We start from the raw sequence: 56,680 nt of genomic DNA, 5'->3' as shown, positions 1-56,680 counted from the left end.
CGTGTGGCGGAACTCCACCGTGCTCGGCGGCTACGACGCCGACCGGATCCGGGCGCTGAAGGCGGAGCAGGACCTCTACGTGAGCGGCAGCGCCACCCTCGTCCGGGCGCTGGTCGCCGACGGCCTGGTCGACGAGCTGCACCTCTTCGTCTACCCGGTGGCGGTGGGCAGCGGGATCCGGCTGTTCCCCGAGGGGACGGCGAAGACGCCGCTCTCCCTGCTGGGTGCCGACACCCTCTCCAACGGCGTGGTGCACCTGACCTACGGTCCCGCGGCCGCCTGAGGCCGGCGGAGACGGACGAGGGCCCCGGGTCTGCTGACCCGGGGCCCTCGTGCCGGTGGGCGATACTGGGTTCGAACCAGTGACCTCTTCGGTGTGAACGAAGCGCTCTACCACTGAGCCAATCGCCCGTTGCGCGTCCGATTGTGCCAGACCCCTAGTGCCAGAGCGGTACCCACCCCGGCACCCAGCTGGGGACCCCGGTGAGGTGCAGCGTGAGCACGAGGACGCCGTACACGAACGCCGCCGTGGCCAGCGCGACGAGCGCGCGCACCCAGATCGGCTGCCGCCCGAGCCACTCCGTCCACGCCGTGACGTGCGCCCGGGCGAACTCCAGCAGCCGCTCGGCCCAGAAGAACTCGCTGCCCAGCACGAACAGCCCGGCGAAGACGATGAACCAGCCGGGACCGGGCAGCGGGATGGCGGCCAGACCCAGGGCGACGATCAGCCCGCCGACGATCCCGACGCCCAGGCGGTAGGCGCGGTCGATGCTGCGGCGGGCGGCGATCCGACGACGCCACCCCGACTCCGCGACGCGCTCGCGCAGGGAGTGCATGCCGTCCTCGGCGTACTGGGCCCGGCGCTCCTCGATCGACGGGCGTGCGGGACGCTCCCCACCCGGCTCGCCGCTGCGCGGCGTCGGCAGGGGGGCCCCGGAGGTCGCCACCGTCTTCTGGTCGCTCAGCTGGTCACCTACCCGTTCGCCACGATGTCCGACGGCTCCGCCGGAGCCTCCCGACCCGGCTCGATGCTGATGGCGTAACCGCTGTAGTCGTCGAGGCCGGTCGAGGTGGAGCCTACGGTCCGGACGTCGGTTTGTGACCGGACCACGTCGAAGGTCCCCAGCGCGACCGGGTCGGCGTCCTCGGCCGTCCCCCACACGACGTACGTCTGCGTGTCGCGGTCGTTGAGCGCCAGGCCCTGCGTCACCACCTGCACCTGCGCGTCGCGGGCGACGACGGTGGCCACCCGGTCCCCGTCGGCGGTCAACGGGGTCACGTTCGCCGTCCCGGGCTCGAGCAGCGAGTCGACGATCCGGGCCTGCTCCGCAGCGGTCGCCACGGCCTCGTCCCGGGCGTCGTCGAGGACGACGTTCCAGGCGCCCAGACCGAGGACCGCCGCCGCGGCGGCGGCGACCAGCGCGTTGGGCAGGATCCGGCGCCACGTCGGGCGCGGGTCCGCGGTGGGCCCCACGGGGAGCGGGGCCGGCGGCCGGATGCCGGCCGCGGAGTTGCGCGGCGGCGGAGCGGCGGAGCGCGGCGCCTGCGGCGGGACCGGCGACGCCGTGGGCACCTGCTCGGTCTGCTCGACGGCGGCCCGCAGCCGGTCGCGCAGCCCGTCCGAGGGCTCGGCGGCCGGCAGGTCGGTGGCCATGGCCCCCATGACGTCGGTGGTCTCCGCGACCGTCCGGGCGCACCGGGAACACCTCGGGAGGTGCGCGGCGAAGACCGCCTCGTCCTCGGGCTCGAGGGCGTGCAGCGCCCAGCCCACCGCGAGCTCGTCGAAGGGCTCGTGGGGATCGGAGCCTCGTCCTCCGTCGATCATCGGTTCGTCCCGTCCACCGCGGCCTGACCCAGCGCCCCACCCAGAGCGGCACCCGCCACCCCACCCAGGTCCTTCTTCAGCCGTCGCATGCCGGCGAGCATGCGGGTCTTGACGGTGCCCAGCGGGGCGCGCGTCAGGGCGGCGACCTCGCGCTGGGTGTAGCCGCCGTAGTAGGCCAGCGTCAGCGCCTCGCGCTGGACGTCGGGGAGGCTGCCCAGGGCCGTGCGGACCTGCTCGGCGACCACCCGTTCCCAGGCGTCGTCCTCCACGTCCGCGGTCGCGGTCGGCGCGGCGAGGACGACCTCCTGCTCGGCACGGGCCTGGCGGCGGCGCTGGGACTCCTCGCGGCGGACGGCGTCGACCGCCTTGTGGTGGACCATCGCGAGGAACCACGACGCGAAGCTGCCGCGCGAGCTGTCGTAGGCGTTCGGGTCGCGCCACACGGAGAGGAACGCGTCCTGCAGGACGTCCTCGGCCAGCACGTCGTCGGCGAGTACGCGACGGGCGAGCGCGAAGGCGGGGCGGCGGAACCGGTCGTACAGGTCCTCGACCGCCGACCGGTCGCCGAGACAGAGCCGCGCGACGATGTCGGCGTCCCCGGGATCGTCGCCGACTCGGCGCGCGGGGCGGGTCACGGTTCCCATGGTCACACGCGGCGTTCGTCACGGGGCGCGAAGTCGGTTCGTCTGCCCCGACGTGGGGACCGCCGGACGGTGCGACACGCCCGGGCGTCCTGGCGCCGCAACCACACGGCATCTCGTTCGTTTCCCCGTCATGGCGAGCCGCTCCACCCCCGGACACACCACCTCCACGACGCTGCACCTCGTCGGTCCGCACTCCTGGACCGAGGTGCCGGCGACGCTCGGCTACGAGGTGACCGACCCGTATGCGGTCCGCATCGGCTTCGGCTCCCCGGACGGCGACGACGGCATCTCCTGGCTGCTGGCCCGTGACCTCCTCCGGGCGGGACTCGACCGGCCGGCCGGGGACGGCGACGTGCGGCTGTGGCCGGCCCGGACCACCGGCGACGTCCTGTTCCTGCACCTGCGGGCGCCCTCCGGCGAGGCGCTGTTCGAGCTCTCCCGCACCGCGGTCGCGGCGTTCCTGCGGCAGACCGAGCACCTGGTGCCGGTGGGCCAGGAGGCGGCGGTCCTGCAGGTGGACGACGAGCTGGCGGCCCTGCTGTCGGGCGGTGGCGCGGACCCCGGAGCGCGCTGACCGGCGAGGGGGGACCCCCCCTCGAAGCGGTCCGGGAGCCGTGTAATGTTCTCCCTGCAACGCGGACGTGGCTCAGTTGGTAGAGCATCACCTTGCCAAGGTGAGGGTCGCGGGTTCGAATCCCGTCGTCCGCTCGGAACCTCGGGCGCTGGTCGCGAGACCAGCGCCCGTGTGTGCGGTGGAGTGGCCGAGAGGCGAGGCAACGGCCTGCAAAGCCGTCTACACGGGTTCAAATCCCGTCTCCACCTCGTCTCGCTCGCGAGAGCGGTGGAGCGGGCCGGTCGAGAGACCGGACCCCGGGCGATTGGCGCAGTGGTAGCGCGCTTCCCTGACACGGAAGAGGTCACTGGTTCGAACCCAGTATCGCCCACCAGCAGGAGAGGCCCCGACCATCCGGTCGGGGCCTCTCTCGTTCCGGTCAGCCCAGCCTCGGCGCCACGTGCTCGGCCCAGAACCGGTCGACCTGTGCGGCCAGCTCCTCCGGCGTCCCGCTGTTGTCCAGGACGACGTCGGCCACCGCGCGGCGCTCCTCGTCGGTGGCCTGGACCGCGATCCGGGCGCGGGCGTCGTCCTCGGTCATGCCGCGTCGCACCAGCCGCTCCAGCCGGGTGTCCAGGGCGGTCTCGACGACCAGCACCAGGTCGTGCGCGTGGCCTCCCCGGTCCGCCGCCTGACCGGACTCCACGAGCAGCGGGACGTCGTGCACCACCACGCCGTCGTCCGGCACCTCGGCGGCCAGCTCGGCGGCCCGGTCGCGCACCAGCGGGTGCACGATGGCGTTCAGCCGGCCGCGAGCGTCGGGATCGGCGAAGACGATCGCGCCCAGGGCGGGCCGGTCCAGGGACCCGTCCGCGGCGAGGATCCCGTCCCCGAAGGCCGCGACGACCGCGGCCAGCCCGACCGTCCCCGGCTCCACGACCTCCCGGGCAATGGCGTCGGCGTCGACCACGACGGCACCCCGCTCGGCCAGCAGCCGCGACACGGTGCTCTTCCCCGACCCGATCCCGCCCGTCAATCCGATGCGCAGCACGCACGGACAGTAGCCAGCACCCCGGTGGCGATCACGGACAGGTAACACCCGCCCGTCCTGCCCGGCGCGTCGCACCAGTCACACCCGTCACGGCTCATAACGTCCGCCTCGGCGATCTTCCCCCGCCGAGAGAGGCAGAACCGCGATGTCACGTCCCATGCAGGCTCCCGTCCCGACGTCCCCCGCGAGCTCGCGCGGCCGGCACCGGCTCGACCGTGCCTCCGGCGTGCGCGCCTGCGACCTGCCCGGGGTGCGCGAGCGCCTCGCCCAGCGCGAGGGGGACGTGCGGCCGCGCAACGCGTTCCTGCGCTGGCTGACCACCAGCCCGGCCGCCGGCCGGCACACCTGGTCGTTCCTCGCCGGCTCGGGCGGGCGGCCGCGCACCGCGTTCGCGATCATCCTCAGCCTGTAACGCCGCCACTCCCCCGGCGCTGTGCGCCTGCTGACCGTTCCCGACCCCGATCGGTCAGCAGGCGCACAGCGTTCGACCCGTCGGCACCGCCGGCCGGCCCCCGGACAGCACGGAGGCCCAGGACCTCGCGGTCCTGGGCCTCCGTGGTCTGACTGTTCAGCTCACCTCAGCGGTGCTGGGCTCACTCGCCGCCGGCGAGCTTGGCCCGCAGCGCGGCGAGTGCCTCGTCGCTGGCCAGCGTGCCGCCGGAGGTGGTGTCCTCCGGAGCGGCGTCGCCGCCGGAGGAATAGTTCCCACCCGCGGCCGCCTCGGCGTCCGCCTCCTTGGCGGCCGCGATCTGCTTGCGGTGCGCCTCGAAGCGGGCCTGGGCCTCGGCGTACTGCTTCTCCCAGGTCTCGCGGGCCTCGTCGAAGCCCTCGAGCCACTCGCCCGTCTCCGGGTCGAAGCCCTCGGGGTAGATGTAGTTGCCCTCGGCGTCGTAGGACGCGGCCATGCCGTACGCGGCCGGGTCGAACGAGTCCTCCTCGCCGACGACGCCCTCGTTGGCCTGCTTGAGCGACAGCGAGATCCGGCGGCGGTCCAGGTCGATGTCGATGACCTTGACCAGGATCTCGTCGCCGACCTGCACGACCTGCTCCGGGATCTCCACGTGGCGCTCGGCCAGCTCGGAGATGTGGACCAGACCCTCGATGCCCTCGTCCACCCGGACGAACGCACCGAACGGCACCAGCTTGGTGACCTTGCCGGGCACGACCTGGCCGATCTGGTGCGTCCGGGCGAACTGACGCCACGGGTCCTCCTGCGTCGCCTTCAGCGACAGGGAGACGCGCTCGCGGTCCAGGTCGACGTCGAGGACCTCGACGGTGACCTCCTGGCCCACCTCGACGACCTCGGACGGGTGGTCGATGTGCTTCCAGGACAGCTCGGAGACGTGCACCAGGCCGTCGACGCCACCGAGGTCCACGAAGGCACCGAAGTTGACGATCGAGGAGACGACGCCGGTCCGGACCTGACCCTTGGCGAGCTTGTTGAGGAACTCGCTGCGGACCTCGGACTGCGTCTGCTCCAGCCACTGGCGACGGGAGAGGACGACGTTGTTGCGGTTCTTGTCGAGCTCGATGATCTTCGCCTCGAGCTCGCGGCCCACGTAGGGCTGGAGGTCGCGGACGCGGCGCATCTCGACCAGCGAGGCGGGGAGGAACCCGCGCAGGCCGATGTCGAGGATGAGGCCACCCTTGACGACCTCGATGACGGTGCCGGTGACGACCTCGTCGGCTTCCTTCTTCGCCTCGATCGTGCCCCACGCGCGCTCGTACTGTGCGCGCTTCTTGGACAGGATCAGGCGGCCTTCCTTGTCCTCCTTCTGGAGGACGAGGGCTTCCACCTCGTCGCCGACCTTGACGACCTCGTTCGGGTCGACGTCGTGCTTGATGGAGAGCTCGCGCGAGGGGATGACGCCCTCGGTCTTGTAGCCGATGTCCAGCAGCACCTCGTCCCGGTCGACCTTGACGATGACGCCCTCGACGATGTCGCCATCGTTGAAGTACTTGATCGTCAGGTCGATGGCGGCGAGGAAGTCCTCGGCGCTACCGATGTCGTTGATGGCGACCTGGGGGGTGCTGGAAGGACGGACCTGGGTGGAGGTCATGTGGTTGGTTGCTCCGGACGGGGGATGCGTAGGGACAGGACGTCCCGCGGCCGAGTGACCGCGGGGAACGGGGAGAGCCGGCGCGCGAATCCCCGTGGAGGGACAGCGTTGACAGACCTCTGGCGCATTCCCATGGTACGGAGCCGGGTGGCCCCGGGTCCACCGGGGTCCGGCACGGATCAGCGGTCCCGGCGTGTCACTCTCGCCCGTGATGAGCCTCCCCCTGGGTCCCGACGGCTACCCCGCCGCCGGCGGCGTCGCCCGCCGCCGCGCCGACGACGCCGAGTCCGTGCACGCCAACCGGATCTGGTGGGACGCCGCAGCGCCCGCCTACCTCGCCGAGCACGGCGACGACCTCGGGGACGTCGACTTCCTCTGGTGCCCCGAGGGCCTGCGCGAGGACGACGCGCACCTGCTGGGGGAGGTCGCCGGCCGCCGGGTGCTGGAGGTCGGCTGTGGCTCGGCGCCGTGCGCCCGGTGGCTGCGACGGGCCGGGGCCGACGTCGTGGCGCTCGACCTCTCCGCGGGGATGCTCGCCCGCGCAGCGGAGCTGAACGCCGTCACCGGGCTGCCCGTGCCGCTGCTGCAGGCCGACGTCGGTGCGCTGCCGCTGGCCGGGGCGTCCGTCGACGTCGTCTGCTCGGCGTTCGGCGGGCTGCCGTTCGTGGCCGACGTCGAGGGCGCGCTGCGGGAGGTCGCCCGGGTACTCCGCCCCGGCGGCCGCTTCGTCGCCTCGGTGAACCACCCGATGCGCTGGCCGCTGCCGGACTCCCCCGACCCGGCCGACCTGACCGTGACGTCGTCCTACTTCGACCGGACGCCGTACGTGGAGACCGACGACGACGGGCGGGCCACCTACGTCGAGCACCACCGCACGGTCGGGGACTGGGTGCGCGCGGTGGTCGGCGCGGGGCTGGTGCTCGACGACCTGGTCGAGCCGGAGTGGACCCCGGGGCGCACGCAGGAGTGGGGCCAGTGGTCGCCGGCCCGCGGCGCCCTGGTGCCCGGCACCCTGATCCTCGTCACCCACCGCGCCTGACTGCTGGTCGTCGCTCGTGCGGTGTCTCCCGCGCTCTTGCGGCGCTGCAGCACCGCAAGAGCACGAGGAAGACCGCGAGACCGGATGGCGGACGGCGACCCGACCGTCGACCTCAAGTGGAGGGTGACCTCGGAGCGAGCAGGGCGCGGGCGTACCGGGCGCGGTACACCCGCTGGGCGACCAGCACGGCCGGGAAGGCGAGCCGCCACAGGCCCCCACCCGGTCGGGTCACCGAGCGCAGGGTGAGGTGGACCGCGCCGTCGGGGTAGCGGTGCAGCACGAAGGCCTCCTCGCCCGACACGGGATGGCCGTCGAGGGTGCCGTAGGCGTAACCGCAGCGGTCCGGCCGGTCCACCACGGCGACCACCCGCGCCGGCTCCCGGATCCGGAGCGGGCCGATCCGGGCGACCAGCCAGGTGTCGGCGCCCGCCTGGACGCGCCCCCCGGGCTCGACGGTGAACCCGCTTCTCCGTGACCACGCGGGCGAGCGGCGGGGAAGTCGCGCGGTCGTGCCCGGGTCGGGACGTCACTCCGCTGGAGTGGATCCGTCGCGGGGGCCCGGAGGGCTCCCCGACGGAGACATGGGCAACGGCTCCACGGCGGCCGGGACGGCACCTGGCCGCGGTGCGGTCCGGAGGACCGCGATGTGCTCAGTGCGCCGCGTCGTTCCAGGTGCGGCCGAAGCCGACCGAGACCTCGAGCGGCACCGACAGCTCCGCGGCCCCGGCCATCTCGCGGCGGACCAGCACCTCCAGCGCCTCCCGCTCCCCCGGCGCGACCTCGAGCACGAGCTCGTCGTGCACCTGCAGGAGCATCCGCGACGTCAGGCCCTCGGCGGCGATCGCCTTCTCGACGTTCAGCATCGCGACCTTGATGACGTCGGCGGCCGATCCCTGGATGGGCGCGTTGAGGGCCATGCGCTCGGCCATCTGCCGGCGCTGCCCGTTGTCGCTGGTCAGGTCGGGCAGGTACCGGCGCCGGCCCAGCGTGGTCTCGGTGTAGCCGGTCTTGCGGGCGTCGTCGACGACGGTGTCCAAGTAGTCGCGGATGCCGCCGAAGCGCTCGAAGTAGGCGTGCATCTGCTCGCGCGCCTCCTCCACGGAGATGCGCAGCTGACCGGACAGCCCGTACGCGCTCAGCCCGTAGGCCAGCCCGTAGCTCATCGCCTTGATCCGGCGGCGCATCTCCGGGTCGACCTGGTCGATGGGGATGTCGAAGGCCCGGGAGGCGACGAAGGAGTGCAGGTCCTCCCCCGACGTGAAGGCCTCGATCAGGCCCTCGTCGCCGGAGAGGTGGGCCATGATCCGCATCTCGATCTGGCTGTAGTCGGCCGTCATCAGCGACTCGAACCCGGCCCCGACGACGAAGGCCTGCCGGATGCGGCGCCCCTCGGCGGTGCGGATCGGGATGTTCTGCAGGTTCGGGTCGATCGAGGACAGCCGGCCGGTGGCGGCGATCGTCTGCTGGAAGGTGGTGTGGATGCGGCCGCCGTCGTCGACCATCGGGATGAGGCCGTCGATGACGGTCCGCAGCCGGGTGACGTCGCGGTGGCGCAGCAGGTGCTCGAGGAACGGGTGCCCGGTCGTCGCCAGCAGCGAGGTGAGCGCGTCGGCGTCGGTCGTGTAGCCGGACTTGATCTTCTTGGTCTTCGGTAGCCCGAGCTCGTCGAAGAGCACCGCCTGCAGCTGCTTGGGCGAGCCGAGGTTCACCTCGTGCCCGATCACGGCGTAGCACTCGGCGGCCGCGGCGGCGACGCCGTCGGCGAACTCCTTCTGCAGGTCGTGCAGGAAGTCCAGGTCCGCGGCGATGCCCCGGTACTCCATCGCCGCGAGCACCCGGGTCAGGGGCAGCTCGATCCCGCCGAGCAGCCCGTCACCGCCGCGCTGACCGAGCAGCTGCTCGAGCGCGTCGGACAGGTCGTTGACCGCCACGGCCTTGAGCACGTCGGCGTGCGCGGCCTCGGCGGCGAGGTCGGCCTCGGTCGGGCCCAGGCCGTCGAGGGTGAGCTGACCCTCGGGCGCCGCGGCGTCCTTGAGCTCGCGGCGCAGGTAGCGGACCGCGAGGTCACCCAGGTCGAACGAGCGCTGACCCGGGTTCGTCAGGTAGGCGGCCAGCGCGGTGTCGCTGACCAGGCCCGCCAGCTCCCAGCCCCGCGACCAGACCGCCAGCAGCGGGCCCTTGACGTCGTGCGCGACCTTGGGGCGGTCGGGATCGGCCAGCCAGGCGGCCAGCGCCTGCTCGTCGGCCGGGTCCAGGTCCGGCCCGAGGTCGACGAACGTCGCGTGGTCGTCGCCGGCGGCCAGCGCCAGGCCGGTGAGCTCGCCGGTGCCCCGGCCCCACGTGCCGCGGAAGACCAGCCCGGTGCGGCCGGTGGCATGCGCGTCCAGCCAGGCGGCCAGCCCACCGGGCTCCACGTCGTCCTCGGTGACGTCGAAGCCGCCCTCGACCTCCGGCTCGGCGCTGGTCAGCGTCGCGAAGAGGCGGTCGCGCAGCACCCGGAACTGCAGGTTGTCGAACAGCGTGTGGACCTCGTTGCGGTCCCACGCCTGGACGGCGAGGTCGACCGGCCCGACCTCGAGCGGGACGGCACGGTCCAGCTCGGTCAGCCGGCGGTTCTGCAGGACCGAGGACAGGTGCTCGCGCAGCTTCTCCCCGACCTTGCCCTTGACCGTGTCGACCTGGTCCACGAGCGCGTCGAGGGAGCCGTACTCGCGGACCCACTTGGCCGCGGTCTTCTCCCCCACGCTCGGGATGCTGGGGAGGTTGTCGCTCGGGTCCCCGCGCAGAGCGGCGAAGTCGGGATACTGCGTCGGCGTGAGGCCGTACTTGGTCTCGACCTCCTCCGGGGTGAACCGGGTGAGGTCGGAGACGCCCTTGCGCGGGTACAAGACGGTCACGTGCTCGTTGACCAGCTGCAGCGCGTCGCGGTCACCGGTGCAGATCAGCACGTCCATGCCCGCGTCGACGGCCTGCACGGTGAGCGTGGCGATGACGTCGTCGGCCTCGTAGTTCTCCGCGGTGATCACCGGCACGTGCAGCGCGGCGAGCACCTCCTGGATGAGGCTGACCTGGCCGCGGAAGTCGGTGGGGCTCTCCGAGCGGTTGGCCTTGTACTCCGCGTAGATCTCGCTGCGGAACGTCTTGCGCCCGACGTCGAAGGCGACGGCGAGGTGGCTGGGCGCCTCGTCGCGCAGGACGTTGATCAGCATCGAGGTGAAGCCGTACACGGCGTTGGTCGGCTGCCCGGTCGTCGTGGAGAAGTTCTCCACCGGCAGCGCGAAGAACGCGCGATAGGCCAGCGAGTGCCCGTCGAGCAGCAGCAGGCGGGGACGCGCCCCGCTCGAGCTGGCGGGGGCGGCGGGCGCGGAGGTGGTGACCGGTGCGGACATCGCCCGCGATCCTAGGTGCGCCCACCGACAACGACCGCTCCCCCGGGTGGCCGTCGGGCGGGCACTCGCTACCGTCGCCCTCCGTGACCGTCGCCGCGCCGCCCGAGTGGATCCCCGCCGACCAGAGCAGCCCGCTGGACGACAAGCTCGGCATCCGCATCACCGACTTCGACCCCGATCGGACGGTGGCCACGATGCCGGTCGAGGGCAACCAGCAGCCCTACGGCCTCCTGCACGGCGGGGCCACCTGCGCCCTCGTCGAGTCCGTCGGCTCTTGGGCCGCGGCGCTCAACGCCGGTCCCGAGCGACAGGTCGTGGGGGTCGAGCTCAACGCCAGCTACCTGCGGGCCGCCACCTCGGGCACCGTCACCGCCGTCGCCACGCCGGTGCGCCGCGGCCGGACGCTGTCGACCTTCCTCGTCGAGGTCACCGACGACACCGGCCGGGTCACCGCCACCGCGCGGTTGACCTGCATGACGCTCGCCGGCTGAGTCCCGGGGGGCCGCTCAGGCCTCGAGGACCCGGCCGAGCGCCGGCAGTGCCCGGGCCGGCAACGGCCGCCGGCGCCGCGGCAGCGGGACGGCCGCGCCGCCGCGCTGCCGGCCGGCCAGGGCCCGCAGGAGGTTGTCCCGGGGCACGATCCGCCGGCCGTGCAGGGGCGCGAAGCCCATGCGGGCGAAGAACCGCTGCCGTTCCGCCTCGTGCCCCACCGCCGCGACGACGTGCCCGGCGCCGCAGCGCTGCGCGTGCTCCGCCGCCGCGGCCAGCAGCGCGGCACCGACCCCGCGCCGCCGGTGGTCGCGGTGGACGACGAGGTTGTCGATCGTCACCTGCGGGACGCCGAGCACCACCGACAGCGGGTCCAGCCCCAGGACGGCCAGACCGACCACCTCGTCACCCGGGGTGTCCCCCGAGCGGGTGGTCGCGCCCGGCAGCACCGCGAGGACCACGCGGTACCCGGCGTCGGCGAGCAGCCGCCGGAACCCGGCCGCGGCCGCCGACCCGGGCGCCTGACCGGTGAGCACGCCCTCCGCGTGGGAGTCCGACCGGTGCTGGCGGACCAGCGACAGGACGACGGGCAGGTCACCGAGCTGTGCGACGCGGGTCCGGACGTGGGACCGAGAACCGGATGCGGACACCGGATGCCTCCCCTTGACGGTGGGCGCAGGATGGCAGCGCCGTCGGCTCCCACCACTCCGGCGCGCCGTCTCCGTGACGGTCGTGGCAGGAGTGGCGGGTCGCGGAACGGTCACAGCTGTCCGGCTGCGGAACAGTTGTGCAACATCCCTGGGTTACCGTCCGTGCTCCACTGACACGCAGGGAGCACGCGTGACGCACGCGCCAGATCGCGTCCGCCGGGAAGACCCCCGTCGGACGCCGTCCCCCTCCGCGGGGAAGACCGGTACCCCCGGTCACCGATCCACCGGCAAGCGGACCCTCATCCGGCTGCTGCTGGTCACCTTCGTCGGCCTCGGCATCGCCGTCCTCACGCCGGGCGTCGCCTCGGCGGACGGCGAGCAGGTCCGCGGCACGCTGACGACCAACACGACCGGCCCCATCGAGGGCGTGACGGTCACGGTCGAGACCGCGGACGGCCAGGAGGTCGGCGAGGCCGAGAGCGACGAACGCGGCCGCTTCTCGGTGCCGGTGCCCGCCGCCGGCGAGTACGTCGTCACCCTCGACGCCGACTCCCTGCCCGAGGGCGTGACGGTCGGTGGCGGCGGCGACACCCGCACGGTCACCGTCGAGGTCAACGGCCGGGAGCCGGTGAACTTCGCCCTCTCCTCCGGTGAGCGGGGCGGGGGCAGCGAACGCATCCTCGCCGTCCAGCTGTTCGTCGACGGGCTGCGCTTCGGGTTGCTCATCGCGATCTGCGCCGTCGGCCTCTCGCTGATCTTCGGCACGACCGGCCTGACCAACTTCGCGCACGGCGAGATGGTCACCATCGGCGCGATCGTCGCCTTCTACCTCAACGTGGACGCCGACATCCCCCTGCTGGCCTCGGCCGTGCTGGCCGTGATCATCGGCGGGTTGATCGGCGCGCTCAACGAGCTGGCGCTGTGGCGGCCGCTGCGCCGGCGGGGCACCGGCCTCGTCGCGGCGCTGGTGGTCTCGATCGGTCTGTCGCTGGCGGTGCGCTACATCATCCAGACGGTCTACGGCGGCCGCTCCAACCCCTACACCGACTACCAGTCGCAGCGCGCTCGGGACTACGGCACCTTCGCCCTCACCGACCGGGACCTGTACTCGATCATCATCTCGCTCGTCGTCCTGCTCGCCGTGGCCCTGATGCTGCAGCGCACCCGGATCGGCAAGGCGATGCGCGCGGTCGCCGACAACCGCGACCTCGCCGCCTCCTCGGGCATCAACGTCGACCGCGTGATCCTGGTCGTCTGGGTCATGGGCGGCGCGCTCGCCGCGCTCGGCGGGGTGCTGCTCGGGCTGTCGGACCAGATCCAGTGGGACATGGGCTTCCGCCTGCTGCTGCTCATGTTCGCCGGCGTCACCCTCGGTGGCCTCGGAACCGCCTACGGCGCTCTCATCGGCAGCGTCATCGTCGGCGTCTTCGTGCAGATGTCCACGCTCGTCATCCGTGATGACATGAAGTACGTCGGAGGGCTGCTGCTCTTGATCCTCATCCTGATCGTCCGGCCCCAGGGCATCCTGGGCAGCAAAGCCCGGATCGGCTGACGGCCATGGCAGACCTCCTCGACGCCTTCCAGCTCGGCGTCCGCGCGATGTTCGCCTACCAGGCGGTGTTCTTCGCCCTCCTGGCCATCGGCCTGAACCTCCACTTCGGCTACACCGGCCTGCTCAACTTCGGGCAGATCGCCTTCGCGATGCTCGGCGGCTTCGGCGTCGCCATCTCGGTGTCGAAGTGGGACCTGCCGTTCTGGGTCGGCGTCCTCGTCGGCATCGCCGCGGCGGTGTTCCTTGCCCTGCTCCTCGGCCTGCCCACCCTGCGGCTGCGCGCCGACTACCTCGCGATCGTCACGATCGCCGCGGCCGAGGCGTTGCGCCTGGTCTTCCGGTCCGGCGGGTCGACGGAGCTGACGAACAGCACGCAGGGCATCTCCGACTTCAACGCGGACTTCCTGTCGCTGGCCCCGTGGTCGGTGGCCAAGCGCTACGACATCCTCGGCACCCGCTGGAGCGGCGGTGAGCTCTGGGTGATCACCGTCGGGTGGACCCTGGTCGCGTTGAGCTGCCTCCTCGTGTGGGCGCTCATGCGCAGCCCCTGGGGCCGCGTGCTGCGGGCCGTCCGCGAGGACGAGGACGCCGCCCGCGCCCTCGGCAAGAACGTCTACGCGTTCAAGATGCAGTCGCTCGTCCTGGGCGGTGTGTTCGGGGCGCTCGGCGGGATGGTCTACGCGGTCGGCACGGGCTCCCAGAACCCGGACCAGTACCAGAACGCCAACACGTTCCTCGCCTACGGCGCGCTCATCCTCGGCGGTGCCGCCCGGGTCATGGGACCGGTCATCGGAGCGATGCTGCTGTGGTTCATCATCGCGTTCTCCGACAGCGCGCTCGCCGCCCTGGTCAGCGGGGACAACTCCTTCTTCGGTCTCTTCGAGTGGGGCGACCTGCTCTCGACGACCGACATCGCCTACATCCGGTTCATCATCATCGGTGTGGGGCTGATGCTCCTCATGATCTTCCGGCCCCAGGGCATCCTGGGTGACCGACGAGAGGTGATGCTCGATGCCCGCTGACCAGCCACACGGGGCCACCGCCGCCTCCCAGCAGCCGGCCGCCCAGCAGTCGGCTCCGACCGCCGCCCCGGCGGCGCCCGCCCGGCTCGCGCAGGCCGCCCTGCGGGACGTGCCGTGGGAGATCGGTGTCGCCAAGCCCGACCCGGCCATCGTGGTCGACGGGGTGACCCGCACGTTCGGTGGCCTGACCGCGGTGTCGGTCGACCACCTCGAGATCCAGCGCAGCGGGATCACCGGCCTCATCGGACCCAACGGTGCCGGGAAGACGACGCTGTTCAACCTGCTCACCGGGTTCGACCAGCCGAACTCCGGGACGTGGTCCTTCGACGGCCGCTCCCTCGGCAAGCTGTCCCCGCACCAGGTGGCGCGGCTCGGCGTCGTGCGCACCTTCCAGCTCACCAAGGCGCTCTCCCGGCTCAGCGTGATGCAGAACATGCTGCTCGGCGCCAAGGACCAGCGCGGGGAGGGCTTCTTCCGCTCGCTGGTCCCCGGGGTCTGGCGCGCCCAGGAGAAGGCGAACACCGAGAAGGCGCTCGACCTGCTCGCCCGGTTCAAGCTGGACGCGAAGAAGGACGACTTCGCCGGCACGCTCTCCGGCGGTCAGCGCAAGCTGCTGGAGATGGCCCGCGCGCTGATGAGCGACCCGAAGGTCGTCATGCTCGACGAGCCGATGGCCGGCGTGAACCCCGCGCTGACCCAGAGCCTGCTCGGGCACGTCAAGGACCTGCGCGAGCAGGGCATGACGGTGATCTTCGTCGAGCACGACATGGACGTCGTCCGCGACATCAGCGACTGGGTGGTCGTCATGGCCGCCGGCAAGGTGATCGCCGAGGGTCCGCCGGAGTCGATCAGCCAGAACCGGGCCGTCGTCGACGCCTACCTGGGCGCCCACCACGACGCGCCGCTGACCGTCGACGAGGAGGAGCGTGTGCTCGCCGAGGCCGCGGCGGCGATCGCCCGCGAGGAGGGCGTCTCGGGTGAGGTCCTGAGCTCCGAGAGCACCGACCGCGAGGGGACCCAGCGATGAGCGATCCACTGTTCGAGGTCGACGAGTCGGGCGAGGGCGTCACCCGGGCGCAGGAGGCCGCGGCGGGCACCGCCGAGCTGTCCCCTGCGGAGAAGGCCGCCACACGCGAGGAGCACGTCCGCCTCGCCGAGGGCGCCCTGGTCCGTGGGGACGACCTCGTCGCCGGCTACGTGCCGGGCGTCAACATCCTGCGCGGCGCGGACTTCTACCTGCAGGAGGGCGAGCTCGTCGGCATCATCGGCCCGAACGGAGCCGGCAAGTCGACGCTGCTCAAGACCCTCTTCGGGCTCATCCCGGTCCGCTCGGGCACGGTGACGCTGCGCGGCGAGGAGATCACCTCCGCGCCGGCCCACCGCCTGGTGCAGCTCGGCGTCGGCTACGTGCCGCAGAACAACAACGTGTTCCCCTCGCTCACCATCGAGGAGAACATGCAGATGGGCGTGTACCTGCGGCCGAAGACGTTCCACGAGCGCTTCGACTACGTGATCGACCTCTTCCCGCTGCTCGGCGAGCGGCGCAAGGGCAAGGCCGGGTCGCTCTCGGGCGGCGAGCGGCAGATGGTCGCCATGGGCCGGGCCCTGATGATGTCGCCGTCGGTGCTGCTGCTCGACGAGCCCTCGGCGGGCCTCTCCCCCGCTTACCAGGACGAGGTCTTCATCCGCTGCCGCCAGATCAACGCCACCGGCGTCTCGATCATCATGGTCGAGCAGAACGCCCGCCGGTGCCTGCAGATCTGCGACCGCGGCTACGTACTCGACCAGGGCCGCAACGCCTACACCGACACCGGGCAGTCGCTGATGAACGACCCCAAGGTGATCGAGCTCTACCTGGGGACGCTCGCCAAGGCCCAGTAGCCCCTGCCGACGGCCCCACCACGACGACGCCGGCCCCCTCCCCTCTCCCGGGGAGGGGGCCGGCGTCGTCCGGCGTCGTCCGGCGTCCCCTCAGGACGTCGGGACGGCGTTGCGGGTCGTCCTCGTGCCCTAAGGCGCCTGCCGGACCCGCAGGGCACGCGGAGCACCCGCGAGGTGGGGCGACCACGTCCCTGGTGCCTGATGCCGGCCCCGGACGCACAGCGGCCCGGCACCGAGATCGGTGCCGGGCCGCTGCCGGTGGTGCGGGTGGACGGGCTACCGGTCAGGGCAGCCCGTCCGGGAGGTCATCGACCCGCCGGGCCGATGCCCTGGGCGTTGAGCTCCTGGATGATGCGGGCGGACTCGTCGAACCCGATCACGATGATCGCGTCCGGGTCGAACTCCACCATCTGCTGGACCTCGGAGTCGTACGACGAGGCGTTCGGGTCGTAGGTGATGGCGAGGATGTCGTCCTCGGCCAGGCCACCGTCGACCAGGTTCGCCGACACATTCTCGGCCAGACCCGTGCCGTAGGCGTCGTTGAGGTTCAGGATCCCGACGCGGCTGTTGCCGTCGGCCAGCACGAGGTCGGCCAGCGGGACCGCCTGCAGCTGGTCCGGGGGCGCGGTGCGGAAGTACAGCCCCTGGTCGTTGTAGTTCGTGAACTGGTCGGACGTGTTGGCCGGCGAGATCTCCAGGACGCCGGCGTTCACGATCTTGTCGATGACCGTGAGGCTGACCGACGAGGACGCCGCACCGATGATCGCGTCCGCGTTCTCCGCCAGGAGGCGGTCGACGCTGGTGTTCGCGGTGTCGGTCGAGGTGTCACCGGAGTCGGTCTCGATCAGCTGGACGGGGGCACCGAGCACGCCACCGGCCTCGTTGACCTCCTGCAGGGCGAGCTGGGCACCGGCGACCTCGGGCGGGCCGAGGAACGCGAGCGAGCCGGTCAGCGGCAGCAGCGTGCCGATGATCAGCGGGTCGCCGGTGGCACCCGGGGCGACCGGGGCGGGGCTGCCCTCGTCGCCGGCGGCCAGGGTCTCGTCGCCGGTGACCTGGAACTCGGTCAGCGAGTCGTCGATGGCGTTGTCGTCACCGAAGGTCAGGAGACCGAACGACGCCACGGCCGGCTCGCCCGCCTCGGTGAAGTCCAGCGGACCGGAGGCGCCGTCGTAGTCGACGTTCCCGCCCGCGTTGAGGATCTCCAGGCAGGCGGCGAAGTCCGTGCACTTGTCGCCACCGGAGGTGAGCCCGTTGATGTACGGCGCGAAGGCGGTGGCCTCGCTGCTGCCGGCCGCCTGGGCAGCCAGGGAGATCAGGACGAACGCGTCGTAGGTCTCCCCGGCGTAGTTGTAGGTGCCGCCGAGGTCGGGGTCGATCTCGTCCAGCCGGGCCTTGAAGTCGCCGCTGAGGTCGGTCAGGGGCGTGGTGCCCTGCATGCCGGCGAGGTCGCCCGCGGTGCTGAACTGGTCGCCCAGGGCGCTGCCCATGTTGCCGTCGGAGCCGTAGATGTTGACGCCGGCGCTGCCGCCGGAGCCGCTGTCACCACTGTCCGAGCTGCTGTCGTCGTCGTCGTCCCCGCCGCCGCAGGCGGCCAGCGCGATGAGCGCGACGCTCGTCACGGCGATGCCGCGAGCGTTCCTGCCAGTGCGCATCAATGAACTCCCAAGATCTGTCACGTCGTTCGAAGCCCTGACGGACGGCAGGCGCCGACCCCCAGGGCCGCTGAGTGGAGCGAAGGTAACCGCTGGGAGCGGACATCCGGAAAGCGCTCAGGGGACCGTGATGAGGTCGTGATCTATCGTGTTGCGCCCGAGTTACGCGATCGGATCTGCGTCACAGGGCTTCCTCGACCGGAGGATCTCAGGCAGACGGGCTGTCCACGGCCACGCCGTCGTCCAGGATCCGCTGGGCGAGCGCCTTCATCGACGTCCGCTCGTTCATCGCCGTCCGCTGGATGAAACGGAAGGCATCGGCCTCGCTCAGCCCCTCCCGGGTCATCAGCACGCCCTTGGCCTTCTCGACCACCTTGCGGGCCTCCAGCCGGTCCTCCAGCGAGCGCACCTCACCGTCCAGGGCGGTCATCTCGGCGAACCGGGCGCGCGCCACCTCGATGGCCGGCACGAGGTCGTTCTTCGAGAACGGCTTGACCAGGTAGGCCATGGCGCCGGCGTCGCGGGCCCGCTCGACGAGCTCCCGCTGGCTGAACGCCGTCAGCACGATGACCGGGGCCACTCGGTCGCCGGCGATCTGCTCGGCCGCCGACAGCCCGTCCAGGACCGGCATCTGGATGTCGAGGATCACGAGGTCGGGGACCAGCTCCCGGGCCCGGTCGACGGCCTGCTGGCCGTCACCCACCTCGGCCACGACGACGTAGCCCTCCTCCTCCAGCATCTCCTTGAGGTCGAGGCGGATCAGGGCCTCGTCCTCGGCGATGAGGACACGCGTCGGCTCGGTGCTCACGGGCACGGAGCCTAGCCATGCCGGGGCTCCGGGGCAGGCCCGTTAGGCTGCCGATACGCCGTCGGACCTGTGGTGTCCGGCACGCCCCCGTACCCCAATCGGCAGAGGGAGCGGATTCAAAACCCGCGCAGTGTGCGTTCGAGTCGCACCGGGGGCACTGTGTGATCCGCGGTCCTCCGGACCGCACCGCGGCCAGGTGCCGTCCCCGGCCGCCGCCCAGCCGCTGCCCGTGCCGTTCCCCTGTCGCACGTCTCCCTCACCGGCGTCTGGTCACTTCTCCCGCCGCCTGCCGCGCGGCGTCGCGGACCGTGGCCCGAATACGGTGGGGGCGTGACCGAGCCCGCACTGCACATGACCCCTGAGGAGTTCCGGCGGCACGGCCACGAGGTGGTCGACTGGATCGCCGACTACTGGACCCGGCTGCCCGGTCTGCCCGTCCGCTCCCCCGTGGCGCCCGGCGACGTCCGCGCCGCGCTGCCCGAGGCCCCGCCCGAGCACGGTGAGCCGCTGTCGGCCGTCCTCGCCGACCTCGACCGCGTCGTGGTCCCCGGGCTGACGCACTGGCAGCACCCCGGCTTCCTCGGCTACTTCCCGGCCAACACGTCCGGGCCCTCGGTGCTCGGTGACCTGGTCTCGGCCGGACTCGGCATCCAGGGCATGAGCTGGGTGACCAGCCCTGCCGCGACCGAGCTCGAGCAGCACGTGCTCGACTGGTTCGCCGGGCTGCTGGACCTGCCGGCGTCGTTCCTCTCGACCGGGACCGGCGGCGGCGTCGTCCAGGACTCCAGCTCCGGGGCCAACCTCGTGGCGCTCCTGGCCGCGCTGCACCGCGCCAGTGGCGGCGCGACGGTCCGGCACGGGGTGGTCCCCGAGGAGTACACGGTCTACGTCTCGGCCGAGACCCACTCCTCCATGGAGAAGGCGGTGCGCATCGCCGGGCTCGGCACCGACGCCGTCCGGGTCGTGGAGGTCGGCGACGACCTCGCGATGCGCCCGGCCGCGCTCGCCGCGCGCCTGGAGCGCGACGTGGCCCGCGGGCTGAAGCCGGTGCTGGTCTGCGCGACCGTGGGGACGACGTCGACGACCGCCGTCGACCCGCTCGCCGAGCTCGGCCCGGTCTGCCAGCGCTTCGGCGTCTGGCTGCACGTGGACGCCGCCTACGCCGGTGTCAGCGGCCTGGTGCCCGAGCTCCGGCCGCTGCAGAACGGCGTCGAGTGGGCCGACAGCTACACCACCGACGCGCACAAGTGGCTGCTGACCGGCTTCGACGCCACCCTCTTCTGGACCGCCGACCGCGCCGCCCTCACCGGCGCCCTGGCGATCCTCCCGGAGTACCTGCGCAACGCCGCCACGGACACCGGCGCCGTCGTCGACTACCGCGACTGGCAGGTGCCGCTCGGCCGGCGGTTCCGGGCGCTGAAGCTGTGGTTCGTGCTCCGCCACTACGGCGCCGAGGGGCTGCGCGCCCACATCCGGTCCGGGGTGGCGCTGGCCCAGGAGCTGGCCGGCTGGGCCGACGCCGACGACCGGTTCGACGTGGCCGCCGCCCATCCGCTCTCGCTGGTGTGCCTGCAGCCCCGCTGGGCCGACGAGGTGGACGCCGACGTCGCCACCATGACGCTGCTGGAGCGGCTCAACGACGGCGGCGAGGTGTTCCTCACCCACACCACGGTCCGCGGCCGCGTCGTCCTCCGGGTCGCCGTCGGGGCGCCCACGACGACCCGGGAGACCGTCGAGCGGGTGTGGCAGCTCCTGCGGGAGAACCACGACTGGCTGTCGCGCGACTTCGCCGAGGCCGCCGCCGAGCGGGCGCGGCTCGCCGCCGAGCGCAAGGCCGAGGCGGAGCGGCTGGCCGCCGAGCGAGCCGAGAACGAGCGAGCCGAGGCCGAGCGGAACGAGGCCGAGCGGATCGAGGCCGAGCGGATCGAGAACGAGCGGATCGAAGCCGAGCGCGCCGAGGCCGAGCAGGCGGCCGCGGCGGAGGAGCCGGCGGCACCAACCGTCGAGCTCCCGGCCGCGCAGGACGAGACGGCGACCCAGGCCGCCGCCCAGGCGCCCGCCGAGTAGCCGGAGGAGATCCGCCGGGGTCACCCCGGCGGATCTCCTCCGCTACTCCCCCGTGTCGCGGATGAGCCCCTCCTGCGCGACGGAGGCGACGTGGGTGCCGTCGACCGACCAGATGTGACCGAAGTTCAGGGCGCGGGCCCCGGCTGCGGCCGGGCTGTCGGTCTCGTAGAGGAACCACTCGTCGGCCCGTGCGGGCGCGTGGAACCACACGGCGTGGTCCAGGCTGGCGCCCTGGTACCGCTCGTCCCAGCCGCCCTTGCGAGCCAGGCCGGCGCTCAGCAGCGTCAGGTCGGTGACGAAGGTCAGCGCCGCCGCGTGGATCGTCGGGTCGTCCGGCAGCCGGCCGGCCACCCGGAACCAGGCGTGCGAGCGGGTGTCCGGCGGGCTCTTGGGCACCGAGCCGAACGGGTCGTCTAGCGGCCGCTGCTCGACGGCCTGACCGAGCAGTTCGAGGTGGTCGCCCTGCACCCGGCCGTGCCGCTCGGCGTACTCCGCGGCCGACGGGACGGAGTCCGGGGGCGGCACGTCCGGCATCGGCAGCGAGTGGGTCACCGCGGCCGGCTCCGGCTGGTGGAAGTCCGCGGTGAGGGCGAAGATCGCGACGTCCTCGCCGCGGCGTCGCTGGTGGGCCAGCACCCGGCGGGTGGAGAACGACCGGCCGTCGCGGATGCGCTCCACGACGTAGCGGATCTCCTCGTTCGGGTCGCCGGGACGCAGGAAGTACGAGTGCAGGGAGTGGACCGGCCGCTCGCCCGACGTCGTCAGTTCCGCGGCCATGAGGGCCTGGCCGGCCACCTGGCCGCCGAACACCCGCTGGCGGGTCGTCTTCGGCGTCTGCCCGACGTACACGCCCGGCTCCCGCTCCTCCAGGTCGAGGACCTGCAGCAACGCGGCGACGTCGTCGCTGCCCGCTCCCCCGGTCACGAGTCGGTGCCCACCTCGTGCACGCGGATCAGGTTGGTCGACCCCACCGTGTTGGGCGGGCTGCCCGCGACGACGACCACCCGGTCGCCCTCCCGGAGCCGCCCGATGGACAGCAGGGAGAAGTCGACCTGGCGGACCATGTCGTCGGTGTGCTGCACGGTCGGCACCAGGAAGGTCTCCACGCCCCAGGAGAGGGCCAGCTGGCTGCGCACCCGGGCATCGACCGTGAACGCCAGCAGCGGCTGACGCGGGTGCAGCGCGGCCAGCCGGCGGGCTGTGTCGCCGGTCTGGGTGAAGGTGGCCAGCGCCTCGACGCCGAGGGTCTCGCTGATGTCGCGGGCCGCCCGGACGATCGCGCCGGACCGGGACCGGGAGACCCGCACCAGCTCGGGCGCGCGGATCGTGTCGCTCTCGACGGCGTCGATGATCCGCTCCATCGTGCGGACCGCGGCGATCGGGTGCTTCCCGACCGAGGTCTCGCCGGAGAGCATCACCGCGTCGGCACCGTCGAGGACGGCGTTGGCGACGTCGGAGGCCTCGGCGCGGGTGGGTCGCGAGTTCTCGATCATCGACTCGAGCATCTGGGTGGCGACGATGACCGGCTTGTTGCGCTCCCGCGCGGCCTGGACGGCGCGCTTCTGCACCAGCGGGACCTGCTCCAGCGGGAGCTCCACACCCAGGTCGCCGCGGGCGACCATGATCCCGTCGAAGGCCTCGACGATCGCCTCGAGGTTCGCGACCGCCTCCGGCTTCTCCAGCTTGGCGATGACCGGGACGTATATGTCCTCCTGCCGCATGATGTCGCGGACGAGGTCGACGTCGGCCGGCGACCGCACGAAGGACAGGGCGATGAAGTCGGTCCCGAGGTGCAACGCGAAGCGCAGGTCCTCGGCGTCCTTCTCCGACAGCGCGGGGACGCTCACCGCGACGCCGGGCAGCGACAGGCCCTTGTTGTTGGAGACCGGGCCGCCCTCGACGACCAGGCACCAGACGTCGGGGCCGTCGACCTCGACGACCGACAGCGCGAGCTTGCCGTCGTCGACGAGGAGGCGGTCGCCGACCCGCGCGTCGGCGGCGAGGCCCTTGTAGGTGGTCGAGACGCGCTCTGCGGTGCCCTCGACGTCGTCCACGGTGATGCAGACGCGGGCGCCGGTCGGCCACACGGCCCTGCCCTCGACGAACGTGCCCAGGCGGATCTTCGGGCCCTGCAGGTCGGCGAGGATGGCGACGGCGTGCCCGGTCCGGTCCGAGGCCTCGCGCACCACGTGGTAGGCGGCCTCGTGGTGGGCGTGCTCGCCGTGACTGAAGTTCAGCCGGGCGACGTCCATACCGGCCTCGACGAGGGCGGTGACCTGCTCGATGGTGCTGGTGGCGGGACCCAGTGTGCAGACGATCTTGGCGCGGCGGGGCATACCCAGAACGCTATTGCATGGCGATCCGCCGGACCGCACCGCGGCCACGTGCCGTCCCCCACCCCCGCTGAGCCCATACCCGTGAACCGGTCGGGGACCCTCCGGGCCCCGCGACCGGTCCACACGACGCCCGCGCGAGGGTGGTCGTCACCTCACCGGAGGGCGACCGCCGTGGGCGTGACCGGGCGCGGCAGCTCGGAGGCGGCTCCGGTCAGCCACGCGTCGACCGCGCCGGCGGCCGACCGGCCCTCGGCGATGGCCCACACGATCAGCGACTGGCCGCGGCCGATGTCGCCGGCCACGAAGACGCCGGGGACGGTGGACATGAAGTCCCCGTCGCGGGCGATGTTGCCGCGGTCGGTGACCTCGACGCCCAGCCCCTCGACCAGGCCCTCGCGCTGGGCGCCGGTGAAGCCCATGGCCAGGAACACCAGGTCGGCCGGGAGCTCGCGCTCGCTGCCCTCGATCTTGGTGAACCGGCCGTCGACGCGCTCCACCTCGTGCAGCAGCAGCGCGCGGACGTTCCCCTGGCCGTCGTCCAGGAAGCGCTCGGTGTTCACGCTGTACAGCCGCTCGCCGCCCTCTTCGTGCGCGCTCGAGACACGCATGACCATCGGGTAGGTCGGCCACGGGTTGTCCTGCGCCCGGCTGCCGGGGGGCGCCGGCATGATCTCCAGCTGCGCCACCGAGGCCGCGCCCTGACGGTGGGCGGTGCCCAGGCAGTCGGCGCCGGTGTCGCCGCCACCGATGATCACGACGTGCTTGCCGTGGGCGTCGATCGGCGGGCTGTCGAGCTCGCCGAGCGCCTGGAGGTTGCCGTAGGGCAGGTAGTCCATGGCGAGGTGGATGCCGGCCAGCTCCCGGCCGGGAGCGGGCAGGTCGCGGCCGACGGTCGCGCCGCCGGCCAGGACGACGGCGTCGAAGTCGCCGCGCAGCTGGTCGACGCTCAGGTCGTCGGCCCCGCTGCCGCCGACCTCGACGCCGGTCACGAACCGGGTGCCCTCGGCGCGCATCTGGTCCAGCCGCCGGTCGAGCACGGCCTTCTCCATCTTGAACTCGGGGATGCCGTAGCGGAGCAGCCCGCCGATCCGGTCGGCGCGCTCGAAGACGGTGACCTCGTGCCCGGCCCGCGTGAGCTGCTGGGCGGCGGCCAGCCCGGCCGGCCCGGACCCGACGACGGCGACCTTCTTGCCGGTCCGCTCCTGCGCCGGCTGCGGGGTCACCAGGTCGCGCTGGAAGGCCTGGTCGATGATCTCCCACTCGATCTGCTTGATCGTGACGGGCGACTCCTGCAGGTTCAGCACGCAGGAGCCCTCGCACGGCGCGGGACACAGCTTCCCGGTGAACTCCGGGAAGTTGTTGGTGGCGTGCAGCCGCTCGATCGCATCGCCCCAGTCGTCGCGGCGGGCGAGGTCGTTCCACTCCGGGATCAGGTTGCCCAGCGGGCACCCGTGGTGGCAGAACGGGATGCCGCAGTCCATGCAGCGGGCCGCCTGCTGGCGGACGGCGCCGACCGGGAAGACCTCGTCCTCACCGGTCTCGCGGGTGAGGTAGACGTCCTTCCAGTCCATGATGCGGACGTCGACCGGCCGGCGCGGCGGCAGGGCACGGTCGTACTTGAGGAACCCCGTGGAGTCAGCCACGAGCGGCCTCCTTCCGGGAGACGGTGAGCGGGGGGCAACAGGTCTCAGCCACGAGCGGCCTCCATGACGGCGCGGTCGACGTCCGTGCCGGCGGCCTCGGCGGCCCGACGGGCCTCCACGGCGCGGCGGTAGTCGCGCGGCATGATCACGCTGAACCGCTCGGACCAGCGGCCCCAGTCGGCCAGCAGCGCCGCGGCGACGGGGGACTCGGTGTCGGCCTGGTAGCGGGCGAGCACCTCGCGCAGCCACGTGGCCGACTCGCCGTCCAGCGGGTCGACGTCGACCATGTCGCCGTTCACCCGGTGCCGGGCCAGGTCCAGCACGTAGGCGACGCCGCCGGACATGCCCGCGGCGATGTTGCGCCCGGTCGCGCCGAGGATGACGGCGCGACCGCCGGTCATGTACTCCAGCGCGTGGTCGCCGACGCCCTCGACGACGGCCAGCGCGCCGGAGTTGCGCACGCAGAACCGCTCGCCGACCCGGCCGCGCAGGAAGATCTCCCCGGCGGTCGCGCCGTAGCCGATGACGTTGCCGGCGATGACGTTGTCCTCGGCGGCGAAGGTCGCCTCCCGCGCCGGGCGGACGACGATGCGCCCCCCGGACAGGCCCTTGCCCACGTAGTCGTTGGCGTCGCCGAACAGCCGCATCGTGATGCCCCGCGGCACGAAGGCGCCGAAGGACTGCCCGGCCGACCCGGTGAAGGTGAGGTCGATCGTGCCCTCGGGCAGGCCCTCGCCGCCGAACCGGCGGGTGACCATCGAGCCGAGCATGGTGCCGACGGTGCGGTTGACGTTGCGCACCGGCAGCTCCAGGCGCACCGGCCGCGCGTCGAGCAGGGCGCCCTCGCTGAGCTGGATCAGGGTCTGGTCCAGCGCCACGTCCAGCCCGTGGTCCTGGTCGCGGACCTTGCGCCGGGCCGCGCCCTCGGGGAGCTCGGGCACGGCGAGCAGCTTGGACAGGTCCAGGCCCTGGGCCTTCCAGTGGCCGACCGCCTGGCGGGTGTCGAGCACCTCGGCGTGGCCGATCGCCTCGTCCAGGGTCCGGAAGCCGAGCTCGGCCAGGTACTGGCGGACCTCCTCGGCGATGTACTCGAAGAAGGTGACGACGAACTCCGGCCGCCCGGTGAACCGCTTGCGCAGCTCCGGGTTCTGCGTGGCCACGCCGACCGGGCAGGTGTCGAGGTGGCAGACCCGCATCATGATGCAGCCGGAGACCACCAGCGGCGCCGTCGCGAAGCCGAACTCCTCGGCACCCAGCAGCGCACCGATGACGACGTCCCGGCCGGTCTTGAGCTGACCGTCGACCTGGACGGTGATCCGGTCGCGCAGCCCGTTGGCCAGCAGCGTCTGCTGGGTCTCGGCGAGGCCCAGCTCCCACGGCGAGCCGGCGTGCTTGAGCGACGTCAGCGGCGCGGCACCGGTGCCGCCGTCGTGCCCGGAGATGAGCACGACGTCGGAGTGGGCCTTGCTGACCCCCGCCGCGACCGTGCCGACGCCGACCTCGGCGACGAGCTTGACGTGCACCCGCGCCTGGTCGTTGGCGTTCTTCAGGTCGTGGATGAGCTGCTTGAGGTCCTCGATCGAGTAGATGTCGTGGTGCGGCGGCGGGCTGATCAGCCCCACGCCCGGCGTCGAGTGCCGGGTGCGCGCCACCCACGGGTACACCTTCTGGCCGGGCAGCTGGCCGCCCTCGCCGGGCTTGGCACCCTGTGCCATCTTGATCTGGATGTCGTCGGCGTTGACCAGGTACTCGCTGGTCACCCCGAAGCGGCCGCTGGCGACCTGCTTGATGGCCGACCGGCGCAGGTCGCCGTTCGGGTCGGCGACGAACCGCCCCGGGTCCTCGCCACCCTCACCGGTGTTGGACTTGCCGCCCAGCCGGTTCATGGCGATGGCGAGCGTCTCGTGCGCCTCCTGCGAGATGGAGCCGTAGCTCATCGCGCCGGTCTGGAACCGCTTGACGATCTCGCTGACCGGCTCCACCTCGTCCAGCGGCACGGGCTCCCGGACGCCGGTCTTCAGCTCGAACAGGCCGCGCAGCGTCGCCGCGTCGCGGGAGAGCTGGTCGACCTCCGCGGTGTAGCGCTTGAAGACGTCGTACTGCCGGGCGCGGGTCGAGTGCTGGAGCAGGAACACCGTCTCGGGGTTGAACAGGTGCACCTCGCCCTCGCGGCGCCACTGGTAGTCGCCCCCGGTCTCCAGCCGGCGGTGCGCCCGCTCGGTCGGGTTGGACGGGTACGCCCGCCGGTGCCGCATCGCGACCTCCTCGGCGAGCACGTCGAGGCCGACACCGCCGAGCGGACAGGAGGTGCCGGTGAAGTACTCGTCGACGAGCTCGTCGGACAGGCCGACGGCCTCGAAGATCTGCGCCATCGTGTACGAGCCGACGGTGCTGATGCCCATCTTGCTCATGACCTTGAGGACGCCCTTGCCCAGCGCCTTGACCGTGTTGCGGACGGCCTGCGCCGGCTCGACGCCGGTCAGCACGCCGTCGCGGATCAGGTCCTCGATCGACTCGAACGCCAGGTAGGGGTTGACCGCGGCGGCGCCGTAGCCGAGCAGCAAGGCGACGTGGTGCACCTCGCGGCAGTCGCCGGACTCCACGACGAGCCCGACCTCCATGCGGGTGCGCTCGCGCACCAGGTGGTGGTGGACGGCGGCCGTCATGAGCAGCGACGGGATCGGTGCGCGGTTCTCGTCGCAGTCGCGGTCGGACAGCACGATGATCCGCGCGCCGGCGGCGATGGCCTTGCTGGCCTTCGTCCGCAGCTCCTCGACGGCCTTGGCCAGCGCCTCGCCCCCGCCGTTGACGTCGAAGTGGCCGGTGATCCGGACGGCGGCGTAACCGGGCAGGTCGCCGTCGTCGTCGATGTGCAGGATCTTGGCCAGCTCGTCGTTGTCGATGACGGGGAAGGGCAGGAAGACCTGCCGGCAGGACGCCGGGGTGGCGTTCAGCAGGTTCTGCTCCGGGCCGAAGGTCCGCCCGAGGCTGGTCACCAGCTCCTCGCGGATGGCGTCCAGCGGCGGGTTGGTCACCTGGGCGAAGAGCTGCCCGAAGTAGTCGTAGAGCAGGCGTGACCGGTCCGAGAGCGCCGCCACCGGGGTGTCGGTGCCCATCGAGCCGATCGGCTCGGCGGCCGAGGAGGCCATCGGGGTGAGCAGGACGCGCAGGTCCTCCTCGGTGTACCCGAACAGCTGCTGCCGCCGGACGACGGACTCGTGGCTGGGCCGCGAGCGGCGCCGCTCCGGCAGCTGAGGCAGCTGCACGATGCCAGCGTGCAGCCAGTCGTCGTACGGGTGCTCGTCGGCGAGCGCTCCCTTGACCTCCTCGTCGGACAGGATCCGCCCGGCGGCGGTGTCGACGAGGAACATCCGGCCCGGCTGGAGCCGGCCCTTGGCGACGACGTCGGCGTCGGGGATCTCCAGGACGCCGACCTCGCTGGCGAGCACGACCCAGTCGTCCTTGGTGTGCCACCAGCGGCCGGGGCGCAGGCCGTTGCGGTCGAGGACGGCGCCGATCAGCGTGCCGTCGGTGAAGGCGACCGCGGCGGGGCCGTCCCACGGCTCCATGATCGAGGAGTGGAACCGGTAGAAGGCCCGGCGGGCCGGGTCCATCTCCGCGTGGTTCTCCCACGCCTCCGGGATCATCATCAGGACGGCGTGCGGCAGCGACCGGCCGGACAGGTGCAGCAGCTCGAGCACCTCGTCGAAGGTGGCCGAGTCGCTGAAGTCGCTCGCCGTGACCGGGAAGATCCGCTCCAGGCCCAGCTCGCTGGCCGGGCCGGCCGGACCGTCGAACATCTCGGTCTCGAGCTTGGCCTCGCGGGCCCGCATGCGGTTGCGGTTGCCCTTGATCGTGTTGATCTCGCCGTTGTGCGCGATGAGCCGGAACGGGTGGGCCAGGGGCCAGCTCGGGAAGGTGTTGGTCGAGAACCGGCTGTGCACCAGGGCGATCGCCGACTCGTAGCGCTCGTCGCGCAGGTCGGGGAAGAACGCGGGCAGCTGGTCGGTGGTCAGCATGCCCTTGTAGGTGATCGTGCGCGCCGACAGCGAGACGACGTAGAGGGAGCTGCCGGCGTCTACCGCGGCCCGCTCGGCACGCTTGCGCAGCACGAAGGCACGCCGCTCCAGCCGGCTGACGCCGTGACAGACCGCGGAGCCGCCGAAGGCCGCCGCGTCGGCGCGGGCGCCCATCGTCTCGGCGACGAAGAGCTGCGCGAAGTGCGGCATGACCGCGCGGGCGGTGGGGCCGAGGTCGGCGCCCTCGGGGTCGACGGGCACCTCGCGCCAGCCGAGGACGGTGAGGCCCTCCTCGGCGGCGATGGTGGCGACGTCGTCGTACCGGGCGGCTCGCTCGGTCTCGTCGACCGGCAGGAAGGCGATGCCGACGGCGTACTCGCCCACGGGCGGCAGGTCGAAGTCGACGCTCGCGCGCAGCAGGGCGTCGGGGACCTGGGTGAGGATCCCCGCGCCGTCGCCGCTGTTGGGCTCGGCGCCGGCGGCGCCCCGGTGGTCGAGGTTGTGCAGCGCGGTCAGACCAGCGGCCACGAGGGCGCGGCTCTGCCGGCCCTGGACGTCGGCGACGAAGGCCACGCCGCAGGCGTCCGTGTCGTTCGCCGGGTCGTAGAGCCCGGTGGCCGGCGGGACGGCCGAGAAGGGGACGGCGGAGGGGTTGGGCGTCAGGTACCCGGTCATGTCACTCCCGTCGTCGGCGGTTCGCGCGCGCTCGTGGAGAGGCACGCAGCGGGGCGGAGGCCCGGCCGGTGATGGTCAGAGGGGGCGGTGTGCGTAAGCGCTGCGGGCGGGGGTCCGGCGCGGGGACGTGCCCGGACCGGTCAGGTCGAGAGTCCCACGGATGGTGCCGTGGGGCCGTCGTCCGCGGGGCGACGCTGGCCCGGTCCGACACGTGCGATCCACCGGGATCACCGGCGGTTCCGAGGGAAGGGTACACAGCCGTAACACACTGGTTTCCCGGGTCGAGGGGTGCCCGACGCCGGGCGTTCAGGAACCCGTCGCCGGCCGGTGATCGTCGTCACCGGCAGAGTCACCTGGGTCGGTGTCCGCGCTGGTCACCGGCACGGTGGTGGCGTCGGCGGGCTCGGTGTCGGCATCGTCACCCCGCCGGTCCAGGACCTCCCGCGGGCGGCCGCGCATCGCGACCATGTAGGCCACCGCCGACAGTCCCACCACCACGCAGGTGAAGACGTTGAGCCGGATGCCGAAGAACTCGTTCGCCGGGTCGGTGCGCAACAGCTCGATCCACAACCGGCCGGCGCAGTAGAGGGCGACGTAGAGCGCGAAGGCCCGGCCGTGGCCCAGCCGGAAGCGGCGATCGGCCCAGATCACGACGGCCGCGGCGGCCAGGTCCCACAGCAGCTCGTAGAGGAACGTCGGGTGGAACGTCGCCACGTCGAGGTAGGCCTCGGGCCGGAAGCGGGGCGCGATCTCCAGCCCCCAGGGCAGGTCGGTCGGCCCGCCGAAGAGCTCCTGGTTGAACCAGTTGCCCAGCCGGCCGACCGCCTGGGCGACCAGCAGGCCGGGGGCGATCGCGTCGGCGAACACGGGGAGCGGGATGCCCATCTTGCGGCAGGCGATCCAGGCACCGACCCCGCCGAAGGCGATGGCGCCCCAGATGCCCAGGCCGCCCTCCCAGATGGCGAAGGCCTTCAGCGGCTCCCCACCCTCGCCGAAGTACGGCTGCGGCGTGGTGATCACGTGGTAGATCCGGCCGCCGATGATCCCGAACGGCACGGCCCAGACGGCGATGTCGAGCACCTCGCCGGGCCTGCCGCCCCGGGCCACCCAGCGCTTCTCGGTGATCCAGCAGGCCAGCAGGATGCCGGCGATGATGCACAGCGCGTAGGCCCGGACGGGGAACGGCCCGAGGTCCCACACCCCCTGCGACGGGCTGGGGATGCTCGCCAGGACCGTCACGCCGGTGCTCCTGCCCGCTGCCGCACGCCGCGCGCCAGGTCCGCCGACAGGCGGCGCACCCCGTCGGGTCCGTGCCCGTCCAGCAGCGTGCGCACGTAGGCCGAGCCGACGATGACGCCGTCCGCGAAGCCGGCCACCTCGGCGGCCTGGTCCCCGTTGGAGACGCCCAGGCCCACGCAGACCGGCAGGTCGGTGCCGACCTGCGCGACGGCCTGGCGGGTGCGGGCGACCAGCGCCTCGGCGGCGTCGCCGACGGTCGCGCGGGTGCCGGTCACGCCCATGGTCGAGGCGGCGTAGACGAAGCCGCGGCAGGCCGCGACGGTCGAGCGCAGCCGCGCCTCGGTGGACGACGGGGCGACCAGGAAGACCCGGTCGAGCCCGGCGGCGTCGGAGGCGGCGAGCCACTCCCCCGCCTCGTCGGGGATGAGGTCGGGCGTGATGACCCCTGCTCCCCCGGCGGCGGCGAGATCGGCGGCGAACCGGTCGACGCCGTAGCGCTCGATCGGGTTCCAGTAGCTCATGACGACCGGGACGGCGCCGGCCGCGGCGACCGCCTCCGCGGCCCGCAGGACGTCGCGCAGGCCGACGCCCGCGCGGACGGCGACGTCGACGGCCTGCTGGATGACCGGACCGTCCATGCCCGGGTCGCTGTAGGGGACGCCGATCTCGACGATGTCGGCGCCACCCTCGACCGCGGCCACCAGCGCCTCGATCGAGGCGTCGACGTCGGGATAGCCGACCGGCAGGTAGGCGATCAGCGCCGCCCGCCCCTCGGCCCGGGCGGCGTGGATCCGCTGCTGCGACGCGCTCATGCCGACTCCCCCGCGTCCTGGCCGGCCACGGCCTCGTCGTTGCTGACCGCGCCCTCGGTGGGCTGCTGGTCGGTGTCCAGACCGGGGCCGGGGTCGACCTCCTCGCGGTCGCCGAGCCCGAACCAGGCCGATGCCGTCTCGACGTCCTTGTCGCCGCGGCCCGACAGGTTCACCAGCAGCAGGGTGTCCGGCCCGAGCTCCCGACCGACCTTCATGGCGCCGGCCAGGGCGTGCGCGGACTCGATCGCCGGGATGATCCCCTCGGTCCGGCACAGCAGCGCGAACGCCTCCATGGCCTCGGCGTCGGTGATCGGCCGGTACTCCGCGCGCCCGATGTCGTGCAGGTACGAGTGCTCCGGGCCGACGCCCGGGTAGTCCAGCCCGGCGCTGATCGAGTGGGACTCGATGGTCTGGCCGTTCTCGTCCTGCAGCAGGTACGAGCGGGCCCCGTGCAGCACGCCGGGCGACCCGCCGGTGATCGTGGCCGCGTGCCGGCCGGTCTCCACGCCGTCGCCGGCGGCCTCCAGGCCGATCAGCCGGACGCCGTCGTCGGGCACGAACGCGGTGAAGATGCCGATCGCGTTGGACCCGCCGCCCACGCAGGCGAGGACGGCGTCGGGCAGCCGGCCCTCCCGGTCCAGCAGCTGGGCGCGCGCCTCGTCGCCGATGACCCGCTGGAAGTCGCGGACCATGGCCGGGAAGGGGTGCGGCCCCGCGACGGTGCCGAACACGTAGTTCGTCGTCTCCACGTTGGTCACCCAGTCGCGGAAGGCCTCGTTGATCGCGTCCTTGAGCGTGCGCGAGCCGGTCGTGACCGGGATGACCTCCGCGCCCAGCAACCGCATGCGGGCGACGTTGAGCGCCTGGCGGCGGGTGTCCTCCTCGCCCATGTAGACGGTGCAGGACAGCCCCATGAGCGCCGCCGCGGTCGCCGTCGCGACGCCGTGCTGACCGGCGCCGGTCTCGGCGATGACGCGGCTCTTGCCGATCCGCTTGGTCAGCAGCGCCTGCCCCAGCACGTTGTTGATCTTGTGCGAGCCGGTGTGGTTGAGGTCCTCGCGCTTGAGCAGCACGCGGGCGCCGCCGCAGTGCTCGGCGAACCGCGCCACCTCCGTGACCGGGCTGGGCCGCCCGGTGTAGTCGCGCTGCAGCGCGGCGAACTCGTCGAGGAACGCGGGGTCGACCTTCATCGCCTCGTAGGCCTCGGTCAGCTCGTCGAGCGCGGCGATCAGCGCCTCGGGGACGAACCGGCCGCCGAAGATCCCGAAGTGGCCCGTGGCGTCCGGCCAGGCCGGCGCCGCCGGAGCGGATCGCGGCTCGGGCGGGCGGACGGGACTGGTGGTCATGCGCCCAGTGTCCCGCGTGTTCCTGGACGCGCCGGGGAGGGGGTCGTGGACGCGCTGCCGGCGACCCCGCTCGCTCCCCCTCACCCTGCGGCGCTCCTGTCGCCTCACGACGCGACAGCAGCGCTGGGAGGTGACGGCGAACGCCGAGCGCGAGCCCGCGGCGCGTCTAGCGGCTGGGGCGCGGGGTGGCCGGGTGGGAGCCGGCGGTGACCAGGTCCGCGACCGCCTGGCGGGCGTCGCCGGCGGTCACGAGTCCCTCGCCGACGAGGACGGCGTCCGCGCCGGCGCCGGCGTAGGAGATGAGGTCGTGCGGGCCGCGGACGCCGGACTCGGCGACCTTGACCACGGTCGACGGCAGGCCCGGGGCGATCCGCTCGAAGGTGGAGCGGTCCACCGCCAGGGTGGTCAGGTCGCGGGCGTTGACCCCGATGACCGACGCGCCGGCGTCCAGCGCGCGGTCGGCCTCGGCCTCGGTGTGCACCTCCACCAGCGCGGTCATGCCGAGCGACTCGACCCGCTCGAGCAGCCCGAGGAGCACGTTCTGCTCCAGGGCGGCGACGATCAGCAGGACGACGTCCGCGCCGTACGCCCGGGCCTCGTGCACCTGGTAGCTGCTGACCACGAAGTCCTTGCACAGCACCGGGACGTCGACCGCCGCCCGCACCGCCGCGAGGTCGGCGTGGCTGCCGCCGAAGCGGCGGCGCTCGGTCAGCACGCTGATCACCCGCGCGCCGCCGGCCGCGTACTGCCCGGCGAGGACGGCGGGGTCGGGGATCTCGGCCAGCGCGCCCTTGGAGGGGCTCTGCCGCTTCACCTCGGCGATGACCCCGACACCGGGGGCGCGCAGGGCGGCCTGGGCGTCGAGCGCGGGGCGGGCGTCACGGGCGACGGCCATGACCTCCGCGAGCGGGGTCGCTGCCTCGCGTGCGGCCAGTTCCTCCCGCACGCCGGCGACGATCTCGTCGAGGACGCTCACGACCACTCCTCCGTGCTGATCGACCGTGCAGATCACGAGGCGACGGACGCCGGGGGGCGACGGAGATCACGTGTGTACGCCCTGGTCCGGGGTACTCCCGCCCCTTCTCCTGTCAGGAACCCACTCTAGAGGCGGTCTCTGCCGCCTCCGGCCGGGGGTGCCGCCGGGGCGCCGTCCCCGGGGGGAGGAGCGCCGGAGGAGCCGCCGGGTGAGCCCCCCGACGGGGCGTCGGGCTCCTCGGCGTCGGCCGTCGGGTCCTCCCCGCGGTCGAGGGCGCGCCACGCGTCGAGCGCCCGGTCCTCGCGGGTGCCGGCCGCGGGTGGAGCGGAGGCGGCCGCGGCGGCTCCGCGCTCGTAGCGGCGTCCCATCCCCTGCCACCCGGCGCCCCGCAGCGCCGTCAGGCCCCCGGCGGCGCAGCCCAGCACCCCGGCGACCACGGTGAGCACCGGCCAGGCCGCGGACCGGCTGATCGACACGGCGGTCGCGGCCGCGGCGGTGCCGTCGGAGAGGTCGGCCAGGCCGGGGTCGTCGAACAGCGCGCGCAGCCCGGACCACAGGAGCGTCCCGCCGCCGACGCACGCGAGCAGGCCCACGACCTGCCGGCCCCGGCCGCGCACCGCCACGACCGCCACCGCGGCGGCCAGCAGCAGCAGCCCGCAGGCCGGCACCAGCGGGGCGAGTTCGCTCCCGGTCAGCTCCTCGGCAACCGGTGGGAGCGGCGCCCGCCGGGTGACGGTGGCCGTCGCCCACGTCTGCCCGGCGGCCGACAGCGCGAGCCCTCCGGCGAGCGCCAGCCCGGCGACCGCGGCGAAGAGCTCACGCCGGGAGCCCGTCATGCCAGCTCCCGCATGCCCTCGGCCGCGGCGATCGCCGAGAGCACCGCCCGCGCCTTGTGCCGCGTCTCGGCCTCCTCGGTGGCCGGGTCGCTGTCGGCCACGATCCCGGCGCCGGCCTGCACGTACGCCCGGCCCTGGTGCAGCACCGCCGTCCGGATGGCGATGGCCATGTCCAGGTCGCCGCTGGCGTCGACGTAGCCCACGGTCCCCGCGTAGAGCGCCCGCCGGGTCGGCTCCAGCGACTCGATGATCTCCATCGCGCGGGGCTTGGGGGCGCCGGAGACCGTGCCGGCCGGGAACGTCGCGTCGAAGACGTCGAGCGCGTCCCACTCGGTCGCGACCTCGCCGGCGACCGTGGACACCAGGTGCATCACGTGGCTGTAGTGCTCGATCCGCATGAAGTCGGGCACCTCGACGGTGCCGGGCACGCACACCCGGCCGAGGTCGTTGCGGGCCAGGTCGACCAGCATCACGTGTTCGGCGCGCTCCTTGGGATCGGCCAGCAGCCCCTCGGCGAGGCGGGCGTCCTCCTCCGGCGTCGCGCCGCGCGGGCGGGTGCCGGCCGGTGGGTGGACGACCGCGGAGCGACCGGTCACCGTGACCAGCGCCTCCGGCGAGGAGCCCACGACGTCGAACGGCGTCTCCCGGCCGGCGAAGCGGAGCAGGTACATGTACGGCGACGGGTTGGTCGCGCGCAGCACCCGGTAGAGGTCGAGCGCGTCGACCTCGGTGGCCACCTCGAACCGCTGGGCCAGGACCACCTGGAAGGCGTCGCCGGCGCGGATGTGCTCGCGGATCCGCTCCACGCCGTCCTGGTACACGCCCGGCGCCATGTTGCTGGTGACCGGGGGCGCGTCCGCCGGGGTGAACGCCGCCAGCCCGGCGGGGGCCGCCTTCGACAGCGCGGCGGCCATGTCGTCGATCCGTGCCACGGCGTCGTCCCACGCCGCGGCGGGATCGGCCGAGCGGAACGCGTTCGCGATCAGCAGCACGCTGCCCTCGGTGTGGTCGACCACGGCGAGGTCGGTGACCAGCAGCATCGCGAGCTCCGGCATGCCGAGGTCGTCGGCGGCCTGCTCGGGCAGCCGCTCCAGCCGCCGGACGACGTCGTAGCCCAGGTAGCCGACCAGCCCGCCGGTGAGCGGGGGCAGGCCGGGCGTCCGGGGCGTGCGCAGCCGGCGGGCCAGGGTGCGGACGGCGGCGAGCGGATCGGCCGGCAGATCGTCGGTGAGCCCGGGCACCGGGTCGCCGAGCCACTCGCTGGCGCCGTCCCGCTCGGTGAGGACCCCGGCGCTCCGCACGCCGACGAAGCTGTACCGCGCCCACTGCCGGCCCTGCTCCGCGGACTCCAGCAGCACCGTGCCCGGCCGGTTGCCGGCGAGCGTGCGGTAGACGCCGACGGCGGTCAGCCCGTCGGCCAGCAGCCGCCGCACCACCGGCACGACCGGCTGGTCCAGGGCGGCGAACTCCTCCCGGGACGGGTAGGTCTCCCCCAGCCTCACGAGGGACTCCCCACGGCCGCCGGCAGGGTGCGGAAGAAGCAGCTGCGCTCGCCGGTGTGGCAGGCCGCGCCCTCCTGGTCGACCAGCACCAGCAGCGCGTCGCCGTCGCAGTCGACCCGGACCTCGCGCACCCACTGCCGGTTGCCCGAGGTCTCGCCCTTGACCCAGTACTCCTGGCGGCTCCGCGACCAGTACGTCGCCCGGCCGCTGGTGAGGGTGCGCTGCAGGGCCTCGTCGTCCATCCACGCGACCATCAGCACCTCGCCGCTGTCGTGCTGCTGCACGACGGCGGCCACGAGACCGGCCGGGTCGCGGCGCAGCAGCGCGGCGACGGCCGGGTCGAGAGCGGGGGCGGGCGGGACGGCGGTCATGCCCCGATCCTCCCCCGTCGGCGCACGGGCGAGGACACCGGCGTCACCCCGAGCCGGTGCCGAACCACTCCCGCGACGAGCGCGCGACCAGCAGTCCCATCCCGACGGCGGGTCCGGCCGCGAAGACGAGCGCGCCGAACACCAGCACCGGGACGGCGTCGTCGGGCCCCGGGATGTCCTCGAGCACGCCGACGATGCGCACCACCCAGTAGAGGGCGAGCAGCAGCTGCAGGCCGAGCGCGGCCATCAGCGCCAGGCCGGTGCCCCGGTCGCGGCGGTTCAGCGCGAGCACGCCGGCGGCGAGCAGGGCGACCACCGAGGCGAACTGCACCCAGGCGAGCACCTGCGCCTCGTCGGAGATGGCGGCGGCGCGCGGGTCGATGACGCCGTCGGTGTCGATGTCGATCCCGAGCACGGAGGCGAACAGCAGCAGGTAGGCCGAGGTGAAGGCGACCAGCGCGGCCTGCACGAGGGCCAGCACGGCCGCGGTGACGACCTGGCCGGGCCGCCGGGGACCCCGGAGCGGCACGGGCCAGCCGCCAGGGGCCCCGTACGCCGGCTGCGGCCAGCCGTAGCCGGGCTGCGGGTGTCCGGGCTGGGCGTACCCGGGCTGGACGTACCCGGGCTGGGCGTAGCCGGGTGCGCCGTACCCCGGGTAGGGCGCGGTGCCGTATGCCGGCGGGCCGCTGTACGGGACGCCCTCCTCGGTGGGGGTCTCCGGGTCCGACCAGGGGTCGCGGGGAGCGGTCACGTCGTCGTCCGCCGGCTCACAGCTCGGCCGCCAGCGCGCGGCCCGCCGTGCGACCGGAGAACAGGCAGCCGCCGAGGAAGGTGCCCTCCAGCGAGCGGTAGCCGTGCATGCCGCCGCCACCGAAGCCGGCGACCTCGCCCGCGGCGTACAGGCCGGGGAACGCGTCCCCGCCGGGGCGCAGCACCCGCCCGGAGAGGTCGGTCTCCAGTCCGCCGAGGGTCTTCCGCGTGAGCAGGTTGAGGCGGACGGCGATCAGCGGCCCGGCCTCGGGGTCGAGCAGCCGGTGCGGCGGGGCCACCCGGATCAGCTTGTCGCCCAGGTAGTTGCGGGCGCCCCGGATGGCGGTGATCTGCAGGTCCTTGGTGAAGGGGTGGGCGATCTCGCGGTCGCGGGCGACGACCTCCTCCTCGACCCGGGCCAGCGGGACCTCCGGCTGACCGCCGGTGATCCGGTTCATCCCGGCGACCAGTTCCGGCAGCGTGCGGGCGACCACGAAGTCCTCGCCGCGGTCCAGGAACGCCTGCACCGGCCCGGAGACACCGGACTTCACGCGGTTGAGGAGGAGCTTGACGTCCTTGCCGGTGAGGTCGGGGTTCTGCTCCGAGCCCGAGAGCGCGAACTCCTTCTCGACGATCTTCTCCGTCGCGACGAACCAGGTGTGCTCGTGACCGGTCTGCCCGATGTGGGCGAGCGTGCCGAGGGTGTCGAAGCCGGGGAACAGCGGTACCGGGAGCCGCTTGCCGGTGGCGTCGAGCCAGAGCGAGGACGGTCCGGGCAGGATCCGGATGCCGTGCCGCGCCCAGACCGGGGAGTGGTTGGCGATCCCCTCGGTGTAGTGCCACATCCGGTCGCGGTTGATCAGGTGGGCACCGGCGGCCTCGGTCGCCTCGAGCATGTGCCCGTCCACGTGCGCGGGGACGCCGGAGAGCAACCGCTGCGGCACCGGGCCCAGCCGCTCGGGCCAGTTGCGGCGGACCAGCTCGTGGTTGCCGCCGATGCCGCCCGAGGTGACGACGACGGCCTGCGCACCGATCTCGAACGGCTCCAGCTCGACGCGGGAGCTCGCCTCGCCGCGGGCGACGTCACTGGGCTCGAGCACCGCGCCGCGCACGCCGGTCACCGCGCCGTCGCTGACGACCAGCTCGCCGACCCGGTGCCGGAAGCGCAGCTCCACCAGGCCCCGGTCGACCGCCTCCCGGACCCGCCGGGCGAAGGGCTCGACGATGCCGGGACCGGTGCCCCAGACGATGTGGAAGCGCGGCACCGAGTTGCCGTGCCCCGTCGCGGTGTAGCCGCCGCGCTCGGCCCAGCCGACCACCGGGAAGAAGCCGATCCCCTGCGAGCGCAGCCAGGAGCGCTTCTCCCCCGCCGCGAACTGCAGGTACGCCTCCGCCCACTGGCGCGGCCAGTGGTCCTCGGGACGGTCGAAGGCCGCGGTGCCGAACCAGTCCTGGCGGGCGAGCTCCAGGGAGTCGTGCACCCGCAGGCGGCGCTGCTCCGGGGAGTCGACGAGGAACAGCCCGCCGAAGGACCACCACGCCTGACCGCCGAAGGAGGCCTCCGGCTCCTGGTCCACCAGCACGACGCGCCTGCCCGCGTCGGCGAGCTCCGCGGTCGCCACCAGGCCGGCGAGGCCCGCCCCCACCACCACGACGTCTGTGTCGGTCACGGGGGCACGCTAACCGGCGCCGCTGCTGCGCCGGGTGCGCGACGGGGTCGACGCTCCGCGCCGCGGGGCGGTCCACTCCCGGATCGGCCGTCCGGCGGTCAGGACGAGGCACCCCAGGGGGCCGGCCAGCATGAGCAGCGCCCACCACAGCGCCTCGCCGCCGCCCAGCGCTCCGAAGAGGACCGCGAGCCCGACGAGGAGCAGGAGCGGCAGCGTGCCGGCGCCGGTCAGCACCAGCCAGGCGCGCGGCCGGCCCTGCCAGACCAGGACCGCCCCTCCGACGGTCCACGCCGCCAGCGCGGCCGCGACGAACACGTACCAGTGCCAGCCCGGGTCCGGCTCCCACAGCAGCCAGCCGAGGTACAGCTCCTCGGCGGCCACCAACCCGGCGAAGACGACGGCGAACGGCAGGGTGAGCGGGCGCTCCCGCGGCACCGGGCGACCGGCGACCCCGCGGGCCAGCGGGTGCGGCGCGGCCGGCCGTACGCCGGACCGGACCGGTGCGGCACGGGGCGAGCGTCGTGGCGCGGACGGCATGGCGGGGAGCGTAGGACGGCCGGCTGGACGGCAACTGGGAACCGGTCAGGCGGTGGCGCGGGCCCGTCCGGGCCGGGCGGCGAGCCACCGGCGCGTGGGCGGAGCGGCGGCGAACCCGGCAGCCAGCAGCGGGAAGAACACGATGAGCAGCGGCCCGACGCCGACCGCGTCGCCCTCGTCCCGGGCGGCCGCGTAGACGGCCCAGGTGAGGAGCGCCGACGGGAGCACGGCCAGCACCAGGGGCAGCCAACCGCGCCGGGTGACCAGCAGCATCGCGGCGACGAACTGGACGACCGGTGCCAGGAAGACCACCCACACCCAGGCCTCGCGCGCGGCGTCGGGGCTCAGCCCGCCGACGGCGAACAGCAGCACGGCCATCAGCAGCAGGGGGATGACGGCGACCGCGGCGCAGACCATCGCGGTCACCGCCGTCCACGGCACGCGCCCCCCGCCCAGCCCGGGCAGGAAGCCGCTCGGGCGGTCGGCGGAGGCGCTGCGGAACGGCACAGCCGCAGGCTAGCCGCGCCGGGGCCCGTCGGCCCCGCTCAGCCGACCGGCTCGGCCTGCCCGCTCGAGGAACGGCGCCAGGAGGCGTGCAGCCGGGCGTAGGGACCGTCGACGTCGACCAGCTCGTCGTGGCTGCCGCGCTGCACCACGGAGCCGGCGTCGACGACGAGCACCTCGTCGGCCCGCTCGGCGGTGGAGAGCCGGTGGGCGATGGTCAGGGTCGTCCGGCCGCTGGTCAGCCGGTCCAGCGCCTCGGTCAGCCGCCGCTCGGTGGCCGGGTCGACCGCACTGGTCGCCTCGTCGAGCACCAGGAGGTCGGGGTCGGCCACGTAGGCGCGGGCGATGGCCACGAGCTGCCGCTCCCCCGCCGACAGCGACTCCCCCCGCTGGCCGACCGGCGTGTCCACGCCGTCGGCGAGCCCGGCCAGCCAGTCGCCGAGGCCGAGGTCGGTGAGGGCGGCGACCACCTCCGCGTCGGAGATCCCGGGCCGGCCGTAGCGGACGTTGGCCGCGATGCTCGCGTCGAACAGGTAGCCGTCCTGCGGGACCATGACGACCCGGCGGCGGAGCGAGGCGAACGCCACCTCGTCGAGCGGGACCCAGCCGCCCTGCCGGGAGCCGAGCAGCAGGCGCCCCTCGGTGGGGTCCATCAGCCGGGTGACCAGCTTGGCGAAGGTCGTCTTCCCCGAGCCGGTCTCGCCCACGATCGCCACCCGCCGGCGCGGCGCGAGCTCCAGGTCGACGCCGGTGAGCGCCGGGCGGGCGCCCGGGGCGTAGCGGAAACCGACGTCCTCGAACCGCACGCCGAGCGGCCCCTCGGGCAGCTCGCGCGCCGCCCCCTCCAGCGCCGGGTCGCGGACGTCGGGCTCGGTGTCGAGGACGTCGAGCACGCGGCGGAAGCCGGCGACGGCGTTCTGCGCCTCGTTGAGCACCTCGCTGGCGGTCTGCACCGGCGCGACGAACAGCGTCACGAGGAAGAGGAAGGCGATCAGGGTGCCGGCCGTGATGTCGCCGGCGAGGCCCAGCCACACCCCGACGACGATGACCGCGGCGTTGGCCAGCGAGGCGACGAACTCACCGCTGACGAAGACCGCCGCCGTCGTCTTCTGGGCCTCGACCTGGGCCCGGTAGTGCCGGTCGATGGCCGCGTCGATGCGGGCCGCGGTGCGCTCCCGGACGCCGTAGGCGCGCACCGTGGAGGCGCCGACGACCGATTCGGACACCGCGGCGAGCACGTCGCCGACCCGCTCCCGGACCACGCCGTAGACCACGGCGAGCCGGCGGGCGAAGAAGCGCACGGCGTAGGCCAGCGGCACGAAGCAGGCCAGCACGAGCAGGGTGAGCTGCCACGAGTACACGAACATCACGACCGTCGCGACGAGCAGCTGCCCGACGCTGATCACGCCGAGCACGCCGCCCCACTGCATGAACGTCGACAGCTGGTCGACGTCGCTGGTCACCCGGGAGACCAGCGATCCGCGGCGCTGGCCCTGCTGGTGCAGCACCGACAGGTCGTGCACGTGCCGGAAGGCGCGGGTGCGCAGGCCGGCCAGCGCCGTCTCGGTGGTGCGGAAGAGCCGGACGTTCATCCGGTAGACCGCGAAGCCGGTCAGCACGACCACGACGGCGCAGACGGCGACCAGGTTCCGGACCAGGTCGAGGTCCGGCCCGTCGGAGCCGGTCAGACCGCGGTCGATGACCTGCTGGACGGCGATCGGCACGACGACCCGGCCGGCGGTGGCCATCAGCGCGAGCGCGAACGTCGCGGGCAGGCCGCGGCGGAACTCCGGCATCATCCGCAGGCCGCGGCGCAAGGTGGCGAGCGCGCCCTCGGAGCGGTCCTCGATCTCGGCGGTGGTCATGCCGCGACCTCGTCCTGGGCGTAGGCGCGCACCAGGGCCGCGTAGCCGGGCACCGCGGCGAGCAGCTCCTCGTGGCTGCCGCGGGCCAGCACGCGGCCGCCCTCGAGCCAGACGACCTCGTCGGCCAGGGCGATGGTGGCCTGCCGGTAGGCGACGACCACCACGGTCGCGGGCGGGTCGGTGTCCCGGAGGGCGTCGAGGATCCGCGCCTCCACGGACGGGTCGACGGCGCTCGTGGCGTCGTCCATCACGAGCAGCCGCGGCCGGCGGACGACGGCGCGGGCGAGGGCGATCCGCTGCCGCTGGCCGCCGGACAGGGTGGCGCCGCGCTCGCCGACGCGGGTGTCCAGGCCCTCGGGCAGCCGGTCGACGAAGTCGTCGGCCGCGGCGGTGCGCAGGGCGGCGCGCACCTCGTCGTCGGAGAAGTCCCCGCCGAGGGTGACGTTGCCGCGCACGGTGTCGTCGAAGAGGAACGTGCCCTGCGCGACGAAGGCGGCCTGGCCGCTGACCGCGCCCTCGCGCAGCCGGCGCACGTCCACCCCGTCGAGCAGGACGGCGCCGTCGACCGGGTCGACCAGCCGGACCAGCAGCCCGGCCAGCGTCGACTTGCCCGAGCCGGTGGGCCCGACGACGGCCACGGTGCTGCCGGCAGGGACGTCGAACGTGACGTCGGAGAGCGTCGGCCGGCCGGCGCCGTCGAACGCGTAGCCGACGCCCTCCAGGCCGAGCACCGCTCCGCCACCGGTCGCCACGGCGGCCTCGGTGCCGTAGGGCGTCTCGCCCGTCGCCGAGAGCACCGGCGTGACCCGGTCGAAGCCGGCCAGTGCCCGCGGCAGGTCGGCGAGCACCCAGCCGATGGCGCGGATGGGCAGCGCCAGGAGGGTGAACAGGTAGGCGATGGAGACGAGCTCACCGGCGTCGGTCGCGCCGTCGGCCACCCGGCCCGCGCCGACCAGGAGCACCGCGAGCGTGCCCAGGTTGGGCAGCGCCTCCATGATCGGGTCGAACAGGCCGCGGACCCGGCCGACGGCGACCAGCCCGTCGCGGAGCTCGGTGGTCTTGGCAGCGAAGCGCTCGGTCTCGACGTCCTCGCGGCCGAGCGTCTTGACGACGAGCGCGGCGTCGAAGCTCTCGTGCGCGACCTCGCTGACCTCGGCGCGCAACTGCTGGGCGCGCTGCATCCGCGGGCTCATGACCTGCGAGTAGACGACGTTGACGAGGAAGACGGCCGGGAACACGACCAGCCCGATGACGGCCAGCAGGGGGTCGGTCAGGAGCAGCGCGACGACGGTGATCCCGATCATCACGACCGCGCCGACGGCGAACGGCAGCGGCGAGACGAAGAACCAGGCCGCCTCGACGTCGGAGTTGGCGTTGGACAGCAGCTGCCCGGTCGGGTGCTGCTGGTGCCAGGCCAGCGGCAGCCGCAGGTACTGGCCGGTCACCCGGCGACGGTAGTCGGCCTGCAGCCGGTAGCCCATGATCCCGGCGAAGAGCCGGCGGCCGAGGATGCCGACGATCTTCAGCAGCGCGACCCCGAGGATGGCGGCGGCGGACAGGGCGAGGGCGGCACCGGTGGTCGCGCCCTCGTCGAAGGCGGGCAGCACGACACGGTCGGTGATCTCGCCGATCACGTACGCGCTGGCCACGGTCATGCCGCCGTAGAGGCTGCTCGCGGCGACGGCCAGGGCGAACATGTGCGGTTGCTCGCGGATGGCGCGCCCGATGTGGCGGAAACCGCGCCGCACCACGGCGTCTCGGCGGCGGGACACGGCTCTCCTCGGGTCGTTCAACGGCGACACTCGCGCGTCTCCTTAGGCACGCTAACCGCTCAACGCCAGTAGGGCCGCTGCATTCCGGGCCGGGGCCTGGTAGACCTCGCGCGGTGACGTCCTCCCCTGCCGCCCCGCTCGCCGTGCGCGAACGCGCCGCCCTGGCCGACCTGCTCGCCGAGGTCGGCCCCGACGCCCCCACCTGCTGCGAGGGGTGGACGACGGCGCACCTGGCCGCGCACCTCGTCGTCCGCGACCGCCGTCCCGACGCGGGCCCCGGCTACGCCCTGGAGGCGCTCCCCATCGGCCGGCGGCTGCACGCCCACTCCGCCCGGCTGGAGGAGCAGAAGCGCATCTCGACGCCCTACGCCGACGTGCTCGCGCAGGTGCGTGAGGGCGCGCCGGTCTGGACGCCGATGGGGCTGCCCGGCTTCGGCAACCTGGTCAACGGGGGCGAGTACGCCATCCACCACGAGGACGTGCGCCGCGCCCAGCCCGCCTGGGAGCCGCGCGAGCTGTCCCGCGCCGACCGCGACCTGCTGTGGCGGACCGCGACCCTCTTCGCCCGTCGCGTCCGCGGTGGGGTGACGCTGCGCCGCACCGACGTGCCGGGCGTGGAGAAGAAGATCGGCAAGGGCGGTCCGACGCTCGCCGGCGACCCGATGGAGCTGCTGCTCTGGACGTCCGGCCGCCGCGACGCCGCCCGGGTCGAGGTCAGCTAGACGGAGTGCAGGAGCGCAGGATTCCTGCGCTCCTGCACTCCGCTACGGCAGCGGGTGGTCGGACTCGGCGCGGACCGGGACGCCGGCGCCGGCGAGGGCGGACTTGACCTCGCCGATCCGCATCTTCCCGAAGTGGAAGACGCTGGCGGCGAGCACCGCGTCGGCACCGGCCTCGACCGCGGGCGCGAAGTGCGACACCTCGCCCGCTCCCCCGCTGGCGATCACCGGCACGGTCACCTCGCGGCGCACGGCCCGGATCAGGTCGAGGTCGAAGCCGGCCAGGGTGCCGTCGGCGTCCATGGAGTTCAGCAGCACCTCGCCGACGCCCAGCCGCGCCGCCTCCACGACCCACTCGACGGCATCGCGACCGGTGCCGCGGCGCCCGCCGTGGGTGGTGATCTCGAACCCGGAGTCGGTCACGGCGCCGTCCTGGCAGCGCCGGGCGTCGAGGGAGAGCACGAGGACCTGGTTGCCGAACCGGTCGGCGATCTCGCTGATCAGCTCCGGCCGGGCCACGGCCGCGGTGTTGACGGCGACCTTGTCCGCGCCGTTGCGCAGCAGCCGGTCGACGTCGTCGGCGCTGCGGACACCCCCGCCGACGGTGAGCGGGATGAAGACGCTCTCCGCGGTCCGGCGGACGACGTCGTAGGTGGTCTCGCGGTCCCCCGAGCTGGCGGTGATGTCGAGGAAGGTCAGCTCGTCGGCGCCCTCGGCGTCGTAGACGCGGGCCATCTCCACGGGGTCGCCGGCGTCGCGCAGGTCGACGAAGTTCACGCCCTTGACCACCCGGCCGGCGTCGACGTCCAGGCACGGGATCACCCGCACGGCCAGGCTCACGCGGCGCCCTCCCGGACCGCGTCGGCCTCGATCTCGACCAGCATCTCCGGGTCGATCAGGCGGGAGACCTCGACCATGGTGGCGGCCGGGCGGATGTCGCCGAAGAACTCCCCGTGCACCCGCCCGACGTCCTCCCAGCGGCCGATGTCGGTCACGTAGATCCGGGTGCGGACGACGTCGGCGAGGGTGAACCCGGCCCGCTCCAGGGACGTCGAGATGGTGGCCAGGACCTGGCGGGTCTGCGCGGCGGCGTCCCCGGGGTGGACCACGGCGCCGTCCACGGTCGCCGTCGTCCCACTGACCCAGGCGGTGTCGCCGCGGACGACGATCCGGCTGTACCCGACCACCGGCTCCCAGGGGTTCGTGGAGCCGAGGTTCAGGACCGTCACGCCTGCGCTCCGTCGTTCTCCCCGGAGGTGACCCGCAGCGCCTCGGGCAGGGTGAACGCCCCCGCGTACAGCGCCTTTCCGACGATCGCGCCCTCGACGCCGATCGCGGCCAGGCCGGCCAGCGCGCGGATGTCGTCGAGCGAGCTGACCCCGCCCGACGCGATCACCGGCTTCGGGGTGGCGGCGCAGACCTCGCGCAGGAGGTCCAGGTTCGGCCCGCGCAGGGTGCCGTCCTTGGTGATGTCGGTGACCACGTACCGGGCGCAGCCCTCGGCGTCGAGGCGGGCGAGGGTCTCGTAGAGCTCGCCGCCCTCGCGGGTCCAGCCGCGGGCGGCCAGCCGGGTGCCCCGCACGTCGAGGCCGACGGCGATGCGGTCGCCGTGCTCGGCGATGGCCCGGGCGCACCACTCGGGCGACTCCAGCGCCGCGGTGCCGAGGTTGACACGGCGGCAGCCGGTGGCGAGTGCCGCGGTCAGCGACTCGTCGTCGCGGATGCCGCCGGAGAGCTCCACGTCGACGTCGAGCTCGCCGACCACGCGGGCCAGCAGCTCGCGGTTGCTACCCCGGCCGAACGCGGCGTCGAGGTCGACGAGGTGGACCCACTCGGCGCCGTCGCGCTGCCACGTCATGGCCGCCTCGAGCGGGTCGCCGTACGAGGTCTCGCTGCCGGCCTCGCCCTGGACCAGGCGCACGGCCTGGCCATCGGCGACGTCGACGGCGGGGAGCAGCTGCAGCTTCGGCACGGCCGACAGCCTAGGTCGGCCCCCTCTCCCCGCCGCCGGCGTCCCCGGGCTACATCTGGGTGACGCCTGCGTCGACCGCCAGTTCGTGCGCGGTGACGAACCGGCTCTCGTCCGAGGCGAGGAACAGGACGGCGTCGGCGACGTCCTCCGGCTGGGTGGTGTCCACCGGCAGCATGTTCATGAACATCGCGCCCAGCCGCTGGTCGGTCGCCATCGCCTCGCCGAGCACCTCCTGCATGTCGCCGGTGCCCATCGGGGTGGCCACCCCGGTCGGGTGCACGCTGTTGACCCGCACGTTGTGCCGCGCGAGCTCGGTCGCGAACGCCTTGGCCATCCCGCGGACGGCGAACTTGCTGGTCGTGTAGTGGACCATGAACGGCTGCACCTTCAGCCCGGCCGCCGAGCTGGTGATGATCACCGAGCCGCCGCCGCGCGCCACCAGGTGGGGGGCGCCGACCATGACGGTGTTCCAGACCCCGGTGACGTTGATGTCGAGGGTGTTCTGGAACTGCTCCGGGGTGACCGAGTCCCACGCGGTGGGGGTGCAGATGCCGGCGTTGGCCACGACGACGTCCAGCCCGCCGAGCTCGGCCACGGCGGCGTCGACCTGGCTGCGCATGCCGTCGAGGTCACGCACGTCGGCGTAGACCGGCACGATCCGCCGGTCCAGCGCCTCGACCTGGCGGACGGTCTCCTCCAGGTCCTCCCGCGTCGGCTGCTGGTACCGGATGTCGGGCAGCGGGGCACCGATGTCCAGGGCGACGACGTCGGCCCCCTCGCCCGCCAGGCGGACGGCGTGCGCCCGCCCCTGCCCGCGGCCGGCTCCGGTGATGAAGGCGACCTTGCCCTGGACTCGTCCTGCCATGGGGATGGCTCCTCGTCTGCGCTGGTGGGGTGTCCTGGCACCGAGTCTCGCCCCGGCGCCCGGGCGGCGTCGCGCGCGGGGCGTGACAGGGTGCGGGCGTGGAGTTCGCCGACGTCGTCCGCCGCCGTCGCATGGTCCGCGACTACGACCCGGACCGGCCGGTGCCGCCGGAGGTCCGCGAGCGGCTGCTGGCGCACGCGATCCGGGCGCCGTCCGCGGGTTTCAGCCAGGGCTGGGCGTTCCTGGTGCTGGAGACCGAGGAGGAGCGCGCTGCGTTCTGGGCGGCCACGACCGGCGAGGGCACGCCGGATGGCTGGCTGACCCGCATGCGCCGCGCGCCGCTGCTCGTCGTCCCGTTCAGCGACAAGAGCGCCTACCTGGACCGGTACGCCGAGCCCGACAAGGGCTGGACCGACCGCGACGAGGCCCGTTGGCCGGTGCCGTACTGGGACGTCGACACCGGGATGGCCTCGCTGCTCATGCTGCTGACCGCGGTCGACGAGGGCCTGGCGGCCTGCTTCTTCGGCGTCCCGGCCGAGCGGGTCGCCGCGCTGCGCGAGGCGTTCGGGGTGCCCGCCACGCACCGGCCCGTGGGCGTCGTGGCCGTCGGCTACCCCGGCGAGCAGGACCGCCGCTCACCGTCGCTGAAGCGCGGCCGCCGCGGCGTCGAGGAGGTCGTGCACCGCGGCCGGTGGTGACCGGTCAGCCCTCGACGTACTCGACCTGCGTGCACTCGCCGCCGTGGTTCATCTCCGGTTGGCCCAGGAGCTCGGCGCCGGGGTCGTCGATGAAGAGGAAGTGCGTGCACTCGTACCGGACCCATCCCTGGGGACCGGACGGGTCGAGGGAGCCGGGCAACTGCTCGGCGACGATCTCGTAGCGGCCGTCGCCGAGCACGCGGAAGTGCGCCCGGACGGACTCGCCCTCGTCGCCGTACTGCAGGGTGCTCAGCTCGGCGGGGCGGTCGGCCTCGACGGCGGCCCGGAAGCAGTTCCGCGCCTCCACCCGGCGATAGCCGTCGACGTGCGGCTCGTCGATCCCGCAGCTCGGCAGCTCCGACCGTCCCCCGTACCAGGAGGGCGAGTCGTCGCGATCCGCGCTCGCCGGGGGGACGAGGTCGTCGGTGCAGGCCGCCAGGGTCAGGCACAGCGCTGCGGTCAGAGCGAGGCGACGACCCATGGGCCTAGGACGTCCGGCGAGCCGGGGCGGTTCCCGAACCCGTCGAGCGGTCGGGCCCAGCGGGGAGCGCCGCCCTTCGGCCCTGTCCAGGGGGACGGCCTGTCGCGACACTGGCGCGGCCGCGCGATCACCCGCCTCGGGAGGCGTCATGCGCATCCGTCCGGTGGTCCCGCTGTTCTGCGCTCTCCTGACCGTCGCTGCCTGCACGGACGACGCGACGTCGTCCGAGGCAGCACCTGCGACGGCCGCTGCCCGCACGCCGGACGTGGGCGCTGCCGTGGCCGCGTCCACCGCACCGGAGCACTACCCGGTGTTCCCGGTGCCGGACGACGCCGTCGTCGCGCTGCCGAGCCCCGACTGGCTGGCCGCCGACGGCGAGGCCGTGTGGGTCAGGCTCGACGGCGGGCAGGCGCTCCGGCTGGACCCGAGAACGGGGCAGACCCGGGCGACGGCCAAGCTCGAGCGCGGCCGGGACGTGGACCTCTGCCAGGGCATCGGCGCCGGCCTCGGCTACGCGTGGTCCTGCTCGGGGACCGACGTCGTCCGGATCGACCCGGACACGGGCGCCGTCGACGCCACGTTCCCGGTCGGCAAGACGTACAGCCAGGGCCACCTGGTGACCGCCGCCGGCCTGCTCTGGGTGCTGACCGGGAACGGGAGCACGCTGCTCGGCCTCGACCCGGCGACCGGTGCGGTCACGTCGACCGTCGCGCTCGGCGCGCGCGGCAGCGACCTCGCCGCCGGCCCGGCCGGGCTCTGGGCGGTCAGCGCGCCGGACGGTGCCGCGCTGCGGATCGACCCGGCCACCGCGGCGGTCGACCTCCGCGTCGGCGGGCTCGACGGGCCGGCGGTGGCCGCCGTCACCGACCAGGTGTGGGTGAGCGGTGGCTCGACGACGTCGCGCATCGACCCGGTGAGCGGGCAGGTGGAGGTCACCGCCCCGTTCGGCAGCGGCGCCGACGGAGGCCTGGCCGCGGGCGACGGCGTGGTGTGGGTCCGCAGCGCCCAGCACTTCCTGGTGGCCCTCGACGCCGAGGACGGCCAGCCCGTGGCCGGCTACACGTGGCCGGACGCCACGTCCGGCGGGGACGTCGTCCTGGCGGCGGGAACGCTGTGGGCGACGGCCTACGACGACCGTGCCCTGTTCCGGCTGGATCCGTCACCGGCCGGCTGACGGCACCGCCGCCCCCACAGCCGGAGGACACTCCGGACATGGCCCTCCCGGAGCTCCGGCTCCCCCGCCGGGCAGGCCGGCGGACCAACCTCGGGCTGCTCCTGCTCCTCCTCGTGGCCGGCGGCACGGGGGTCCTCGGCTACACGGTCGGCACCGCGCCGGCGACCACGCTCGTCGCCGCCGCCCACGGGGCCGCCGGGCTGGGGCTGCTGCTGCTCGTGCCGTGGAAGACCGTCGTCGTCCGGCGGGGACGACGGCGCGCCATGCACACCCGCCGCGACCCGGGCGTCGCGATCGCCCTGGGGTTCACGGTCGCGCTGACCGTGCTGACCGGCGTGCTGCACGCCGTCGGGCTGCCCGGGCCGTGGCCGGTGCTGGGTGGCGTCGCCGCGCTCCAGGTGCACGTCGCCGCGGCGATCGTGGGGGCGGCGCTGCTCGCCGTCCACGTGGTGGGCGCGCGCCAACGTCCCCGCCGGACCGACCTCGGACGCCGGGAGCTGCTGCGGACCGGCGCCCTGGGGCTCGGCGCCGTGGCCCTGTGGGGCGGCCTCGAGGGGCTGCTGCGGCTGACCGGCGCGCCCGGCGGGCGGCGGCGGTCGACCGGCTCGCACGAGCGTGGCACCGACGACCCCACGGCCATGCCCGTCACCCAGTGGATCGGCGACGCGGTGCCGGACGACCGCGCCTCCGCGCTCGAGGTGGTGTGGGGCGACTCGCGGGTCCGGCTCGACGCCGACGAGCTGGACCGCGGCGACGAGGTGCGTGCCACGCTCGACTGCACCGGTGGCTGGTACGCCGCGCAGGACTGGCGCGGGGTCCGGCTGGACCGCCTCCTGGCCGGCGCCCTGCCCAGAGGTCTCCCCGACGGCGGCAGCGTCGACGTCGTCTCGGCCACCGGCTACCGGCGCCGGCTGCCGCTCTCCGACACCGCGCACCTGCTGCTGGCAACGCACGCGGCCGGGCGGCCGTTGTCGCCGGGCCACGGCGCCCCGGTGCGCCTGGTCGCGCCGGGGCGCCGCGGTTTCTGGTGGGTCAAGTGGGTGGTGCGGGTGGAGGTGGTCGACGCGCCGTGGTGGCTGCAGTCGCCGTTCCCGCTCCAGTGATCAGAGCGTGGCGAGCCAGTTGGTGAGCAGTTGGGCACCGGCGTCGCCGCTCTTCTCCGGGTGGAACTGGGTCGCCGACAGCGCGGCGTTCTCCACCCCGGCCACGAACCGGTCGCCGTGCTCGGCCCAGGTCACCGTCGGCGGCGCCAACCGCGAGGTCGGGTCCTGACCGAGGGTGAAGTCGCGGACGCCGTAGGAGTGCACGAAGTAGAAGCGCTGGTCGGCCAGGCCGTCGAAGATCACCGAGTCCTCCGGCGCCTCGACGGTGTTCCAGCCCATGTGCGGCAGCACCGGCGCCTGCAGCGGCTCCACGACGCCGGGCCACTCGCCGCAGCCCTCGGCGTCGTGGCCGTGCTCGACGCCCTTCTCGAAGAGGATCTGCATGCCGACGCAGACGCCGAGCACCGGCCGGCTCCCGGCCAGGCGACGGCCGATGAGCGTGGGACCGTCGACGGCGCGGAGCCCGTCCATGCAGGCGGCGAAGGCGCCGACGCCCGGGACCATCAGGCCGTCGGCGTCGAGGGCGGCCTGCCGGTCGGCGGTGACGGTCACGTCGGCGCCCACCCGGGCCAGCGCGCGCTCGGCCGAGCGCAGGTTGCCCGACCCGTAGTCGAGGACGACGACCTTCTTCTTCACGCCTGCCACGGTACTGACCAGCGACCGGAGGGCCGCGGGGATTCCCGGGTCAGGCGTCGTAGGGCAGGACGGTGAGCTCCGGCCACACCGAGCTCCAGCGCGCCGCCTTGGTCTCGTAGGCCTCGCGGGTGGCCAGCCGCCGGTTGGGCCGGACGACAAGGCCGAACAGGTCGTCGAACCCGTGCGGCGCGTACACGCGGAGGCGGCCGTCCTGCACGGTCACCCCGACGCAGCAGCAGACCGCGGCGAAGTGGTCGATGGCGTCGGCGCAGTCGCGGAACGCCGGGGCCGGGACGCCGAAGCGTTCGGCGTACCAGAGGTGCACCCGCGCCTCGTTGCGGATCTCGACGGGCACGGGCAGTCCGGCGAACAGCTCGGCGCCGCGGCGGATGACCGCGTCCTCGGCGTCCCAGGAGGTGTCGGGGTCGAAGTAGAAGAGGTCGGCGTCCTTGATCCCGGTGCCCGGCGGCCGGCCGGTGAGGTCGTTCCACACGGTCTGGAACAGCACGCCGGCGGTCAGCCACCAGTCGCCGACGCCGAGTGCCGGCGCCCGCTCGAGCACCGCCCGCACGGACGGATCGGCGAGGACGACCTCGAGGAACCGTTCCTCGGTCACACCAGGCGGAGGATGCCCGCCGCGGTGGCCAGGAGGGCGGCGAGGAGCAGGACGACCGCGAAGACGATCTGCGGACCCGTCCGTCCGGCGGTGTCCGAGTCCGCCTTCCAGATGCTCCAGGCACCGCCGATCAGGAAACCCCCGAGGACGAGCAGCAGGATGCCGGAGTTCACGCGGCTACAGAGCGCCCTTGGTCGAGGGGATGCCGCTGCGCCCGTCGAGGGCGAGCGCGGTGCGCAGCGCCCGGGCCAGGGCCTTGAACTGGCCCTCGACGATGTGGTGGGCGTCCCGGCCGGCGTAGAGCACCCGCACGTGCAGGGTGATCCGCGCGTTGAACGCGAAGGTCTCCAGCACGTGCTTCGTCAGCGACGTCGGGTAGTCCGGCCCGATCATCGGCGTCATGTTCTCGGGCTCGGCGTGCACGAAGTACGGCCGGCCGGAGAGGTCGACGGCGGCCTGGACGAGCACCTCGTCCATAGGGATCAGGGCGTCGCCGTAGCGGGTGATGCCCTTCTTGTCGCCCAGCGCCTCGGCGAAGGCCTGGCCCAGGGCGATGGCGACGTCCTCCACCGTGTGGTGGGCGTCGATGTGCAGGTCGCCGTCGGCCTGCACCCGGATGTCGACGCCGCTGTGCTTGCTCAGCGCGGTGAGCATGTGGTCGTAGAACCCGACGCCGGTGCTGATCGAGCTGGCGCCGGTGCCGTCGAGGTCGACCTCGACCACCAGCTTGGTCTCGCTGGTGGCGCGCTCCACTCGTGCGGTGCGGTTCATGACGATCAGTCTCCCAGGCGGTGGGCGGGCGCCACCTCACCCAGGGCGGTGAGGAAGGCCTCGGTCTCGGCGGGGGTGCCGGCGGTGACCCGCAGCCAGCCGGGGATGCCGACGTCGCGCACGAGCACGTCGCGGTCCAGCATGGCCTGCCAGGCGGCGGGGGCGTCGGCGAAACGGCCGAACAGCACGAAGTTCGCGTCGCTCGGCACGCTGGTCAGACCCAGCTCCGGCAACGACGCGACGATCCGGTCGCGCTCGGCCTTGACCGCGTCGACGGTGGCCAGCAGCGCGTCGGTGTGGGCCAGCGCGGCCCGCGCGGCCGCCTGGGTCAGCGCCGACAGGTGGTACGGCAGCCGGACCAGCTGCAGGGCGTCGACGACGGCCGGGTCGGCGGCCAGGTAGCCCAGCCGCAGCCCGGCCATCCCGAACGCCTTGCTCATCGTCCGGCTGACGACCAGCCGCGGCCGGCCGGGCAGCAGGCTCAGCGCCGACGGCGTGCCGGCGCGGGCGAACTCGGCGTAGGCCTCGTCGACGACGAGCACCCCGGACGTGGCCTCGTAGAGGACCTCGATCGTGGCGAGGTCGACCGCAGTGCCGGTCGGGTTGTTGGGGCTGGTCACGAAGACGACGTCGGGGCGCAGGTCGCGCACCTGGGCGGCCGCGGCGTCCACGTCGATGGTGAAGTCGGCGCGGCGGTGCCCGTCGATCCAGGCCGTGCCGGTGCCGGCGCTGATGATCGGGTGCATCGAGTAGGACGGCGTGAAGCCCAGCGCCGTCCGTCCGGCTCCGCCGAAGGCCTGCAGGATCTGCTGCAGCACCTCGTTGGAGCCGTTGGCCGCCCACACCTGGTCGGGGCCGATCCGCTCCCCCGCCGTCCGCGTCAGGTAGGTCGCGAGGTCGGCGCGCAGCGCGACGGCGTCGCGGTCCGGGTACCGGTTGAGCTCCGCCGACGCCTCGGCCAGCGCCACGCCGAGGTCGGCGAGCAGCTCCGGCGGCAGCGGATAGGGGTTCTCGTTGGTGTTGAGCCGGTGGGTGACCTGCAGCTGCGGAGCCCCGTAGGGGGTCTTCCCGCGCAGCTCCGGCCGCAGCGGCAGGTCGTCGAGTGAGGTCATGCGCGCTGTCGGGCCCGCACCGCCGCCGCGTGCGCGGGGAGGTCCTCGGCGCCGGCGAGGGCGTCGATGTGCCCGGCGACCTCGGCGAGCGCCTGCTCGTCGTACTCGACGACGTGGATGCCGCGCAGGAACGTCTGCACGCTCAGGCCGCTGGAGTGCCGCGCGCAGCCGCCGGTGGGCAGTACGTGGTTGGAGCCGGCGCAGTAGTCGCCCAGGGAGACCGGCGACCAGGCACCGACGAAGACCGCGCCGGCATTGCGCACCCGCGCGGCGACCGCGCGGGCGTCGCGGGTCTGGATCTCCAGGTGCTCGGCGGCGTAGGCATCGACCACGCGCAGGCCCGCGTCGACGTCGTCGACGAGGACGATTCCCGACTGGTTGCCGTGGAGGGCCGTGCTGATGCGGTCGGAGTGCTTCGTGGCCGCGACCTGGGCGGGCACCAGGGCCAGGACGGCGTCGGCCAGCTCCTCGCTGTCGGTGACCAGCACCGCGCCGGCCAGCGGGTCGTGCTCGGCCTGGCTGATCAGGTCGGCGGCGACGTGCACCGGGTCGGCGGTCTCGTCGGCGAGGATCGCCACCTCGGTGGGGCCGGCCTCGGAGTCGATGCCGATCAGCCCGCGCAGCAGCCGCTTGGCCGCCGTCACGTAGACGTTGCCCGGGCCGGTGACCATGTCGACCGGCTCGCAGGACCCGGCGCCGTACCCGAAGACGGCGATCGCCTGGGCCCCGCCGACGGCGTACACCTCGGTGACGCCCAGCAGCGCGCAGGCCGCCAGGACCCCCGGGTCGGGCAGCCCGCCGTTGTCGCGCTGCGGCGGCGAGGCGACGGCGATGGACTCGACGCCGGCGATCTGCGCCGGGACGACGTTCATGACCACGCTCGACAGCAGCGGCGCCAGCCCGCCGGGCACGTAGAGGCCCACCCGCCGGACCGGCACCCAGCGCTCGGTGACGGTGCCGCCGCGGACGACCTGGGTGGTGACGTCGGTCCGGGCCTGGTCGGCGTGCACCCGGCGGACGCGGGCGATCGCCTCCTCCAGCGCGGCGCGCACGGCCGGGTCGATGGTGGCCAGGGCCTCGGTGATCGCGGCGGGCGGCACCGCGAAGTCCTCGGCGTCCACGCCGTCCAGCCGGGCGGTGATCTCCCGGACGGCCTGCGCGCCGCGCACCCGCACGTCCTCGCACAGCGGGCGGACCGTGGTCAGCACCGAGTCGATGTCGGTGGCGGCGCGGGGCAGCAGACCGGAGAGCTCGCGCACCCCGGGCAGCGCGGATCCGCGCAGGTCGATGCGGCTGAGCACGGGGATGCCTCCGGGAGCGGGCTGGGGCTTCGGGCAAGGGGACGGCGACCACCCAGGGTAGCCGCGGCCGGGACCGCCGCCCCGGGGCCCTACGCTCGTCCCGTGGGCCAGGTCATCCCGCTCTTCCCTCTCGGGACGCCCCTGTTCCCCGGGGTCGTCCTGCCCCTCCGCATCTTCGAGCCCCGGTACCGCCGCCTGATGCGCGACCTGCTGGTGCAGCGCGCCGAGGAGCGGACGCCCGGCTTCTTCGGCGTCGTCGCCATCCGGCAGGGCTGGGAGGTCGAGCGCGTGGCCCCGGCCGAGGCGCTCTACGACATCGGGTGCACCGCCCGGCTGCAGTCGGTCCGGCCGCTGTCCGACGGCGGGTTCCACGTCGCCACCGTGGGCGGCGACCGGTTCCGGCTGCTCGACGTCCTGGTCGGCGACGACCCGCCGTACCTGCAGGCCGAGGTGGAGTGGCTGGCCGAGGAGGAGGCGGCCGAGGAGGCCGCCGGCGACGCCGAGGGCATGGTCGGCCTGCCCGGCGAGGTGCCCCTGGGCCCACCGGACGAGGCGGCCGCCGCCGGCCTCGACGAGCTGGTCAGCTCGGTCGCCCGGGGAAGCATGGACGTCCTCGTGCGCAACGTCGGCGACCTGTTCGCCCGGTACGTGGCGGCCGTCGGCGCGCTGCGCGTGGGCGACGACGACCCGGTCGAGGCCATGGGCAGCGACGAGGAGAGCGCCGCGCTGATGGCGGCCGTGGGCGACGACCCGACGGCGCTGTCCTACCTGGTCGCGTCGGCGGCGCTGCTCACCACCGAGGACCGGCAGGCCCTGCTCGCCGAGTCCGCGACCCGCCGCCGGCTGGCCACCGAGTCGCGGCTGCTGCGCCGGGAGCTGACGCTGCTGGAGACGATCGGTGCGGTGCCCGCCCCGCTGCAGCGGTTCGCCGGCCCCACCAGCGTCAACTAGCCGCGGCACGCCAGGCGCCCGGCGCCTGGACCGTCGGTGTCACCCGGCAGCGCCGCTGTCGCGGTGCAGCGTGACAGCAGCGCTGCAGCGTGATGGCCCGCGGTGGACGTCGGGCCGGCCGACGCCGAGGTGGCTCACGCCTGCCCCTCCGCCGGCCGCGTCCGAGGGGGCCTGGTGCGGATCGGCTTCTGCCCCGGCCTCGGCGCTCGCGACGGCGGCGTCGACCGCGGGCCGGTGGGGCCGGCAGGCTCAGCGCCCCTGGCAGCGGCGCCGGGCGGAGGCATCTTCCGCAGGATGTAGAACTGCTGGCCCAGGGTCCACAGGTTGTTCGTGAACCAGTACAGGAGCACGCCGATCGGGAAGAAGAACCCGGTCACGAAGAGGCTGACCGGCATGCCGTAAAGCATCAGCTTCTGGATCATCGCGGCCTGGCCCTCGACCGGCCCCGACCGCTTCATGATCTGACGCTGCGTCGTGAACGTCGTGATGCACATGATGATCATCAACGTCAGCGCGACCACGTGGATGCTGGTCAACGTCACGCCGGGGATCGCGAGGATCGCCTCGCGCTTGTCCCCCTTCATCGTGAACGACGCGGAGATCGGTGCCCCGAACAGCTTCGCCGTCGCCGCCTGCTGCGTCAGCTCATAGGACCAGCTGTACAGCCCCTCGGCGCCCGGCTGCAGCCGGCGCAGCACGTGGAACAGCGCGATGAAGATCGGGATCTGCGGCAGGATCGGCAG

Annotated in this window: 52 protein-coding genes, 5 tRNA genes and 2 pseudogenes (1 of these 59 cut by a window edge); 19 read left to right on the top strand and 40 right to left on the bottom strand. The window is 73.7% G+C overall.

The features are described 5' to 3' along the window. Window positions 1-283: the 3' portion of a dihydrofolate reductase family protein gene (locus N555_RS0105020; protein ID WP_029430402.1), read on the top strand. Its footprint begins 269 nt before the window's first position; the window shows 283 of its 552 coding nt (coding positions 270-552); the start codon falls outside the window, past its left edge; its stop codon occupies window positions 281-283. 56 nt (window positions 284-339) lie between these two features. Here the strand turns inward: N555_RS0105020 and N555_RS0105015 are convergent. The 4 genes from N555_RS0105015 to N555_RS0105000 all read right to left on the bottom strand — a co-directional run bounded on the left by N555_RS0105015 (window position 340) and on the right by N555_RS0105000 (window position 2,469). Next, a tRNA-Val gene (locus N555_RS0105015) sits at window positions 340-411 on the bottom strand. Between the two features lie 26 nt (window positions 412-437). Beyond that, window positions 438-947 carry a PGPGW domain-containing protein gene (locus N555_RS25615; RefSeq protein WP_231502596.1) on the bottom strand — a complete coding sequence of 170 codons (510 nt, stop codon included), beginning with the start codon at window positions 945-947 and terminating at the stop codon, window positions 438-440. Between the two features lie 26 nt (window positions 948-973). Then, entirely contained in the window at window positions 974-1,825 is an 852-nt protein-coding gene (locus N555_RS0105005) for an anti-sigma factor domain-containing protein (RefSeq protein WP_029430400.1), read from the bottom strand. Next, window positions 1,822-2,469: a sigma-70 family RNA polymerase sigma factor gene (locus tag N555_RS0105000; protein ID WP_231502595.1), complete on the bottom strand. Its 648-nt coding sequence runs from the start codon at window positions 2,467-2,469 to the stop codon at window positions 1,822-1,824. Before N555_RS0105000 ends, N555_RS0105005 begins: the two co-directional genes overlap by 4 nt. Before the next feature lie 130 nt (window positions 2,470-2,599). Here N555_RS0105000 and N555_RS0104995 point away from each other — a divergent pair, with 130 nt between their 5' ends. From N555_RS0104995 to N555_RS0104980, 4 genes are all read left to right on the top strand, one after another. Further along, a complete protein-coding gene (locus N555_RS0104995; protein WP_029430398.1) occupies window positions 2,600-3,043 on the top strand; it encodes an SsgA family sporulation/cell division regulator in 444 nt (147 codons plus the stop codon). A gap of 61 nt (window positions 3,044-3,104) precedes the next feature. After that, a tRNA-Gly gene (locus N555_RS0104990) sits at window positions 3,105-3,177 on the top strand. Between the two features lie 43 nt (window positions 3,178-3,220). After that, a tRNA-Cys gene (locus tag N555_RS0104985) sits at window positions 3,221-3,291 on the top strand. Between the two features lie 50 nt (window positions 3,292-3,341). Next, window positions 3,342-3,416: transfer RNA gene (locus tag N555_RS0104980), tRNA-Val, on the top strand. Between the two features lie 45 nt (window positions 3,417-3,461). Here the strand turns inward: N555_RS0104980 and coaE are convergent. Continuing rightward, a complete protein-coding gene (coaE, locus tag N555_RS0104975; protein ID WP_029430397.1) occupies window positions 3,462-4,073 on the bottom strand; it encodes a dephospho-CoA kinase in 612 nt (203 codons plus the stop codon). 157 nt (window positions 4,074-4,230) lie between these two features. On the opposite strand from coaE, the gene N555_RS0104970 reads away from it, so the two are divergent. Next, the gene (locus N555_RS0104970; protein WP_231502594.1) at window positions 4,231-4,485 is read left to right on the top strand and encodes a hypothetical protein; all 255 of its coding nucleotides are present in this window, start codon (window positions 4,231-4,233) and stop codon (window positions 4,483-4,485) included. A 181-nt stretch (window positions 4,486-4,666) separates the two neighbouring features. Here N555_RS0104970 and rpsA read toward each other — a convergent pair whose 3' ends face one another. Then, complete coding sequence (rpsA, locus tag N555_RS0104965; RefSeq protein ID WP_029430395.1) at window positions 4,667-6,133, bottom strand: 30S ribosomal protein S1; 1,467 nt, start codon at window positions 6,131-6,133, stop codon at window positions 4,667-4,669. Between the two features lie 211 nt (window positions 6,134-6,344). Here rpsA and N555_RS0104960 point away from each other — a divergent pair, with 211 nt between their 5' ends. Continuing rightward, a complete protein-coding gene (locus N555_RS0104960) occupies window positions 6,345-7,172 on the top strand; it encodes a class I SAM-dependent methyltransferase (protein ID WP_034508893.1) in 828 nt (275 codons plus the stop codon). A 112-nt stretch (window positions 7,173-7,284) separates the two neighbouring features. Here the strand turns inward: N555_RS0104960 and N555_RS0104955 are convergent. Both N555_RS0104955 and polA read right to left on the bottom strand, forming a co-directional pair. Further along, a pseudogene (locus N555_RS0104955) lies at window positions 7,285-7,635 on the bottom strand (DUF1990 family protein); the annotation flags it as partial. A gap of 187 nt (window positions 7,636-7,822) precedes the next feature. Beyond that, window positions 7,823-10,561 (bottom strand): DNA polymerase I, encoded by a 2,739-nt coding sequence (polA, locus tag N555_RS0104950; RefSeq protein ID WP_029430392.1) that lies wholly within the window; start codon window positions 10,559-10,561, stop codon window positions 7,823-7,825. 83 nt (window positions 10,562-10,644) lie between these two features. Between polA and N555_RS0104945 the strand changes: the two genes are divergently transcribed. Continuing rightward, window positions 10,645-11,052 carry a PaaI family thioesterase gene (locus N555_RS0104945; protein ID WP_034508891.1) on the top strand — a complete coding sequence of 136 codons (408 nt, stop codon included), beginning with the start codon at window positions 10,645-10,647 and terminating at the stop codon, window positions 11,050-11,052. A gap of 15 nt (window positions 11,053-11,067) precedes the next feature. Here N555_RS0104945 and N555_RS26630 read toward each other — a convergent pair whose 3' ends face one another. Beyond that, window positions 11,068-11,700: a GNAT family N-acetyltransferase gene (locus N555_RS26630; protein WP_051683761.1), complete on the bottom strand. Its 633-nt coding sequence runs from the start codon at window positions 11,698-11,700 to the stop codon at window positions 11,068-11,070. A 190-nt stretch (window positions 11,701-11,890) separates the two neighbouring features. Between N555_RS26630 and N555_RS0104935 the strand changes: the two genes are divergently transcribed. From N555_RS0104935 to N555_RS0104920, 4 genes are read left to right on the top strand one after another with little or no spacing between them, the layout of a single operon-like run. Beyond that, the gene (locus N555_RS0104935) at window positions 11,891-13,252 is read left to right on the top strand and encodes a branched-chain amino acid ABC transporter permease (protein WP_231502593.1); all 1,362 of its coding nucleotides are present in this window, start codon (window positions 11,891-11,893) and stop codon (window positions 13,250-13,252) included. A gap of 5 nt (window positions 13,253-13,257) precedes the next feature. Beyond that, entirely contained in the window at window positions 13,258-14,274 is a 1,017-nt protein-coding gene (locus N555_RS0104930) for a branched-chain amino acid ABC transporter permease (RefSeq protein ID WP_029430388.1), read from the top strand. Next, window positions 14,264-15,301 (top strand): ABC transporter ATP-binding protein, encoded by a 1,038-nt coding sequence (locus tag N555_RS0104925; RefSeq protein ID WP_081865999.1) that lies wholly within the window; start codon window positions 14,264-14,266, stop codon window positions 15,299-15,301. The genes N555_RS0104930 and N555_RS0104925 overlap by 11 nt, the downstream gene beginning before the upstream one ends. Further along, entirely contained in the window at window positions 15,298-16,155 is an 858-nt protein-coding gene (locus N555_RS0104920) for an ABC transporter ATP-binding protein (protein ID WP_197028904.1), read from the top strand. The genes N555_RS0104925 and N555_RS0104920 overlap by 4 nt, the downstream gene beginning before the upstream one ends. A 305-nt stretch (window positions 16,156-16,460) precedes the next feature. Here N555_RS0104920 and N555_RS0104915 read toward each other — a convergent pair whose 3' ends face one another. After that, the gene (locus N555_RS0104915; protein ID WP_231502592.1) at window positions 16,461-17,777 is read right to left on the bottom strand and encodes an ABC transporter substrate-binding protein; all 1,317 of its coding nucleotides are present in this window, start codon (window positions 17,775-17,777) and stop codon (window positions 16,461-16,463) included. A gap of 241 nt (window positions 17,778-18,018) precedes the next feature. After that, window positions 18,019-18,618, bottom strand: a complete 600-nt coding sequence (locus N555_RS0104910; RefSeq protein ID WP_029430384.1) for an ANTAR domain-containing response regulator — start codon at window positions 18,616-18,618, stop codon at window positions 18,019-18,021. 83 nt (window positions 18,619-18,701) lie between these two features. Here N555_RS0104910 and N555_RS0104905 point away from each other — a divergent pair. Both N555_RS0104905 and N555_RS25610 read left to right on the top strand, forming a co-directional pair. After that, window positions 18,702-18,775: transfer RNA gene (locus tag N555_RS0104905), tRNA-Leu, on the top strand. A gap of 227 nt (window positions 18,776-19,002) precedes the next feature. Continuing rightward, window positions 19,003-20,685 (top strand): annotated as a pseudogene (locus N555_RS25610) (pyridoxal-dependent decarboxylase); the annotation flags it as partial. 42 nt (window positions 20,686-20,727) lie between these two features. On the opposite strand, the gene N555_RS0104895 reads toward N555_RS25610, so the two are convergent. The 17 genes from N555_RS0104895 to N555_RS0104815 form a co-directional block, all read right to left on the bottom strand. Then, complete coding sequence (locus tag N555_RS0104895; RefSeq protein WP_034508887.1) at window positions 20,728-21,609, bottom strand: acyl-CoA thioesterase; 882 nt, start codon at window positions 21,607-21,609, stop codon at window positions 20,728-20,730. Beyond that, window positions 21,606-23,021: a pyruvate kinase gene (gene pyk, locus N555_RS0104890; protein WP_029430382.1), complete on the bottom strand. Its 1,416-nt coding sequence runs from the start codon at window positions 23,019-23,021 to the stop codon at window positions 21,606-21,608. The genes N555_RS0104895 and pyk overlap by 4 nt, the downstream gene beginning before the upstream one ends. Window positions 23,022-23,173: 152 nt before the next feature. Continuing rightward, the gene (locus tag N555_RS0104885; RefSeq protein WP_029430381.1) at window positions 23,174-24,664 is read right to left on the bottom strand and encodes a glutamate synthase subunit beta; all 1,491 of its coding nucleotides are present in this window, start codon (window positions 24,662-24,664) and stop codon (window positions 23,174-23,176) included. A gap of 44 nt (window positions 24,665-24,708) precedes the next feature. Then, window positions 24,709-29,358 (bottom strand): glutamate synthase large subunit, encoded by a 4,650-nt coding sequence (gene gltB, locus N555_RS0104880; RefSeq protein ID WP_029430380.1) that lies wholly within the window; start codon window positions 29,356-29,358, stop codon window positions 24,709-24,711. A gap of 306 nt (window positions 29,359-29,664) precedes the next feature. Next, entirely contained in the window at window positions 29,665-30,597 is a 933-nt protein-coding gene (lgt, locus tag N555_RS0104875; RefSeq protein ID WP_029430379.1) for a prolipoprotein diacylglyceryl transferase, read from the bottom strand. Continuing rightward, window positions 30,594-31,409: a tryptophan synthase subunit alpha gene (gene trpA, locus N555_RS0104870; protein ID WP_029430378.1), complete on the bottom strand. Its 816-nt coding sequence runs from the start codon at window positions 31,407-31,409 to the stop codon at window positions 30,594-30,596. Before trpA ends, lgt begins: the two co-directional genes overlap by 4 nt. Beyond that, window positions 31,406-32,755 carry a tryptophan synthase subunit beta gene (gene trpB / locus N555_RS0104865; protein ID WP_034508886.1) on the bottom strand — a complete coding sequence of 450 codons (1,350 nt, stop codon included), beginning with the start codon at window positions 32,753-32,755 and terminating at the stop codon, window positions 31,406-31,408. The genes trpA and trpB overlap by 4 nt, the downstream gene beginning before the upstream one ends. Window positions 32,756-32,921: 166 nt before the next feature. Beyond that, window positions 32,922-33,731, bottom strand: coding sequence for an indole-3-glycerol phosphate synthase TrpC (trpC, locus tag N555_RS0104860; RefSeq protein WP_029430376.1), 810 nt, complete (start codon window positions 33,729-33,731; stop codon window positions 32,922-32,924). A gap of 125 nt (window positions 33,732-33,856) precedes the next feature. Further along, a complete protein-coding gene (locus N555_RS0104855; RefSeq protein ID WP_081865998.1) occupies window positions 33,857-34,567 on the bottom strand; it encodes a Trp biosynthesis-associated membrane protein in 711 nt (236 codons plus the stop codon). Continuing rightward, window positions 34,564-36,069: an anthranilate synthase component I gene (locus N555_RS0104850; RefSeq protein ID WP_029430374.1), complete on the bottom strand. Its 1,506-nt coding sequence runs from the start codon at window positions 36,067-36,069 to the stop codon at window positions 34,564-34,566. Before N555_RS0104850 ends, N555_RS0104855 begins: the two co-directional genes overlap by 4 nt. Further along, window positions 36,066-36,440: a phosphoribosyl-AMP cyclohydrolase gene (gene hisI, locus N555_RS0104845; RefSeq protein WP_029430373.1), complete on the bottom strand. Its 375-nt coding sequence runs from the start codon at window positions 36,438-36,440 to the stop codon at window positions 36,066-36,068. Before hisI ends, N555_RS0104850 begins: the two co-directional genes overlap by 4 nt. 43 nt (window positions 36,441-36,483) lie before the next feature. Continuing rightward, on the bottom strand, window positions 36,484-37,191 hold the full coding sequence (locus N555_RS29060; protein WP_051683759.1) for a chromosomal replication initiator protein DnaA: 708 nt from the start codon (window positions 37,189-37,191) through the stop codon (window positions 36,484-36,486). A gap of 16 nt (window positions 37,192-37,207) precedes the next feature. Then, the gene (locus N555_RS0104835; protein WP_029430371.1) at window positions 37,208-38,860 is read right to left on the bottom strand and encodes an FAD-binding dehydrogenase; all 1,653 of its coding nucleotides are present in this window, start codon (window positions 38,858-38,860) and stop codon (window positions 37,208-37,210) included. Window positions 38,861-38,869: 9 nt separating this feature from the next. Beyond that, window positions 38,870-39,397, bottom strand: a complete 528-nt coding sequence (locus N555_RS0104830) for a hypothetical protein (RefSeq protein ID WP_156036191.1) — start codon at window positions 39,395-39,397, stop codon at window positions 38,870-38,872. Between the two features lie 45 nt (window positions 39,398-39,442). Continuing rightward, window positions 39,443-39,904, bottom strand: a complete 462-nt coding sequence (locus N555_RS0104825) for a hypothetical protein (RefSeq protein WP_029430369.1) — start codon at window positions 39,902-39,904, stop codon at window positions 39,443-39,445. A gap of 38 nt (window positions 39,905-39,942) precedes the next feature. Beyond that, the gene (locus N555_RS0104820) at window positions 39,943-41,766 is read right to left on the bottom strand and encodes an ABC transporter ATP-binding protein (protein WP_029430368.1); all 1,824 of its coding nucleotides are present in this window, start codon (window positions 41,764-41,766) and stop codon (window positions 39,943-39,945) included. Further along, window positions 41,763-43,538: an ABC transporter ATP-binding protein gene (locus tag N555_RS0104815; protein WP_029430367.1), complete on the bottom strand. Its 1,776-nt coding sequence runs from the start codon at window positions 43,536-43,538 to the stop codon at window positions 41,763-41,765. The genes N555_RS0104820 and N555_RS0104815 overlap by 4 nt, the downstream gene beginning before the upstream one ends. A gap of 113 nt (window positions 43,539-43,651) precedes the next feature. On the opposite strand from N555_RS0104815, the gene N555_RS0104810 reads away from it, so the two are divergent. After that, window positions 43,652-44,260: a TIGR03085 family metal-binding protein gene (locus N555_RS0104810; RefSeq protein WP_051683757.1), complete on the top strand. Its 609-nt coding sequence runs from the start codon at window positions 43,652-43,654 to the stop codon at window positions 44,258-44,260. 42 nt (window positions 44,261-44,302) lie between these two features. Here the strand turns inward: N555_RS0104810 and hisF are convergent, their stop codons facing one another. From hisF to N555_RS0104790, 4 genes are read right to left on the bottom strand one after another with little or no spacing between them, the layout of a single operon-like run. Beyond that, window positions 44,303-45,097, bottom strand: coding sequence for an imidazole glycerol phosphate synthase subunit HisF (hisF, locus tag N555_RS0104805; protein WP_029430365.1), 795 nt, complete (start codon window positions 45,095-45,097; stop codon window positions 44,303-44,305). Beyond that, the gene (locus N555_RS0104800) at window positions 45,094-45,486 is read right to left on the bottom strand and encodes a RidA family protein (protein WP_029430364.1); all 393 of its coding nucleotides are present in this window, start codon (window positions 45,484-45,486) and stop codon (window positions 45,094-45,096) included. The genes hisF and N555_RS0104800 overlap by 4 nt, the downstream gene beginning before the upstream one ends. Beyond that, a complete protein-coding gene (priA, locus tag N555_RS0104795) occupies window positions 45,483-46,229 on the bottom strand; it encodes a bifunctional 1-(5-phosphoribosyl)-5-((5-phosphoribosylamino)methylideneamino)imidazole-4-carboxamide isomerase/phosphoribosylanthranilate isomerase PriA (RefSeq protein ID WP_029430363.1) in 747 nt (248 codons plus the stop codon). Before priA ends, N555_RS0104800 begins: the two co-directional genes overlap by 4 nt. 49 nt (window positions 46,230-46,278) lie before the next feature. Next, on the bottom strand, window positions 46,279-47,094 hold the full coding sequence (locus N555_RS0104790; protein ID WP_029430362.1) for a mycofactocin-coupled SDR family oxidoreductase: 816 nt from the start codon (window positions 47,092-47,094) through the stop codon (window positions 46,279-46,281). A 98-nt stretch (window positions 47,095-47,192) separates the two neighbouring features. On the opposite strand from N555_RS0104790, the gene N555_RS0104785 reads away from it, so the two are divergent. Beyond that, window positions 47,193-47,792: a nitroreductase family protein gene (locus N555_RS0104785; RefSeq protein ID WP_029430361.1), complete on the top strand. Its 600-nt coding sequence runs from the start codon at window positions 47,193-47,195 to the stop codon at window positions 47,790-47,792. Between the two features lie 4 nt (window positions 47,793-47,796). Here the strand turns inward: N555_RS0104785 and N555_RS0104780 are convergent, their stop codons facing one another. Further along, entirely contained in the window at window positions 47,797-48,273 is a 477-nt protein-coding gene (locus tag N555_RS0104780; protein WP_029430360.1) for a hypothetical protein, read from the bottom strand. Between the two features lie 148 nt (window positions 48,274-48,421). Between N555_RS0104780 and N555_RS0104775 the strand changes: the two genes are divergently transcribed. Both N555_RS0104775 and N555_RS0104770 read left to right on the top strand, forming a co-directional pair. Beyond that, window positions 48,422-49,447 (top strand): NHL repeat-containing protein, encoded by a 1,026-nt coding sequence (locus tag N555_RS0104775; protein WP_029430359.1) that lies wholly within the window; start codon window positions 48,422-48,424, stop codon window positions 49,445-49,447. A gap of 38 nt (window positions 49,448-49,485) precedes the next feature. Beyond that, the gene (locus N555_RS0104770) at window positions 49,486-50,550 is read left to right on the top strand and encodes a molybdopterin-dependent oxidoreductase (protein ID WP_051683756.1); all 1,065 of its coding nucleotides are present in this window, start codon (window positions 49,486-49,488) and stop codon (window positions 50,548-50,550) included. Here N555_RS0104770 and hisH read toward each other — a convergent pair whose 3' ends face one another. From hisH to hisD, 6 genes are read right to left on the bottom strand one after another with little or no spacing between them, the layout of a single operon-like run. Then, on the bottom strand, window positions 50,551-51,186 hold the full coding sequence (gene hisH, locus N555_RS0104765) for an imidazole glycerol phosphate synthase subunit HisH (protein ID WP_034508884.1): 636 nt from the start codon (window positions 51,184-51,186) through the stop codon (window positions 50,551-50,553). It lies immediately after the preceding gene. Window positions 51,187-51,235: 49 nt separating this feature from the next. Beyond that, window positions 51,236-51,802, bottom strand: coding sequence for a nucleotidyltransferase family protein (locus tag N555_RS0104760; RefSeq protein ID WP_029430356.1), 567 nt, complete (start codon window positions 51,800-51,802; stop codon window positions 51,236-51,238). After that, complete coding sequence (locus tag N555_RS28190) at window positions 51,799-51,975, bottom strand: hypothetical protein (protein ID WP_197028903.1); 177 nt, start codon at window positions 51,973-51,975, stop codon at window positions 51,799-51,801. Before N555_RS28190 ends, N555_RS0104760 begins: the two co-directional genes overlap by 4 nt. 4 nt (window positions 51,976-51,979) lie before the next feature. Next, complete coding sequence (gene hisB, locus N555_RS0104750) at window positions 51,980-52,573, bottom strand: imidazoleglycerol-phosphate dehydratase HisB (protein ID WP_029430355.1); 594 nt, start codon at window positions 52,571-52,573, stop codon at window positions 51,980-51,982. Between the two features lie 5 nt (window positions 52,574-52,578). Next, on the bottom strand, window positions 52,579-53,685 hold the full coding sequence (locus N555_RS0104745) for a histidinol-phosphate transaminase (RefSeq protein ID WP_029430354.1): 1,107 nt from the start codon (window positions 53,683-53,685) through the stop codon (window positions 52,579-52,581). Then, window positions 53,682-54,986, bottom strand: coding sequence for a histidinol dehydrogenase (gene hisD, locus N555_RS0104740; protein ID WP_029430353.1), 1,305 nt, complete (start codon window positions 54,984-54,986; stop codon window positions 53,682-53,684). The genes N555_RS0104745 and hisD overlap by 4 nt, the downstream gene beginning before the upstream one ends. A gap of 102 nt (window positions 54,987-55,088) precedes the next feature. On the opposite strand from hisD, the gene N555_RS0104735 reads away from it, so the two are divergent. Then, entirely contained in the window at window positions 55,089-55,937 is an 849-nt protein-coding gene (locus N555_RS0104735; protein WP_029430352.1) for an LON peptidase substrate-binding domain-containing protein, read from the top strand. 134 nt (window positions 55,938-56,071) lie between these two features. Here N555_RS0104735 and yidC read toward each other — a convergent pair. Next, a partial coding sequence (gene yidC / locus N555_RS0104730) for a membrane protein insertase YidC (RefSeq protein WP_034508882.1) occupies window positions 56,072-56,680 on the bottom strand: 609 nt, incomplete at its 5' end.

This window comes from Blastococcus sp. URHD0036 (genome assembly GCF_000701365.1).
Taxonomy (GTDB): domain Bacteria; phylum Actinomycetota; class Actinomycetes; order Mycobacteriales; family Geodermatophilaceae; genus Trujillonella.
Note: the sequence above shows the minus strand (reverse complement) of the source record. Positions and strands in the feature narration are given on the sequence as shown.

Coding starts and splice junctions, on each gene's coding strand:
- N555_RS0104855 (WP_081865998.1), bottom strand. CDS start 34,567: ATGACGGGCTCCCGGCGTGAGCTCTTCGCCGCGGTCGCCGGGCTGGCG.
- N555_RS0104745 (WP_029430354.1), bottom strand. CDS start 53,685: ATGACCTCACTCGACGACCTGCCGCTGCGGCCGGAGCTGCGCGGGAAG.
- N555_RS0104995 (WP_029430398.1), top strand. CDS start 2,600: ATGGCGAGCCGCTCCACCCCCGGACACACCACCTCCACGACGCTGCAC.
- trpB (WP_034508886.1), bottom strand. CDS start 32,755: ATGACCACCAGTCCCGTCCGCCCGCCCGAGCCGCGATCCGCTCCGGCG.
- N555_RS0104930 (WP_029430388.1), top strand. CDS start 13,258: ATGGCAGACCTCCTCGACGCCTTCCAGCTCGGCGTCCGCGCGATGTTC.
- rpsA (WP_029430395.1), bottom strand. CDS start 6,133: ATGACCTCCACCCAGGTCCGTCCTTCCAGCACCCCCCAGGTCGCCATC.
- polA (WP_029430392.1), bottom strand. CDS start 10,561: ATGTCCGCACCGGTCACCACCTCCGCGCCCGCCGCCCCCGCCAGCTCG.
- N555_RS0104960 (WP_034508893.1), top strand. CDS start 6,345: ATGAGCCTCCCCCTGGGTCCCGACGGCTACCCCGCCGCCGGCGGCGTC.
- trpA (WP_029430378.1), bottom strand. CDS start 31,409: ATGAGCGCGTCGCAGCAGCGGATCCACGCCGCCCGGGCCGAGGGGCGG.
- pyk (WP_029430382.1), bottom strand. CDS start 23,021: ATGCCCCGCCGCGCCAAGATCGTCTGCACACTGGGTCCCGCCACCAGC.
- N555_RS0104830 (WP_156036191.1), bottom strand. CDS start 39,397: ATGCCGTCCGCGCCACGACGCTCGCCCCGTGCCGCACCGGTCCGGTCC.
- N555_RS0104790 (WP_029430362.1), bottom strand. CDS start 47,094: ATGGCAGGACGAGTCCAGGGCAAGGTCGCCTTCATCACCGGAGCCGGC.
- gltB (WP_029430380.1), bottom strand. CDS start 29,358: ATGACCGGGTACCTGACGCCCAACCCCTCCGCCGTCCCCTTCTCGGCC.
- N555_RS0105000 (WP_231502595.1), bottom strand. CDS start 2,469: ATGGGAACCGTGACCCGCCCCGCGCGCCGAGTCGGCGACGATCCCGGG.
- N555_RS0104770 (WP_051683756.1), top strand. CDS start 49,486: ATGGCCCTCCCGGAGCTCCGGCTCCCCCGCCGGGCAGGCCGGCGGACC.
- N555_RS0104820 (WP_029430368.1), bottom strand. CDS start 41,766: ATGACCACCGCCGAGATCGAGGACCGCTCCGAGGGCGCGCTCGCCACC.
- N555_RS0104925 (WP_081865999.1), top strand. CDS start 14,264: ATGCCCGCTGACCAGCCACACGGGGCCACCGCCGCCTCCCAGCAGCCG.
- hisB (WP_029430355.1), bottom strand. CDS start 52,573: ATGAACCGCACCGCACGAGTGGAGCGCGCCACCAGCGAGACCAAGCTG.
- hisI (WP_029430373.1), bottom strand. CDS start 36,440: ATGACCGCCGTCCCGCCCGCCCCCGCTCTCGACCCGGCCGTCGCCGCG.
- N555_RS0104775 (WP_029430359.1), top strand. CDS start 48,422: ATGCGCATCCGTCCGGTGGTCCCGCTGTTCTGCGCTCTCCTGACCGTC.
- N555_RS0104970 (WP_231502594.1), top strand. CDS start 4,231: ATGCAGGCTCCCGTCCCGACGTCCCCCGCGAGCTCGCGCGGCCGGCAC.
- N555_RS0104780 (WP_029430360.1), bottom strand. CDS start 48,273: ATGGGTCGTCGCCTCGCTCTGACCGCAGCGCTGTGCCTGACCCTGGCG.
- N555_RS0105005 (WP_029430400.1), bottom strand. CDS start 1,825: ATGATCGACGGAGGACGAGGCTCCGATCCCCACGAGCCCTTCGACGAG.
- N555_RS0104920 (WP_197028904.1), top strand. CDS start 15,298: ATGAGCGATCCACTGTTCGAGGTCGACGAGTCGGGCGAGGGCGTCACC.